The organism is Pelagibaculum spongiae (assembly GCF_003097315.1).
Taxonomy (GTDB): Bacteria; Pseudomonadota; Gammaproteobacteria; order Enterobacterales; family Pelagibaculaceae; genus Pelagibaculum; species Pelagibaculum spongiae.
In genome coordinates this window covers 346,029-403,699 of the sequence record NZ_QDDL01000004.1, presented here as the reverse complement: position 1 = coordinate 403,699, position 57,671 = coordinate 346,029, and the positions used below count along the sequence as shown (strand labels likewise).

The 57,671-nt window shown below is 43.7% G+C and carries 50 protein-coding genes, 9 tRNA genes, 1 pseudogene and 2 riboswitches (1 of these 62 only partly in view); of the genes and pseudogenes, 35 read left to right on the top strand and 25 right to left on the bottom strand.

Annotated features, from left to right (window positions below):
- Positions 1-147 precede the first annotated feature (147 nt).
- The 12 genes from DC094_RS12325 to DC094_RS12260 all read left to right on the top strand — a co-directional run bounded on the left by DC094_RS12325 (position 148) and on the right by DC094_RS12260 (position 4,911).
- A tRNA-Gly gene (locus tag DC094_RS12325) sits at positions 148-223 on the top strand.
- A 79-nt stretch (positions 224-302) separates the two neighbouring features.
- Positions 303-376: transfer RNA gene (locus DC094_RS12320), tRNA-Cys, on the top strand.
- Positions 377-400: 24 nt separating this feature from the next.
- Positions 401-487: transfer RNA gene (locus DC094_RS12315), tRNA-Leu, on the top strand.
- Between the two features lie 93 nt (positions 488-580).
- Positions 581-654, top strand: a tRNA-Cys gene (locus tag DC094_RS12310).
- Positions 655-768: 114 nt separating this feature from the next.
- Positions 769-844 (top strand) — tRNA-Gly (locus DC094_RS12305).
- Positions 845-914: 70 nt separating this feature from the next.
- Positions 915-990: transfer RNA gene (locus DC094_RS12300), tRNA-Gly, on the top strand.
- A gap of 72 nt (positions 991-1,062) precedes the next feature.
- Positions 1,063-1,138, top strand: a tRNA-Gly gene (locus DC094_RS12295).
- Positions 1,139-1,352: 214 nt separating this feature from the next.
- Positions 1,353-1,439 (top strand) — tRNA-Leu (locus DC094_RS12290).
- 61 nt (positions 1,440-1,500) lie between these two features.
- Positions 1,501-1,576 (top strand) — tRNA-Gly (locus tag DC094_RS12285).
- 317 nt (positions 1,577-1,893) lie between these two features.
- Entirely contained in the window at positions 1,894-2,916 is a 1,023-nt protein-coding gene (locus tag DC094_RS12275; protein ID WP_133245536.1) for a transposase, read from the top strand.
- Between the two features lie 289 nt (positions 2,917-3,205).
- Positions 3,206-3,424, top strand: coding sequence for a hypothetical protein (locus tag DC094_RS12265; protein WP_116687400.1), 219 nt, complete (start codon positions 3,206-3,208; stop codon positions 3,422-3,424).
- Entirely contained in the window at positions 3,424-4,911 is a 1,488-nt protein-coding gene (locus DC094_RS12260; RefSeq protein ID WP_116687399.1) for a hypothetical protein, read from the top strand. The genes DC094_RS12265 and DC094_RS12260 overlap by 1 nt, the downstream gene beginning before the upstream one ends.
- A 35-nt stretch (positions 4,912-4,946) precedes the next feature.
- On the opposite strand, the pseudogene DC094_RS22870 reads toward DC094_RS12260, so the two are convergent.
- The 10 genes and pseudogenes from DC094_RS22870 to DC094_RS12210 all read right to left on the bottom strand — a co-directional run.
- Positions 4,947-5,096: pseudogene (locus DC094_RS22870) on the bottom strand (S26 family signal peptidase); the annotation flags it as partial.
- A gap of 209 nt (positions 5,097-5,305) precedes the next feature.
- Positions 5,306-6,322, bottom strand: a complete 1,017-nt coding sequence (gene add, locus DC094_RS12250; RefSeq protein WP_116687397.1) for an adenosine deaminase — start codon at positions 6,320-6,322, stop codon at positions 5,306-5,308.
- A 59-nt stretch (positions 6,323-6,381) separates the two neighbouring features.
- A riboswitch (purine riboswitch) is annotated at positions 6,382-6,481 on the bottom strand.
- A gap of 191 nt (positions 6,482-6,672) precedes the next feature.
- Positions 6,673-7,533: a hydroxyethylthiazole kinase gene (gene thiM, locus DC094_RS12245; protein ID WP_116687396.1), complete on the bottom strand. Its 861-nt coding sequence runs from the start codon at positions 7,531-7,533 to the stop codon at positions 6,673-6,675.
- A 12-nt stretch (positions 7,534-7,545) separates the two neighbouring features.
- Positions 7,546-8,211, bottom strand: a complete 666-nt coding sequence (gene tenA, locus DC094_RS12240; RefSeq protein WP_116687395.1) for a thiaminase II — start codon at positions 8,209-8,211, stop codon at positions 7,546-7,548.
- Between the two features lie 26 nt (positions 8,212-8,237).
- Complete coding sequence (locus tag DC094_RS12235) at positions 8,238-9,167, bottom strand: ABC transporter substrate-binding protein (protein WP_116687394.1); 930 nt, start codon at positions 9,165-9,167, stop codon at positions 8,238-8,240.
- 63 nt (positions 9,168-9,230) lie between these two features.
- Positions 9,231-9,989, bottom strand: coding sequence for an ABC transporter permease (locus DC094_RS12230; protein WP_116687393.1), 759 nt, complete (start codon positions 9,987-9,989; stop codon positions 9,231-9,233).
- Positions 9,990-10,024: 35 nt separating this feature from the next.
- Positions 10,025-10,792 (bottom strand): ATP-binding cassette domain-containing protein, encoded by a 768-nt coding sequence (locus DC094_RS12225; RefSeq protein WP_206605641.1) that lies wholly within the window; start codon positions 10,790-10,792, stop codon positions 10,025-10,027.
- A 3-nt stretch (positions 10,793-10,795) separates the two neighbouring features.
- Complete coding sequence (gene thiD / locus DC094_RS12220) at positions 10,796-11,713, bottom strand: bifunctional hydroxymethylpyrimidine kinase/phosphomethylpyrimidine kinase (RefSeq protein WP_116687392.1); 918 nt, start codon at positions 11,711-11,713, stop codon at positions 10,796-10,798.
- Positions 11,714-11,829: 116 nt separating this feature from the next.
- A riboswitch (TPP riboswitch) is annotated at positions 11,830-11,934 on the bottom strand.
- A 145-nt stretch (positions 11,935-12,079) separates the two neighbouring features.
- A complete protein-coding gene (locus tag DC094_RS12215; protein ID WP_116687391.1) occupies positions 12,080-13,351 on the bottom strand; it encodes a Y-family DNA polymerase in 1,272 nt (423 codons plus the stop codon).
- A gap of 20 nt (positions 13,352-13,371) precedes the next feature.
- Positions 13,372-13,803, bottom strand: coding sequence for a LexA family protein (locus DC094_RS12210; protein WP_116687390.1), 432 nt, complete (start codon positions 13,801-13,803; stop codon positions 13,372-13,374).
- Between the two features lie 263 nt (positions 13,804-14,066).
- Between DC094_RS12210 and DC094_RS12205 the strand changes: the two genes are divergently transcribed.
- Both DC094_RS12205 and DC094_RS12200 read left to right on the top strand, forming a co-directional pair.
- Positions 14,067-14,462: a hypothetical protein gene (locus tag DC094_RS12205; protein WP_116687389.1), complete on the top strand. Its 396-nt coding sequence runs from the start codon at positions 14,067-14,069 to the stop codon at positions 14,460-14,462.
- A gap of 641 nt (positions 14,463-15,103) precedes the next feature.
- Positions 15,104-15,532: a hypothetical protein gene (locus DC094_RS12200; protein WP_116687388.1), complete on the top strand. Its 429-nt coding sequence runs from the start codon at positions 15,104-15,106 to the stop codon at positions 15,530-15,532.
- A 113-nt stretch (positions 15,533-15,645) separates the two neighbouring features.
- Here the strand turns inward: DC094_RS12200 and DC094_RS12195 are convergent, their stop codons facing one another.
- Positions 15,646-16,743 (bottom strand): DNA-binding protein, encoded by a 1,098-nt coding sequence (locus tag DC094_RS12195; protein WP_116687387.1) that lies wholly within the window; start codon positions 16,741-16,743, stop codon positions 15,646-15,648.
- Positions 16,744-16,880: 137 nt separating this feature from the next.
- Between DC094_RS12195 and DC094_RS12190 the strand changes: the two genes are divergently transcribed.
- The gene (locus DC094_RS12190) at positions 16,881-18,293 is read left to right on the top strand and encodes a tyrosine-type recombinase/integrase (protein WP_116687386.1); all 1,413 of its coding nucleotides are present in this window, start codon (positions 16,881-16,883) and stop codon (positions 18,291-18,293) included.
- Between the two features lie 238 nt (positions 18,294-18,531).
- Positions 18,532-18,654, top strand: a complete 123-nt coding sequence (locus DC094_RS22715) for a hypothetical protein (protein WP_255420893.1) — start codon at positions 18,532-18,534, stop codon at positions 18,652-18,654.
- Positions 18,655-18,687: 33 nt separating this feature from the next.
- Here DC094_RS22715 and DC094_RS12185 read toward each other — a convergent pair whose 3' ends face one another.
- On the bottom strand, positions 18,688-19,098 hold the full coding sequence (locus tag DC094_RS12185) for a hypothetical protein (protein WP_145959853.1): 411 nt from the start codon (positions 19,096-19,098) through the stop codon (positions 18,688-18,690).
- A gap of 248 nt (positions 19,099-19,346) precedes the next feature.
- A complete protein-coding gene (locus DC094_RS12180; protein ID WP_116687384.1) occupies positions 19,347-19,775 on the bottom strand; it encodes a hypothetical protein in 429 nt (142 codons plus the stop codon).
- A 203-nt stretch (positions 19,776-19,978) separates the two neighbouring features.
- Between DC094_RS12180 and ubiT the strand changes: the two genes are divergently transcribed.
- The 8 genes from ubiT to DC094_RS12140 all read left to right on the top strand — a co-directional run bounded on the left by ubiT (position 19,979) and on the right by DC094_RS12140 (position 29,395).
- Positions 19,979-20,467: a ubiquinone anaerobic biosynthesis accessory factor UbiT gene (gene ubiT, locus DC094_RS12175; protein ID WP_116687383.1), complete on the top strand. Its 489-nt coding sequence runs from the start codon at positions 19,979-19,981 to the stop codon at positions 20,465-20,467.
- A gap of 105 nt (positions 20,468-20,572) precedes the next feature.
- On the top strand, positions 20,573-21,247 hold the full coding sequence (locus DC094_RS12170; protein WP_158527313.1) for an HAD hydrolase-like protein: 675 nt from the start codon (positions 20,573-20,575) through the stop codon (positions 21,245-21,247).
- Between the two features lie 155 nt (positions 21,248-21,402).
- Positions 21,403-23,541 (top strand): transcriptional regulator NosR, encoded by a 2,139-nt coding sequence (gene nosR, locus DC094_RS12165; RefSeq protein WP_116687381.1) that lies wholly within the window; start codon positions 21,403-21,405, stop codon positions 23,539-23,541.
- A 79-nt stretch (positions 23,542-23,620) separates the two neighbouring features.
- A complete protein-coding gene (gene nosZ, locus DC094_RS12160; RefSeq protein WP_116687380.1) occupies positions 23,621-25,501 on the top strand; it encodes a TAT-dependent nitrous-oxide reductase in 1,881 nt (626 codons plus the stop codon).
- 121 nt (positions 25,502-25,622) lie between these two features.
- On the top strand, positions 25,623-27,005 hold the full coding sequence (locus DC094_RS12155; protein WP_116687379.1) for a nitrous oxide reductase family maturation protein NosD: 1,383 nt from the start codon (positions 25,623-25,625) through the stop codon (positions 27,003-27,005).
- The gene (locus DC094_RS12150) at positions 27,002-27,898 is read left to right on the top strand and encodes an ABC transporter ATP-binding protein (protein WP_241504040.1); all 897 of its coding nucleotides are present in this window, start codon (positions 27,002-27,004) and stop codon (positions 27,896-27,898) included. Before DC094_RS12155 ends, DC094_RS12150 begins: the two co-directional genes overlap by 4 nt.
- The gene (locus DC094_RS12145) at positions 27,898-28,728 is read left to right on the top strand and encodes an ABC transporter permease subunit (protein ID WP_116687377.1); all 831 of its coding nucleotides are present in this window, start codon (positions 27,898-27,900) and stop codon (positions 28,726-28,728) included. The genes DC094_RS12150 and DC094_RS12145 overlap by 1 nt, the downstream gene beginning before the upstream one ends.
- A 46-nt stretch (positions 28,729-28,774) precedes the next feature.
- Positions 28,775-29,395, top strand: a complete 621-nt coding sequence (locus DC094_RS12140; protein ID WP_178030906.1) for a nitrous oxide reductase accessory protein NosL — start codon at positions 28,775-28,777, stop codon at positions 29,393-29,395.
- 112 nt (positions 29,396-29,507) lie between these two features.
- Here the strand turns inward: DC094_RS12140 and DC094_RS12135 are convergent, their stop codons facing one another.
- The 4 genes from DC094_RS12135 to DC094_RS12120 form a co-directional block, all read right to left on the bottom strand.
- Entirely contained in the window at positions 29,508-30,155 is a 648-nt protein-coding gene (locus DC094_RS12135) for a hypothetical protein (RefSeq protein WP_116687375.1), read from the bottom strand.
- 107 nt (positions 30,156-30,262) lie between these two features.
- Positions 30,263-31,705, bottom strand: a complete 1,443-nt coding sequence (gene tnpC, locus DC094_RS12130; RefSeq protein ID WP_116687374.1) for an IS66 family transposase — start codon at positions 31,703-31,705, stop codon at positions 30,263-30,265.
- Between the two features lie 410 nt (positions 31,706-32,115).
- Positions 32,116-34,575, bottom strand: a complete 2,460-nt coding sequence (locus DC094_RS12125) for an ExeM/NucH family extracellular endonuclease (protein WP_158527312.1) — start codon at positions 34,573-34,575, stop codon at positions 32,116-32,118.
- A gap of 246 nt (positions 34,576-34,821) precedes the next feature.
- The gene (locus DC094_RS12120; protein WP_116687372.1) at positions 34,822-37,338 is read right to left on the bottom strand and encodes an ExeM/NucH family extracellular endonuclease; all 2,517 of its coding nucleotides are present in this window, start codon (positions 37,336-37,338) and stop codon (positions 34,822-34,824) included.
- 247 nt (positions 37,339-37,585) lie between these two features.
- On the opposite strand from DC094_RS12120, the gene DC094_RS12115 reads away from it, so the two are divergent.
- The 3 genes from DC094_RS12115 to DC094_RS12105 all read left to right on the top strand — a co-directional run bounded on the left by DC094_RS12115 (position 37,586) and on the right by DC094_RS12105 (position 39,703).
- The gene (locus DC094_RS12115; protein WP_178030904.1) at positions 37,586-38,026 is read left to right on the top strand and encodes a hemerythrin domain-containing protein; all 441 of its coding nucleotides are present in this window, start codon (positions 37,586-37,588) and stop codon (positions 38,024-38,026) included.
- A gap of 136 nt (positions 38,027-38,162) precedes the next feature.
- Entirely contained in the window at positions 38,163-38,384 is a 222-nt protein-coding gene (locus DC094_RS12110; RefSeq protein WP_116687371.1) for a DUF2249 domain-containing protein, read from the top strand.
- The gene (locus DC094_RS12105; protein WP_116687370.1) at positions 38,381-39,703 is read left to right on the top strand and encodes a hypothetical protein; all 1,323 of its coding nucleotides are present in this window, start codon (positions 38,381-38,383) and stop codon (positions 39,701-39,703) included. Before DC094_RS12110 ends, DC094_RS12105 begins: the two co-directional genes overlap by 4 nt.
- A 132-nt stretch (positions 39,704-39,835) precedes the next feature.
- Here DC094_RS12105 and DC094_RS12100 read toward each other — a convergent pair whose 3' ends face one another.
- From DC094_RS12100 to DC094_RS12090, 3 genes are all read right to left on the bottom strand, one after another.
- On the bottom strand, positions 39,836-40,513 hold the full coding sequence (locus DC094_RS12100) for a Crp/Fnr family transcriptional regulator (RefSeq protein ID WP_116687369.1): 678 nt from the start codon (positions 40,511-40,513) through the stop codon (positions 39,836-39,838).
- Between the two features lie 127 nt (positions 40,514-40,640).
- Positions 40,641-41,285, bottom strand: coding sequence for a two-component system response regulator NarL (narL, locus tag DC094_RS12095; protein ID WP_116687368.1), 645 nt, complete (start codon positions 41,283-41,285; stop codon positions 40,641-40,643).
- Positions 41,278-42,930 (bottom strand): histidine kinase, encoded by a 1,653-nt coding sequence (locus DC094_RS12090; RefSeq protein ID WP_133245535.1) that lies wholly within the window; start codon positions 42,928-42,930, stop codon positions 41,278-41,280. Before DC094_RS12090 ends, narL begins: the two co-directional genes overlap by 8 nt.
- 328 nt (positions 42,931-43,258) lie before the next feature.
- Here DC094_RS12090 and napF point away from each other — a divergent pair, with 328 nt between their 5' ends.
- The 7 genes from napF to DC094_RS12055 all read left to right on the top strand — a co-directional run bounded on the left by napF (position 43,259) and on the right by DC094_RS12055 (position 49,183).
- Positions 43,259-43,720, top strand: a complete 462-nt coding sequence (gene napF, locus DC094_RS12085; RefSeq protein ID WP_206605640.1) for a ferredoxin-type protein NapF — start codon at positions 43,259-43,261, stop codon at positions 43,718-43,720.
- A complete protein-coding gene (locus tag DC094_RS12080; RefSeq protein WP_116687365.1) occupies positions 43,713-43,955 on the top strand; it encodes a chaperone NapD in 243 nt (80 codons plus the stop codon). The genes napF and DC094_RS12080 overlap by 8 nt, the downstream gene beginning before the upstream one ends.
- Before the next feature lie 62 nt (positions 43,956-44,017).
- Positions 44,018-46,516 carry a nitrate reductase catalytic subunit NapA gene (gene napA, locus DC094_RS12075; RefSeq protein WP_116687364.1) on the top strand — a complete coding sequence of 833 codons (2,499 nt, stop codon included), beginning with the start codon at positions 44,018-44,020 and terminating at the stop codon, positions 46,514-46,516.
- A 35-nt stretch (positions 46,517-46,551) separates the two neighbouring features.
- On the top strand, positions 46,552-47,301 hold the full coding sequence (gene napG / locus DC094_RS12070) for a ferredoxin-type protein NapG (protein ID WP_116687363.1): 750 nt from the start codon (positions 46,552-46,554) through the stop codon (positions 47,299-47,301).
- Positions 47,301-48,155, top strand: a complete 855-nt coding sequence (napH, locus tag DC094_RS12065; RefSeq protein WP_116687362.1) for a quinol dehydrogenase ferredoxin subunit NapH — start codon at positions 47,301-47,303, stop codon at positions 48,153-48,155. The genes napG and napH overlap by 1 nt, the downstream gene beginning before the upstream one ends.
- Positions 48,152-48,586, top strand: a complete 435-nt coding sequence (locus DC094_RS12060; protein ID WP_116687361.1) for a nitrate reductase cytochrome c-type subunit — start codon at positions 48,152-48,154, stop codon at positions 48,584-48,586. Before napH ends, DC094_RS12060 begins: the two co-directional genes overlap by 4 nt.
- 18 nt (positions 48,587-48,604) lie before the next feature.
- On the top strand, positions 48,605-49,183 hold the full coding sequence (locus DC094_RS12055) for a cytochrome c3 family protein (RefSeq protein ID WP_116687360.1): 579 nt from the start codon (positions 48,605-48,607) through the stop codon (positions 49,181-49,183).
- 283 nt (positions 49,184-49,466) lie between these two features.
- Here the strand turns inward: DC094_RS12055 and DC094_RS12050 are convergent, their stop codons facing one another.
- The 3 genes from DC094_RS12050 to DC094_RS12040 form a co-directional block, all read right to left on the bottom strand.
- Positions 49,467-50,213: a sulfite exporter TauE/SafE family protein gene (locus DC094_RS12050; RefSeq protein WP_116687359.1), complete on the bottom strand. Its 747-nt coding sequence runs from the start codon at positions 50,211-50,213 to the stop codon at positions 49,467-49,469.
- Positions 50,214-50,369: 156 nt separating this feature from the next.
- Positions 50,370-51,272, bottom strand: coding sequence for a helix-turn-helix domain-containing protein (locus DC094_RS12045; protein WP_116687358.1), 903 nt, complete (start codon positions 51,270-51,272; stop codon positions 50,370-50,372).
- 369 nt (positions 51,273-51,641) lie between these two features.
- Positions 51,642-54,074 (bottom strand): discoidin domain-containing protein, encoded by a 2,433-nt coding sequence (locus tag DC094_RS12040; protein ID WP_158527311.1) that lies wholly within the window; start codon positions 54,072-54,074, stop codon positions 51,642-51,644.
- Between the two features lie 532 nt (positions 54,075-54,606).
- Here DC094_RS12040 and exaC point away from each other — a divergent pair.
- The gene (gene exaC / locus DC094_RS12035; RefSeq protein ID WP_116687356.1) at positions 54,607-56,127 is read left to right on the top strand and encodes an acetaldehyde dehydrogenase ExaC; all 1,521 of its coding nucleotides are present in this window, start codon (positions 54,607-54,609) and stop codon (positions 56,125-56,127) included.
- 70 nt (positions 56,128-56,197) lie between these two features.
- Here the strand turns inward: exaC and DC094_RS12030 are convergent, their stop codons facing one another.
- On the bottom strand, positions 56,198-57,064 hold the full coding sequence (locus DC094_RS12030; RefSeq protein ID WP_116687355.1) for a U32 family peptidase: 867 nt from the start codon (positions 57,062-57,064) through the stop codon (positions 56,198-56,200).
- Positions 57,065-57,083: 19 nt separating this feature from the next.
- A protein-coding gene (ubiU, locus tag DC094_RS12025) for a ubiquinone anaerobic biosynthesis protein UbiU (RefSeq protein WP_116687354.1) crosses the window boundary here: on the bottom strand, positions 57,084-57,671 show its 3' portion. 405 nt of this gene lie beyond the right edge of the window; the window shows 588 of its 993 coding nt (coding positions 406-993); its start codon lies beyond the right edge, outside the window — the gene reads right to left on this strand; its stop codon occupies positions 57,084-57,086.

The window sequence follows — 57,671 nt, the reverse complement described above, 5'->3', positions numbered from 1 at the left end:
GCAGCCATGGCACGGCTGACTGGACATGACCCAACCCGATCTAATCGAGGCAACAGTCACTACGAAGTTTTAGCAAGATAAAAACCTCGATGTTCAGATAGAATTGCTTTATAAAGTATTTAATTATTTTATATTGCCGAAATGTAAGCGGGTATAGCTCAGCTGGTAGAGCGCGACCTTGCCAAGGTCGAGGTCACGAGTTCGAGCCTCGTTACCCGCTCCAAATTATTTTCTGTTGCATCTATTTGTAGTGTTTCAGAATAACTAACAGAATTAATTTTTTGTTAGTAGCAATAAAATTTGGCTCGATAGCAAAGAGGTTATGCAGTGGATTGCAAATCCATCTAGCCCGGTTCGATTCCGGGTCGAGCCTCCAAATTTTACGATGTACGATCCATCTGCCCGGATGGCGAAATTGGTAGACGCAAGGGATTTAAAATCCCTCGAAGGTAACTTCGTGCCGGTTCAAGTCCGGCTCTGGGCACCATATTAAATAAAAGAGACCTCTCTGAGGTCTTTTTTATTGAAAGAAAATTTAATTGCAATCACCAGTTGCCATTAAAAATAGATTGAAAAATCTGGCTCGATAGCAAAGAGGTTATGCAGTGGATTGCAAATCCATCTAGCCCGGTTCGATTCCGGGTCGAGCCTCCAGATTTTCGGATAATTAAGTTCTTTAATTAGGGTTTTTATTATTCGTTATGAGTTTTCAAGAGTGGCATTTTGAAGACTCGAAACAATGAAAATTGTTTCAAATCGCAAAACGAAGCGGGTATAGCTCAGCTGGTAGAGCGCGACCTTGCCAAGGTCGAGGTCACGAGTTCGAGCCTCGTTACCCGCTCCAATTTTAAGTGTCTAGGATTGGCATCCTAGAAGCTTGAAGTAACGAAAGTTGTTTCGAATCGCAAAAAGATGCGGGTATAGCTCAGCTGGTAGAGCGCGACCTTGCCAAGGTCGAGGTCACGAGTTCGAGCCTCGTTACCCGCTCCAAATTTTTAAGTGTTCAGGACTGGCATTCTGAAAGCTTGAAGTAATGAAAGTTGCTTCGAATCGCAAAAAGATGCGGGTATAGCTCAGCTGGTAGAGCGCGACCTTGCCAAGGTCGAGGTCACGAGTTCGAGCCTCGTTACCCGCTCCAAATTGAATGTTTGTAGTAATTAATCGTTACTTCAAATAGCACGATGCAATAGGGCAGTTAACCTGGTAGAGCGTAACCTTGCCAAGATCGAGGTCACACCATTTCCTGTAGATCAGGAGCCATGTTACCCGTTCCAAATTGAATGTTTGTAGTAATTAATCGTTACTTCAAATAGCACGACGTAATTTGAAATGATTTCAGAAAAAAGGCATCCGCCCGGATGGCGAAATTGGTAGACGCAAGGGATTTAAAATCCCTCGAAGGTAACTTCGTGCCGGTTCAAGTCCGGCTCTGGGCACCATTTTCAAGGTTGGCACCTTGGTCTAGAGCAGTGAAATATTGCTTTAGATAGTGAGAAGTAAGCGGGTATAGCTCAGCTGGTAGAGCGCGACCTTGCCAAGGTCGAGGTCACGAGTTCGAGCCTCGTTACCCGCTCCAAATTAAAAACCAAATCTTCGGATTTGGTTTTTTTTTACCTGCAGGAATATTCATTGCCTGATCATTGCCTATTCATTGCCTATTCATTGCCTGATCATTGCCAGCCAAAGCTTTTTCTATGACCAGTTAAAAATATTCAATTTCCTCAATTGCAAAGCGCTATTGATCATTGCCAGCCAAAGCTTTTTCTATGACCAGTTAAAAATATTCAATTTCCTCAATTGCAAAGCGCTAGCTAATATCAGTCAACCACTGAAATTAGCTGGAGTGGAATCAAATTATTAAGTGTTTGCTTAATAAATCGATCCAAATTCATTATGCCTGCACCACGTGCCATTCTGTTCGATCCAAAAGCTAATCCGTTCATCCATGCCTGTTCAAGATGCGTTAGGCGAGGGTGGTTGTGCGGTGAAGATCCGGCCATCGTTCCCGAGCTTCGACAAAACTACGATCACCGCCGCCAGTGGATTGTCGATCGGCTAGCCTTACTGGTGAAAGCCTTTGCGATAGAAGTAGCGGCCTATGCCATCATGAGTAATCACTATCATCTGGTGCTGTTTGTCGATGTTTCAAAAGCTCAAGAATGGACCGATGATCAGGTGCTGACTCAATATTGCAAAGTCTTTAAGGGCGAACGCTTGGTGCAGAATTACCTCGATTCTCGTAAAAGAAAAGCAATGACCTCTGCAGAAAAAAATATGGCAGTCAGTTTCGCTGATATTTACCGAGAACGACTAATGAGTATTAGCTGGTTTATGCGAGCAATTAACGAGCCGCTAGCCCGCAAAGCCAACGCTGAAGATAAATGCACCGGCCGATTTTGGGAAGGTCGCTTTAAAGCACAAGCCTTGCTGGATGAACAAGCGCTGCTAACCTGCATGGCTTATGTCGATCTTAATCCACTGCGAGCAGGTATCGCCACAACCCCAGAAGATTCCGATTACACTTCGCTACAAGCCAGAATCAATATTAAAGAAAAACGAAACCTGAAATCGAGCTACCCCAGATTAAAATCGTTGCTTGAACCAAAAATGACAAAAGCACAACAAGCAAAGTGCTTACCTTTTAAATATTCAGATTACCTAGAACTTGTTGATGCTAGCGCACGGATGGCCCGCCATGATAAAAAACACCGCATGTCGCAAGACTTACCGCCAATTTTTAATCGACTGAAATTGCGAGTAGATGCCACCGAATGGGCCAGCACCATGAGCGGTCGCGGGCTGTCGCTAATGAAACAGTTTACTTCAGCAATTGGTCGCTATAGCGATATATTGAAGTTTAAGCAGCGTGCCAGAGCGCAATACAAAGAACAAAAGAAAGGGTTAGGTCCCACCTAAAGCCATCCTGTTAATTTCCTAACGACCCATTGAATATATTTTGATGCGAGCGCTAGCTGGTAGGCATTACTACGCCAGCTATCCAATAATGTTTGCTGAAAAACCGTCGAATGAACACTGGTTTTGTCTATGCAGGCGCTTTGGTGGACATTATTTTGATGCATAATCTCCATAAGGCATTTTTTGGGGTGCAAAGAAAAAAGTTTGGCTGGCAGGGTTTTTTCTTGGCCAACTATTTAATGATATCGTTGCATTTTCACAGGGGAATACAGGGAAACAGTGGCACTTTTTGCCTAGTGTAAATACGACGCCAGAGAAAATCCTTAAGCATATTCAAGAACAGATGTTAGATCCCCAAAATAGTAGAAAATTATACAGATTAATGAATGGCGGGGATGAATTGACTGACCCTGACCTTTGGGAAGATCAAGTAGATGATATTATTTTTGAAATGTCAGAGAATAAATTTATCATCGTTAATGAATTAAAGTCGTTGGTGGGAAGCTGATGAAGGTATTTTTCGTAAAAAACGCAAGCTTATCAGGCATGTCTCATGACTGCGTATTTCTCTCTTTGGCAGGTGGTGGAGGGGGGATTGTAAGTGATAGAATAAAATGTTTAATTTATAACGATAGAAAATATCTCGGTAGCTTTTTATATGACGATACTGACTTCCTTTGCTGCTCTGGGAATCTTGGTGAGTACTGTGCAGAAGATGAGTGCAGTAATATAAATTATTCTTTGAAAGAGTTGCCAACAGCATTAGCTAAAGCATTCTTAAGCTGGCAGGACCGGTCTGATTTAAACGGCCTGTTTTATCGCGACTCAGGAAAGGTTTCCTATATAAGCTTTTCTGATTATTGTGTTTTTAAATCTGATGTTAAGAGTGGCTTGCATAGTACTCAAGTTCATGACTTTTATATTAAACTCGATAGAGTTAATAAGAGTTTGTCTTCGTATGGCCGTGATTTGAAGAAGCTTTGGGAACAAAGACTGGATATTAAGTACTTTTTTATTAGTGCTGAACGCTTTTTAGCTGCTTCTTTTGCTGAGAGTTCGTTTATAGCTATGCTGGGGCACCGTTCTTCACAAAAAATTTTTCATTTGAACCAACTTGGTAAACCGACTCAGTTGAATGTTTTCAGTAATTCTGAAATTGCGAGCTTCGCACTAAAAGATGGTCAGCAAAACTGGTCACATATTACCAAGTACACCATTGATGGTTGGCAGCTGCTTGAAGAGCAAGTGTTTTTAGCAACCAGCAATGGTGTTGAAGTACTGGATGCTCACTCAGGCAAGGAGTTACGCCAGATAGATTTTGGTTGGGATAACCATTACTGGCAGGCTGATGGGGCAGGTCTTTATGTATCTGAACAGTACGTTATTTATGGGCATTCCTTTCAGAAAAAATTGCTAATTCTCGATCGTTTTGATCTGTCGCTGATTCGTGATGTCGAGTTACCGGAACACTGGTTTCCGCAAGCACGTTTTAAGCCATTTTATCACCAGCACAGCAACAAGTTATATCTGAATTTAAAAACCGATCAACTGGTTGCTGAGAACCAGGTATTATTGGAAATTGACCTAGCAGATATTCATGCGCCAGTGGTATTTGAAAACGAACCTGAATTTGAGATTTGCCAAATCCCTTCATCGGAAAATTCACAATGGCATAGTATCGAAATTAATTGCAGCGACCCCGCTTACGATGATGATTTTGATACCGTATTACGTTTTGCAGACCGGCACTGCCGTGATCAGGCGTATATCCATGCAACTTGTACGCTAACCAAACATTTCAGTCGCCACAAAGACAGCGTGGATGAAAAATTCGATGGTAAAGTTTACTTTAACTACCAAGGAAAGCAAAAAGATACTGACCTGGTTCAGCAAAGATTGGTAATGATGGAAAAGCGTTTTTCCCGCTGGGTCGAAGATGAAGAAGCTTCATCAATAAATGGTTATTGCCAACTGATCACCAACTGCCAACATTAGTGAATGGCTCTTCATATTCTCAATATGACCAGTGTTCACAGCGCCTGGTTGCGGTCAGACTTTTGAAAATTAAACCAGATCTGTTTTGCCTTTCCTTTGACAAGCTGGGCATCGACCCAGCCAAAACTTCGGCTATCCAAACTGTTATTTCTATTATCGCCTAGCAGGTAAAGCTGCTGGGTTGATGCTTTTTTAGAATTATTTTCAGCAGATTGATTGTTAGCAAGCTACCTAAAAACAGCCACAAGCTTTTCGGCACTAAAATCCAGCGCTGAAAGCTGCGCAGTAACGCCCAAATAAATAACACTAACCAAAACATTGTTTATGTTAAAAAAGTCCAAAAAAGCCCCGATTTTTCGGAGCTTTTTAATTGTTCAGATTCTGAAAATACAGCTTAACAAGCAATCTGTTGTGGTTGCTCGTCAAATTTTAGCAAATGCTGCTTCACTTCTTTTGAAGTAAATGCCGATTCAACGCTATTGCGATAGATCTTGAAGTAATCTTCGCGGGATAATTCAAACTGCTGCATGACCTTGGTAACTTCTTCGGTCATGGTGGTGTTTGAAACCGTGCGGTTATCGGTATTAATTGTTACCGGCAGATGGTCGAGGTAAAAATGCTTCAGCGGATGGTTGGCCAGGTCTGTTACGGCCTTGGTTTGCATATTGCTGCTTGGGCAGGCTTCCAGACCAACATGGTTTTGTTTGACCAGCTGATAGGCCTTAGCATGACCGGTAATATGAATACCGTGGCCAACCCGTTCAGCACCCAGCAATTGAATAGCGTCGAATACGTTTTGCCCAACACCTTGCTCACCTGCATGAATCGTCACCTTGAAACCTTTTTCCAATGCGTATTGGGCATAAGGAATAAACTCATAGCAAAAACCGGCTAGCTCACTGCCAGCCAGGTCAAACGCAACAACACCTTTATTGAGGTATTGAGCGCCGGCATCGATAACTTCGTTAATCCGGTCTTTGGGCATGTGGCGCAGAAGCGATAAAATAATGCCGCCGTGAATGTCGTACTGTTGTTCAGCGCGTTTCATTCCTTTTACTACGCTGCCGATAATCTGATCCAGGTTTAGCCCTTGTTCCAGGTGGAGCAGTGGGCCAAAGCGAACTTCCAGATACTTGACGTTTTCCTGAGCGGCATCTTCAAACACTTCAAATGTAATGCGTTCTATTGCCTCTGCAGTTTGCATAACAGCAACCGGCAAAGCGAAGCGTTGTAAGTACTCATCAAGATTGGTGCAGGTTTCTGGTGCGATTAAATGAGATTTAATCTGCTGGGGATTATCAGTAGGTAGAGAAATATTTTGTTGTTGCGCCAGATCAATAATAGTTTGTGGGCGAATACTGCCATCGATGTGGCAATGGAGATCTATTTTAGGCAAGTCAAAATAATTCATGTGTCTCTACTTATGTTGTATGAAACGGCTGCGCTAATATCATGTGTCGATAGCGCGCAAGCAACGGTTACATAGTTCATAATCAAGCGTTTACGGTGCTTGGTAGAAACTCCCAAACCATATTTTTGGGATTATATGAAGCAATCTAATATAAGGCATCTAATAGTCAATACCGATCCTAACAGCCAAACAAACGACTGGCAAACTCACAAAAGTGAGGTTAATTTGGGGGGTGTAGTTTAAATATTTTTAATTCTTATTTTTCTGAATTTTTATCTTTAATTTCCGGTTTTTTATGTTTGGTGGCAGACAAGAACAGAGCTGATTTGTGCTCTGTTCTTGTTATTGATTTATAGAATGTTTTTGGCTATCAAATTTTGCTCTATTGTTTTGCTGTTTAATGAATACAGCTGATCCAGTAATTCCATTTGCAAGCTACCTGGTCCTTTGGCATTTTTTGCTGCCAATTGTCCGGCGATCCCCATTACCGCTGCTGCACAAAGTCCGGGCTGTTGGCTGGTTGCAGCGAAAGCGCCGGTTAATGCCGATAAACTACAACCTATGCCGGTGACTTTTGGCATTAATGGGTCACCATTATTTAGCTGATATTGTCGGTTGTTTTTGCCAATAACGAAATCAGTTTCACCTGAGATAACTACTTCAGCATTGAAATAGTTCGCCAATGCTTGGCCATATTGCAGGGCACTGTGGCTGGAGTCTGTGGCATCGACCCCTTTTGAAATGCCTTTTACCGAAGCTGCTGCATTCGCTGGTGTTAATTCAGCGGTATTGGCCAGTGCGATAATTTCTGAAGCATTACCTCGAATAATCAGTCGATTACCACGAGCGGCAATCGTGGCAATTTCTAGTGCTGACTGGTTACGAAAATTGCTGGCACCAACTCCGACCGGGTCGAGTACGATAGGTTTATCGGCGCTCACGGCAAATTGCGCGGCAGTCTTCATTCGATCAACCCAAGTTTCATCCAATGTACCTATGTTAATTACCAGCGAGCCACAAATACGCACCATTTCAGCTAGTTCGCAACGGCTGTGCGCCATAATCGGTGATGCGCCAATCGCTAGTAGTGCATTGGCGCTGTTATTCATCACGACATAGTTGGTTAAATTTAAAACCAAAGGCGCCTGCTGCCGCAGTTGGAGTAAATTATCGGCAATTTGTTGTGCCAGCGATTTATTGGTTGTAGTCATCATTACTCCAAATTATTGTTGGTTGAGCCCTTGCTGCCAAAATGCTATTTCCATTCGAGTTGCGGTTTTAAAGGCATCTGCCAGTTGGTTGAATCTCTGACTATCAATAGAAACTTCGCTGATTAATTGATCGAGAAAATCAGCTTGCTGCTGGGCCACCTTTTGATAATCTTCGCCAGCGTAGATATCGATCCAGCTCTGATAAGGATTATTAATGGTTTGAATTTTGGATAGATTTTGGCCGATGTGAGCATAGCCAATCGCACATGGTACGAGTGCGGCGTATAGATCTGCCAGTTCGCCTTGCATGCCTTTATCTAGTACATAGCGGGTGTAGGCTACGGTGGCGACATCTTCGTCTAGTGCTTCTAGGTCTGCTTCGTTCAAGCCCCAATCTTTACAGTAATCAATATGTAAGCTGATTTCTTCCAGCACAAGAGATGTTACACCCGGTAGGCTTTTACGCATTAAATCCAGCGTTGGCGATTTGTAAACTGCTAGCGCATAGGCACGGGCGTAATGTTTTAAAAACAGATAATCCTGCTGTAAGTAATGTTTAAAGCAAGCCATCGATAAACTGCCGTCGGCCAGTTTTTTTACAAAATCATGTTCGATATATTGTTGCCAATCTGTTTTGCAATATTCGATTAAATCCTGGTATGTCGCTTTGCGTGTCATGCTTATATTTCCTTTTACGACAATAATTACGGGATTAAATACAATAATTTAGCATTTAATGGCGCTTTAATTACGCCCTTTTTCTGCATGAAATCAGCAAAGGTTTGATAGCGCTGTGGATCAATAGCACTAGGGCGCAATGCAAAGCGCGGCAGGGTATCGATCCAAGCGCGGCGGTTCAGCTCACTATCTAAAGTATCTGGTTTATAAGCTTTAAATTCTTGCCAGGCTTGTTGCGGATGATTGACGATATATTGGCTGGCTAATTCCAGTGCCCGATTGAATTTAGCTAGCATGGCTAAGTCAGCTGTTTTGCTATTGGCGACAAATATTAGTTCATCGTATGGTGGTACGCCGTGCTCTTCGAGGAAAAACGCTTTGGCTTTAGCACCTTCTATATCAAGCTGATTTAATTCAAAATTTCGATAACCACCAAAGATAGCATCGACTTTTCCTGACATTAACGATGCCGATAACGCCCATCCCACATTAACCAGTTTTACATCATCAAAGCTAATACCTGCGGTTTCTAACATGGTACCTAGGGTGGCTTTTTCGTATCCACCCAGCGAAGTGCCGATGGTTTTTCCCTTAAGGCTAGCGAGGGAGTCTAGTCCTTTGCCTTGCAGTACCGTTAGGGTATTTAATGGCGTAGCAATTAGAGTTGCGCTACGCACTAGCGGCAAGCCTTCGGCAACATCCATGGTTAATTGAGGCTGATAAGTTACTGCAATATCGACCTTTCCTGCTGCGACCAGTTTGGGCGGCAAGCTAGGGTCTGCGGGCTCTTGAATCGTGACGTTTAAACCTTGGTCGGCAAATAAATTGCGTTGTTGCGCGATAATAATCGGGCCATGATCGGGGTTAACAAACCAGTCCAACATTAAACTGACATCTTGTTTGGCAAAGGCGCTGGTGTTTATCATTAGTAGTGCCAGCAGTAGTATTTTTTTCATTATAACTATTCCTAAGGTTTTGCTTTTTATTAAAATTGGCAGGTTAGAAAAAACAGGCGGCCATTAATTTTCTGGCTGCCAGGGAATCATTTTTTTGAGTAGATAATCGCTGAGGTAATACAAGCTAACGGCCATGCTGGCTAGCACCAGTAATGCAGCAAACAGTTCGGTTATTTGCATTCGGGCATTGGCTTGTATCATTAAATAACCGAGGCCCTCGCTGGAGCCAACCCACTCACCCACTACCGCCCCAATGGGCGCAATTACCACTGCGATACGAATGCCAGAAGCTAGAGAAGGCAAGGCTGCCGGTAGGCGAATATGTAGCAATTGTTTTAATTGACTGGCTTGCATGGTTTGGGCGAGGTCGAGAAAACCCTGGGGAGTTTGGCGCAAGCCGTCATAGCAGCAGGTAGCGATTGGGAAAAAGATGATAATTGCCGACATCACTACCTTGGAGGCAATGCCGTAGCCCAGCCACAACATTAATAAAGGTGCGATAGCAAATACCGGCACCGCTTGAGAGGCAATTAATAAAGGCAATAACCAGCGACGTAGCGAGCTAAATAAATGCAGTTGCAATGCTAATAACCCACCACTAAAAATCCCCAGCATTAAGCCTAAAATAATTTCAGTTAAGGTCACCCAACCATGGTTTAGAAATAACTGTGGTTTTTGCCAGAGCAGCTGAATTACCTTCACCGGTTGTGGCAGTAAATAACCTGGAACTTCAAAATAGATCACTGCGCCTTGCCAGAAGGCACCTAGCATCAATAGGCTGGTAAGGCCTCGTATCAACATGGAATCAAATAATTTATCCATGCCATACCTCTGATTTTTCGTGCTGATCTGTAAGGTCAGGTGTTGCCCGATTTTGCGTTAGCAAATGCAAAAGTTGTTGTTGGCTGATGGCTAACTCGGCATTTAGTGGCCTCGGGGGGGAGGGTTGTTGGAAGCGATAAAGATTCAATGTTGCCGTTTTTCATCAGCAATAATTGATCGGCTAACCGTAATGCTTCTTGTGGATCATGGGTGATTAATAAAACGGTACGGTCTTTTAATAATTCAGCGCTAATGTTTTGTAGCTGGAAGCGAGTAGGGGCATCTAGCGCAGAAAATGGTTCATCCATTAACACCACTGAAGCCGGTCGTATCAAGGTTCTTGCAAGGGCTGCTCGTTGACGCATGCCGCCAGATAGTTGTGCTGGAAATTTCTCCAAATGATCAATTAAACCGACTTGTTCTAATATTTGTTTGGCTTTTTTTAGTAACTGTTTTTTGTCAGATGATTTCCCGGATAGTTTCTGATGTAAACAGACATTGTCTAACAAGTTCAGCCAGGGCAGTAATAAATCTTGTTGGGCCATATAGCTAAGCCGGCCAGCCAAGGGTTGTTGGTCACTGGTGAGTAGCTGGCCAGAGTATTGGCAATTTTTGGGTAATAAACCGGCAATCCAACGTAATAGACTGGTTTTGCCACAGCCGCTAGCACCGAGTAAACAGCTCCATTTTGCCGCAGGAAAAGTAATATTTAGGTTTTCAAATACAGCGGGTTGCTCTGGATTGAACTTCAATCCAAGTCCTACCAGTTGCAGCCCAACGGCTGGCGTAATTTCGCTGAGCATGGCCTATAAATCCAGTTGTTTTATTGCGACTGAAGAAAGATCCAATGGAAGTTGTTTTTGGTTATGCTGCTGATAAAAATGATGAACTGGGCCATGTCCTTGGCCAATGTGTAATTGATCGGCATGAGCTAAAGCACCGGTTAGCCAGGCTTTAGCTGAGTGAACGGCTTGTTGTAGGAGTTGCCCCTGAGCGATGAATGATGCAATTGCAGCAGATAGCGAACAGCCCGTGCCATGGGTATTTTCGGTTTCAATTCTAGGGCTTGATAACTGAATGATTTTTTGATTGATAATTAACAAATCATTACTGGTGCTATCTGATTGTAGATGGCCGCCTTTTAATAGAATAGCTTGGGCGTCGAGCTGACGTAGTTGATTGATTAAGTTCAACATTTGTTGTTGGTTTTGTGGCACAGCTTGGTCGGTGAGCGCTGCGGCTTCGGGTAAATTTGGCGTAATAATACTCGCCAGAGGAACCAGTCGTTGTTTTAAGTTATGAATTGCCGATTGTTCGAGCAATAAATCGCCGCTGGTTGCGACCATTACTGGATCGAGCACTATTGGGATTGTGGGGTACTGCTCTAAAAAACTGGCAATAGTCTGAATGATTTTCGCTTCAGCCAACATGCCAATTTTTATTGCCTGAATATTTAAATCATCGAAGACCGCGGTGAGTTGTTGCTGAATGAAATCAGCAGAGATAGGAAGTATTCCCTTAACCGCTAAGGTATTTTGTGCCGTTAGTGCAGTAATTACCGAGCAGGCATAGCTGCCAGTTGCAGAGATCGCTTTGATATCAGCCTGAATACCTGCACCGCCGCCGCTATCTGAACCGGCAATTGTCAAGATGATCGGCGTTTTATGTTCGGTTTTTTTTGATTGGTCGGGTGTCGGGTGTCGCGAGGTGGTTGGCTGAATCATGGAACTTCCTTTGCTTTATTGGCTAATAAGGCAAAGGGACTGGCGAGGTATTTGAAATGGAGCGACGCTTGTAGAGGCTGGTACGCTAGACCCTGTAAGCTATTTGAGCATATTCAAATAGATCTCTGCTAGTTCCCTACGCCAGTATTAACCGGATCAGGTTCTACGGGTCTCAGCATCTTTTTGCTGATCTCAGCCTTACGGCCCCCCGACTAACTTCAGCGCTATGCTATTTCGTGGAGTCAAAAGCTGTCAATGGAAGTTTTCAACAAAGGATTGAAGGTCGTTGACCGTTATTCACCGGAGAGCAATTTCGTGAGTTTCATTTTTAGTTACGACTACTTAGATAGTTGAGTTTTTAAGTGATTAGTTGGCATTAGCTTTGGGTAGTTGTTGCCAGTTGGTTGTATAAGCTGGCGAACAGAAGTCTCGTTTCATCGCCCATTTAGGCTGCAAACTTTCTGCTGCTAATTTTAAGCTGCCGCGGCCAAAGCGCTGGTTAATTTCATCAAGGGTTTTCATCAATTGCTGGCTGTTGTGCATTCGATAGTCTGCCGAGGTTTCTAATAATTGCAGTTGGTTTTTACTTGCCGGGTCTATATCAGACAACCAGACGCTGGCTTTTTGATATTGATAGCCAGGTGCAAACAACTCATGAATTAATGCTTGTGCGTGTTCGGATAAAATCCGGCTGTCATTAATTGGTTTATTTAAACGAATAGATTTGGCTGCAGTGTAAGGTTTATCGCAGTTTTTCCCAGTAGTTAAATGCACCCCTATCTCGCCACAGCAGCTGTTTTGTTGTCGCAATTTTTCTGCAGCGCGACAGGTATATTGGGTGATCGCTTGTTGTAAATCAGCCAGCTCCGTTAATCGTTTGCAAAAAGAGCGAGAACTGATGATTTGTTTGCGTGATTCAATCTGTGGCTCCATCTCTAGACAGGCTTGCCCTTGTAATTCCCGCACTGTTTTTTCTAAAGTGACAGAGAATTTTTTCCGAATCCATAAATGATCGGCGTTCGCCAGGTCAGCAACGGATTCAAAGCCATAGCCTTGCAGTTTTTCTCGTAATCGATGACCAATCCCCCACACCTCGCCAATCGGTAATTGCGGCAGCCAAAGGTTCCTTTGATGTTGTGTAAGTAAACTGGCACAGCCACTTTGACTGTGGCGTTTGGCGATATGATTTGCCAGTTTGGCTAGCGTTTTGCTAGAACCGAAGCCAACGCCCACCGGCATTTTTAATTGCTTAATTAATTGCTGACGTATTTGTCGGCTTAATGAGTAAGGGTCGGCTGGTGGCTGGTTAAAATAAAGGAAGCTTTCATCGATGCTGTAACACTCGATGGCATCACCCCAGCTGAGTAAAATTTGCTGTACTCGTTGAGAAATATCACCGTATAAAGTGTAGTTAGATGAAAAAACAGCCACTTTTTTCTGGCGAAGGTCGTTTTTTATTTGGAAGTATGGGCTGCCCATTGAAATGGAAAGCAATTTAGCTTCTTCGCTGCGCGCAATAATGCAGCCATCATTATTGGAAAGCACCACAATTGGTTTTTTGTCTAGGTCCGGGCGAAATAATCGCTCGCAAGAAGCATAGAAATTATTGCAATCGACTAAAGCGAAGCAGTGAGTCATAAAGGTGTGTTTTGGTGAGCTTATGCGTTTGCTAGCTGGCAGCTAGGACGTAAAGAGTGAATTACTGACGTAACAACACCCCAAATTTGTTCGATCTGTTCTGGATTGCAAGGAATGGCTGGATAACTGTCACAAGTTGACCGAAGTTGCGGCTGTTTTTTGTGATAGCAAAGCTGTTTAACCAACAAACTACCATTAATTTCTGCGATTACGACATCACCTTGCTGGGCGGTGAGCGATCGGTCAACCAACAACAAGTCTTGATCAAAAATACCAACACCTTGCATCGAGTGGCCATCGGCCTGCATAAAAAAACTACTAGAAGGATGCTGAATAAGGTGTTGTGACAAATCCAGAGTGCGCTCTTGGTAGTCTGCAGCAGGGGAGGGAAAACCAGCACTGGCAAAGCCAAGTAGTGGTAATTGTAATGAGCTGGGCAGAGATTGTTGCATAGTATTGGCTCTCTTCTCGGTACTTTTGGCGTTGATTTTTATGATTGCTGGCGATGCTTTTTTGAAAAGACAATCAAACAAATTTAACTGTATGTACGAACAGTATTGCGAAGATTCATAGCCGGCGCAAGTTTTTTGAAATGATTGAAAGTGGTGGTTTAGTCACAACGTTGCGGAAAATCGGCAAGTTATCAACTATGCTGGCTGTAGCTAGTTTGAAACGTGAAATGTGAAACGAAATTGCCCGAAACAGGGAGAGGTTTATGAGCAATCCTAGTGTAAAAGTTAGCAACCAATCGTCTGGTGATATTTATTTAAATGGTGATCCTAATTGGGATGATCAAAAACTACTGGTTAATGGTCAACCAATTGTGCCTAGTGGCGAGAAGGTTAGCAAAGGTGTCGAAGTAGTTGTGAGTGTAGAGTGGGGCGGTAATCGTTCTGCTCATATGATAGGTATGATTATTTCAGATAGTTCTAATTATGACGATGGTGCTGCTTATCAAATGACTTTTGGTGAAGATCCTGAGATGGGCTATATGACGCGCACCGAAACTTATGATTGGGGTGATCCGAGTATTACATATCGTATGAAAGATCGACATCCTTGGGAAATGACTATGGAATTTAAGGACAAAGAAAAAGTAGTTGTTGAATAAGTTAACCAATGATTTCTGTAAAAACGCCAATAATTCATGTTGTTGGCGTTTTTTTTATGGTTTCTTATAGCCAAGCAATCAAGCTGTTTGGCGATGATAATTTTCTGTAACAACTTAACTATTGTCGTAGCTCTTCATTTCATTCAATGTGGTTTTGTAGAAAATAACCAATTTATTCTTAAAAATAGCCCGAACTAAAGGGGGGTGTATTGTTCGAAAAAGAGGGTTGATCCGTATCACTGTCATTCTTGGTTAGCTCTGTGATTATTTGTGGCAGAGTGAAGTTGATTAAATCAGAAGATCTATAAACGTGCTAGCTAGAGGCGCAAGGTAAAATTTAATGGCGATGGTTTTTTGTCAACCTAGTCATTTCGACTTTGATTGGCTTGAAATCTATCTAATTATAGCAATGGTTTGCTTTGCAATAGGTGGTTTGTCACTAGAACCGATGCAAGCTGGCTTGGCTTTGTGCTGGGATCTGTAGTGGCATTGCTGGCCAGTTTGTGTTTTTTGGATTGAAATAATGGCTGGGCTGATGGTGGTTTTTAGCAATTATATGCCAATAATAATCTGAAGTTTGAGCTTGACAGTTTCACTGTGAGTTTTTAGTTTTGTTAAAAACCAATTTAAGGGGACCTGACATGATCGATGGCATGGATGCGTTGCTTTACAATCAGGTAGTCGGTGTTTCAACGGCTTTGGCAATAGCAGCCGATGGCAATGATACTTACGCAACTTGGGGGCAATACCATTTGCTTGATGATATATGCCAGCAAAATCAAGGGACTGATCTTGACCACCCAATGCAGTGGGAGTTGCTGGCTGATTTCACTCCCAATGTTAAGAACGCTATCTTGCTTTATGAAAAGGCGATGGCGCTAGCCGAACAAACCCAGTTATTTGATTACTGTGCTTCCATCAAGCTGGCGTTGGCAGAATGCTACCGTGTTCAGGGTAAGTCTCAATTGGCATTTCGCCATGCACAATTTGCCGATAAGTATGCGAAAGATTTATCTGATTTAGAATTGCGTCAGCAAATTAGTCAGTTATTGCTAGAGCTGGCGGAATAGCGGTAAGACACAGTATAAACTAATGATTATAAATTAAGCCGCTGCAAACATTGTTTGCAGCGGCTTTTCTATGTGTTTTTGTGAATGATTTTCTGTTGCTTGAGCTGTAAAAATTAAGACAGTTTTTCTAATAATTTCTGCAGTTGCTGCTTTTCAGCTTTGATTTCGGCAAGTGACGGTTCGAGTATTTCCAGTCGAGCAAGTGCTGAGCTGAGCTGGTGCTGGCTGCTGACCAATTGTTGTTGGGTGTTTCGTAGCTGCTCAGTTTGCTGCTGTATTTGTTGTTGGGCCGATTGAGCTGCAGTATCAGCGGTACTTTGCTGTTGGTTTAGCTGCTGGTTGGTTTGCTGTAATTGCTGGGATAGTTGCTGTTGTTCAGCTTGTAACTGTTGCTGCTGCGATTGGTGTTGTTGATTGGCATGATCAAATTGTTGCTGTAGTTCTAATAATGATTGCTGGCTTTGGTTGATTTTCTCATGCCATTGTACGGTTCTCGATTCGAAATCTTTCTGCTGTAATTCGTTAGTTTTTTGCTGCTGTTGCAGTGATTTTTCCAGTGATTGTCGTGCTGCTTCTAATTTTTCCAGTTTTTGCTGTTGTTGTTTCTTTTCTTGTCTTGTTTGGTCTAGTTGAGTCAGCAGTCGATCTTCTTGCTGCTGGCCGCGTTGTTTTTCTTCTTCGAATGCTTTTTGAGATTGCTGCAACTGTTGTTGGTAGTCGGCTTGCTGCTGTTGGTTTTGCTGATGCAGCGTTTCTACTTGCAGCTGGGTATTTTCTAAGTGCGTTTTCAGTTGCTGATTTTGCTCAGCTGAAATTTTCAATGACTGTTCAGTGCGAAGTACTGCGTCTCTATGTTGCTGAAGTTGTTCTTCCATTTGTGAGTGCTGGGTTTGTAGTTGGCTAATCTGCTGCTGTTTTTGTAGCTGGGCTAATTCTAGCTCGGCGATTTGTTGGTTTTCTTTATCGCTTGCCATGTCGCAAGCCTTCTCCCAAAGCCGTTGCATTTCCACTGCTAGCTCTTGTGGCAGCGTCGGTGCGACCGGCCCTTGCAAACGATTACCTAAATGTTGCCAATATTCAATCAGATAGCGGCTAACGTCAGTATCTGACCCGCCAGCACTCACTCTGACCGATCTCACGGTAGGCCTTTCCCCAACTTGAAGCAGTGCATCTGCAGCATTGAAAACCTGGATTTTTCGAGTCTGGGACATGGTTGACGCCTCAAAGGAGTTATTTGAATATCTAAAGCACTATTTGCTACAAAATAATAACAAATATTACTTACACTGTATATTATTTCTGATTACAGGTATAATCGGAAATAATATAAGGAAGTGTGAGATTTCGTATGACCAAGCAGCCGCTAGAAGCAATAAGTCACTCAGAGGCCAGCCAAGCAGCGGCGTCACCAACAAGTGATTCGGATATCAGTCCGCCTTCTGCTGTGGGGGCTGCAGCGGATAAATCGCTAGGTGATGCGGCAGCTTGTTTATCTCAAGCAATTGAAAATAAGAAAGATAATTGCGTTGAAAAAGAAAGTGCTCCGGAGGATTTTGACAGGCAAACAGCACTGTCAAGACGAGATGGTTTGGCTGGTAGCGAGTTACAGCAGAATAATCGACTCGCTTCGATAGACATGCCAGCTGTGCGGCCGCGGTTAACTGACGTTGCCAATGACTGGCAGGCGTTGTCGTTATTTTTGGAACGCTTTTCTGATTCGCCATGCACCTTACGAAATTACCGCAAAGAAGCTTATCGGCTATTGCTATGGCTGGAATCTCAGGGCAAGCAATTGGTAGAAATGCGTTATGAAGATGCATTGGCCTATCGAAATTTTCTGGCTAACCCGCAACCAGCTGCAAAATGGTTGGGTTGTCGCCATCGAATGCAAAAAGCCGATGGCTCGATCAATCCGAAATGGAAACCATTTGCTACGCCTTTATCTCAAGCTAGCGTTCGAACGGCGCTGCGCGGATTAAATGCTTGGTTAGTATTCTTAGTGGATGTTGGGTATTTGCCAGGCAATCCGTTGGGGCTTTTGCCAAGAGGCCGCACCAAAGAATCAGCAATTGATCGTCAGTCTCGCCAGCATCGAGTGCTAACAGAAAGTCATTGGCAGGCAATTTACCAAGTGCTAGAACCGAAAAGTGAAGATCGGCCGAAACAACTAAAACAAAAAGCTCGTTGGCGCTGGCTTATTTCATTGTTTTATTTAACCGGACTTCGTGTCTCAGAAGTGATTGGCCATCATATGGGAGATATTCGATTATCTAAGTCGGGGTGGCAGATGCATGTTGTCGGCAAGGGAAATAAACCCGCATGGATTGCGATTAATTCCGATTTACAAAATGCATTGGTGGAGTATCGGGCATTTTTATCATCGATTAGCCCGCAGCTTCGCTTGTCGCCGATGCCTTTCGCCGGTGAAATGACGGCCTTGGCATTGTCATTAGATGGCAATAGACCATTGGATAGCGAACGAGCAGTGGCCGGGGTGATGAAAAAACTATTTCAATTGGCTGCCGACCAATTGCGCCAGCAATCATCAGACCAAGCTTGGCAGGCAGAGCAATTAGCATCGGCAAGTTGCCACTGGCTAAGGCATAGTTTTACGACTGATTTGCTGGATGCTGGTGTGCCATTGCAAGATGCTGCAGTAGCGGCCCGACACAGTGATGTGCGAACCACTATGTTGTATGACCACAGTCAGGATGAGCAGCGACACCAGCAGTTAAATCGATTAAAAATGCCGAATAAATAAGTAGATAATGATTTTCATCGGGGAGACAGTTGATTTGGTGGCGGCCAACGACTAGTTGGGTTTGGCGCTTTTGGAAATGGCAGGTTAGTGAATAGCAAAATATTTATTGTTATGTCACTAACCAGTTATTGAGTAAGGGAAAAGTTGATCTGGGCAATCTGACAAATTGCCATAAATCAATTGACTCAATAGTGATAGAAAGATAATTACCGCAGATATTTTTTGCAGGTAACTGAAGATGTTAATCGTACTAGGAATTGGTGCATTGGTTGCGCTAGGTGCAGTCGCTTATCGCAAATGGCAGAAGCTGAACCAGTTAGTTACTCAACTGACACCAGATGATGGTAGCTGGATCGGCTGATCCAGCTAGCTATTTGCTTGGCGGTTTTGTTTGCTACTCAAGCAGGCTACTGTCAAATGTGACTTCACGCATTTTGCGTGAACTTTCTACTGCAGCTTCAGTGATTTCTGTTGCCCGCTGATTGCTGCCCGCTATGATTTGCTCGGCTTGTTTTTTACTTTTAGCCAGAATCATTCTTGCTTGATCCAGTGTTTCTTTTGCCAATTTTTGGCTTTCTTTCTTGATCAAAGCAGCCTGATGTTGGGAAGTCTTTTCAATTGACACCACTCTTTTTTCAGCTTGTTTAATTAATGACTCTGCATGTTGTTTAGCGTTGTCAATTTGCTGGTATTGCAGCAAATGTGCATTACGAGATTGTGTTTCTTGCAGCTGAAGTTTGGTTTGATTCAGTTGTTGGTTGAGGTTTTGGCGGTTCTTAAATAACAAGACTGCAATGGATGTCACAGCTAAAAACAAGATCCAAGGAATAAAAGACATAAAGCGAAGAGGCAGCAAATTTATATGTGGCCCAAGATTACACTGACTGGTTTTAACGCCAATAGGAATTACGACTAAAGGAGTCAGAATAAGGCGCTTTGGTCGTATTTTAGTCGTAGGTTGTTCGTTTTGTGATCTGACGATCAAAGTTGAGCGTATTTTCAGGCAATGACTTGCCTGAAAATACGCTTCGAAAAAAACAATATGAGTTTTGTTTAAAGTTCTTCTACTATCTGCAATCGAATTTCTTTCGCTTCATTTTTAGCTTGGTCAATTATCTGGCTGGCATTGCCCCTTGCCCGAGTAAGAAGTTCATCAACACGCTGATTGGCTTTTTCCTGATGAGTTTTCGCTTCTTTTATCAGCTGCTGGCCATAGCTTTCGGCTTCAACACGAATAGTTTGCGCCCGATTTTCTGCTGCTTTATTTAATGTATTGCAACGCATTTCTGCTTGTTGAACCAACGTGCTTGCTTCTGCTTCAGCATCCTGGATTTGCGTGTACTGAGACAGTTTGTCGAGCTGGTTTGAGAGCAGGCTCAATTGCTGTTTGGCCTGATGCATCAGCTTTTGCTGCTGTTGTCGAAAATAGACGTAGTAGCCGATGGTGGTCAGCCAAGCTACTAAGAGCAAAAAGGTGATCATGGAGCGCTCCGGAAATTGTTGTTGGTCTTGAAGGTCAGCGTCAAGGTGAATCGTAGCAGGCGACGGAAATTTGACGCAAGCTGTTAAACAGAAATATTGCCTTGAGTAGATTGGATGTTGGCTTTAAAATCGCTAGTTATGCCCGTCCTACTTGAAGATACAGGGGCGTTGTCAGGAAATAATTGAATGAGTCAGGAATTACTATGTTGAAGCGTATTAGCTCAAAACTGGAGTCAATTGCCGCCAGAGCGCCTAAAGATCTGGCGCGACCATTGACCAAAACCCCTGACTGGCTGCAAAAGCCGGTAGCAGAAAAGCTACTGAATCAGATGTTATGTCAGCCGATGGCTGAAGGCGAAATGGATTTCCTAGAAGGCAAGTGGTTAGAAATTCGGGTAGAAGACCTCGATTATCGAATTTGCTTTAGCAAGGGTATTCGTGGATTGGAAGTGGACTTCGATGCTGCAGCAGATGTCAGTATTTGCGGTGCATTTAATGAATTACTGGTTTTGGCCAGTAGAACAGAAGATCCAGATACTTTGTTTTTCCAGCGTCGATTGCGGATTGAAGGAGATACCGAAATCGGCCTGAATGTAAAAAATCTTCTAGATAGTCTTGAGCTAGATGTTTTGCCAATGCCTTTCAGAAAAGGATTGGAAAAAAGCGCTCAGTTGGTTGAGCGTTTCAGCTAGATGAAAGCTAACGGATTGTTAACTGCCGCGATTGCTTAGTAATCGCGGCATTTTTTTATCTGGTAGATAAGAAATAACATTTGGAAATTAAGAGGTAGATTTGTTTTGCAAAAGTTACAGGGGATTGATCATTTATTTCTCGACTTGGATGGCACGCTAACCGATCCGGCGGAAGGCATTGTTGGCGGAATTCAGTATGCACTGAAGAAATTAGGGGGAGATGTACCTGAATTTGACGATTTATTGTGGTGCATCGGGCCATCTTTACGAATCTCTTTTGCCAAGTTGCTAAATACCGATGACTCGGTGCTAATTGAACGTGCGGTAGACCTATATCGTGAAGTGTATACCGTTACCGGATTATTTGAGAATGAACCCTACCCAGGTATTGGTGACTTTTTAGCCCATTCAAAATCAAATGGTTATACCTTAATGCTGGCAACTGCCAAGCCGGTCGACGTGGCAAAAAGAGTGCTGGAGCATTTCAAACTGGATCTTCATTTTGATCAGATTTATGGCAGCTCTAATCAAGGCAAATTTGATGATAAAGCCGAATTATTGGCATATATGCTAGATAAACATCAATTGACGGCTGACCGCTGCCTAATGATCGGAGATACCATGTATGACATGGCTGCAGGCAGTAAAAACAAAATAGCTTCAGCTGGTGTTTTATGGGGTTATGGGAGTTACGAGCAATTAGCTGACGCAGGGGCAGATATCATTTTCACAACGGTTGGTGAAATGAATCGATGTTTGAGTAGGCCTGCTGATATTTAATATCCAACCCTCGAAAAACAGTGATATGTATCAGTTGAATCCGACTGGTAAGGCCAATTAAAGATGTGTTTTCTGTTACTTGATCCTAATCAAGAGTGGTGTGCCTGCGCTGCCTCTATGCTGCGAAGATATTAAATATTTAAAGTGTATCTTTAATGGTTGCTCAGGCTGTTCAACGATTGATCCGACTGGTGGTAATAAGTTGTGCATTTTTATTTGCCGCTTCGGTCCACGCTTATGGAACAAATGAGCAGGAAACACTTGTCGGACTAAAAGCACAATTCCCTTCTGCAAAATTCCAACAGCAAACTATTCCTTTTCCACATTGGCAGTTTGAAACTGCTACAGGCGAAACTGCCTACGCATTTGAAACCATCGAAGCGGCACCCATTCCGGCTTATTCTGGCAAGCCAATTAACCATTTGGTGATAATGGATGACAAAGGCGATGTGATTTCGGTTGAAGTGCTCGAGCACCATGAACCGATTCTTCTGGTAGGTATTCCAGAAAAAAAACTAACTGCTTTTGTAAATCAATATATTGGCTTGAATATCAAGCAAAAAATACGAGTAGGTTCAGGTGAGCAAGAAGGCCAGGTGATGATTGATAGCATCACCGGTGCCACAGTTACCGTGATTGTGGTCAATCAGACCGTTTTGCGAGCAGCCAGAAAATTAGCCAAAGCGTTAAAATTACCCGGTTTTATTGAAGACACTTCTATTCGAGATCCAATCGTAAAAGCTGAACTATTTAACCAATCCGATTGGCTGACACTTACCGGTGACGGTTCAATTCGCCGCTTGCTGCTGGATTATGGGCAGGTAGATAAGGCGTTTATTGGAACGGGTGCTGAATCTGAACAACCACTCACTGAAGAAAAAAGCAAAAAAGCATTTATTGATTTGTGGTATGCGCCAATCAACCAACCAACGATTGGTCGAAATTTGTTGGGTGATGATCAATATAATTGGCTGCAGGGAGAGCTCGATCCGGGTGATCAAGCAGTTGTATTAATGGCAAATGGTAAATACAGCTTCCGCGGCAATGGTTTTGTTCGTGGTGGTATTTTTGACCGAGTGCAGTTGCTGCAAGGTGATCGGGAAATTACTTTCCGTGATAAAGATTATTTCCGGCTCAATGATGTTTTTATTGATGGTTTCCCCCGATTAAAAGAGCGGGCCATTTTTATTGCTAGAGCAATTGATAATCAGCCGAGTCTGAACCTTGCCCGGCCATGGCAGATGGAGCTATTAGTGCGCCGTCAGATCGGTGCTTTGGATAGCGAGTTCGTCAGTTTTTCTACCGATTACATGCTGCCTGATCAATATCTCGATTTCCCGCCACCGCCTGTTATTGAAGAAGAGCAACCTTTATGGGTAGAAATTTGGCAACAAAAGCAGTTTCAGTTAGCGGTACTAGGCAGTGCATTGATTCTTCTAACGATGGTTTTGTTTGCCCAAGACTGGTTAGTCAGGCGCCCTAAATTATTTTGGTATATTCGCCATGGCTACTTGCTATTTACCCTGGTATTTATCGGTTGGTATGCGCTGGGTCAGTTATCGATTGTCAATGTTTTCACCTTCCTGCATGCATTATTAAACAACTTTAGCTGGGATATTTTCCTTCTAGACCCAGTAATATTTATGCTATGGGGTTTCACTGCCGCCAGTATTGTTTTATGGGGCAGGGGTGTTTTTTGCGGTTGGTTATGTCCATTTGGTGCGCTGCAAGAACTGATCAATATGGCCGCTCGTGCATTGAAAATTAAACAATTTGAGCCGCCAGCAGCGATTCATGAAAGATTGTGGGCCGTTAAATATATTATTTTGTTGGCGCTGTTTGGATTGTCTCTGGATTCTTTAGCGACTGCAGAGCGGTTTGCTGAAGTTGAGCCGTTTAAAACCAGTATTATGCTGAAATTTTCCCGCGAATGGGGCTTTGTGCTTTATTCGGTCATATTGCTTGTTATGAGTATTTTCACTCGAAAATTATATTGTCGTTATATCTGCCCGTTAGGGGCAGCATTAACTATTCCAGGACGATTTCGAATTTTCGACTGGCTAAAACGCCGCAAAGAATGCGGTCAGCCTTGCCAGTTATGTGCCCGTGAATGTGAAATTCAAGCGATTGAAAAAGATGGCCGAATTAATCCTAATGAATGTCATCACTGCCTAGATTGTCAGGTGACTTATTTCAATGACCATCGTTGTCCGCCACTAGTACAGCAACGAAAAAAGCAACGAAAGCGTGATCAAGCAAACCAGATTCCGGTTGTTGAAACTTTTAGCCCGTAGTTAAACCTGAATAATTAAATCTATTCGGCCATGACTTTTTGGTTAAGCCGAATAACTTTTGCTAAACCGAGGAATGATAATGACCGATATAAATCCAGATGATAAAGACGTCAGTGAACATGTGCGAATTAGCCGACGGAAATTCCTTGGCTCATCAGCTATTTTAGCGGGTGCCGCAACCACCGGCGCAGCTGCTGCGTTATTAACGCCTGCTGCCCAAGCATCGACCGGTAATAGCAGTGCAACGGTAGAATTGGGTGAACTGGACGAATACTACGGTTTTTGGAGTGGTGGTCATCAAGGTGAAGTACGAATCCTTGGCATTCCTTCAATGCGCGAATTAATGCGTATTCCAGTATTTAATGTCGATAGCGCGACAGGCTGGGGTTTGACTGACGAATCAAAAGAAGTACTTGGTGAAAATGCACCATTGAATGGCGATTGTCACCATCCGCATATGTCGATGGTTGATGGCCGCTATGACGGTAAATATGTCTTCATTAACGATAAGGCCAACAACCGTGTTGCGCGTATTCGTTGCGATATTATGAAGACCGATAAAATCACTAAAATACCGCACGTTCAAGCTATTCACGGCCTTCGTGTACAAAAAGTACCTTACACTAAATACGTTTTTGCAAATGCTGAATTCCGTATTCCACATCCAAATGATGGCCGTGATATTGATTCACCAGAAAATTACCGCACCATGTTCTCGGCACTTGATGCCGAATCTATGGATGTCGCATGGCAAGTAATCGTTGATGGTAATCTGGACAACACTGACTGTGATTACACCGGTAAATATGCTTACTCAACCAGTTATAATTCAGAAGGCGGAGTAGACCTAGTTGGAACCATGCGTGATGAACGAGATCACTTGGTTGTTTTCAACATCAAGCGCATTGAAGCAGCAATTAAAGCCGGTAAATTTACAACCTTGCCAGGTTCTGATGTGCCGATCGTTGATGGTCGTAAAGGCAGCAAGCTAACCAGCTACATTCCAGTTCCGAAAAACCCGCACGGCATTAATACTGCCCCTGATGGGCGTTATGCAATTGCTAACGGAAAATTATCACCAACCGCAACTGTAATTGATTTGCATAAGCTAGATGATTTATTTGCTGGAAAAATCAAGCCTAGAGATACTGTTGCAGCAGAAGTTGAGCTGGGTCTTGGTCCACTTCACACGGCATTCGATGGTCGTGGTAATGCTTACACAACGCTATTTATCGATAGCCAGATTTGCAAATGGGATATCGAAAAAGCAATTCAGGCTTACAACGGCAAGAAAGTTAATTACATTAAGCAAAAGCTCGATGTAATGTATCAGCCTGGCCATAACCATTCGACAATGGGTGAAACACGTGATGCCGATGGCAAGTGGTTAATATCACTTTGCAAATTCTCCAAAGATCGCTTTTTAAACTGTGGTCCATTGCACCCAGAAAATGATCAATTAATTGACATTTCCGGTGATGAAATGAAGCTGGTTCATGATGGCCCAGCTTTTGCTGAACCGCATGATTGTATGATGGTTCACCGTTCAAAAGTTCATCCTCGCAAGATATACAAGCGCGATGACCCTTCCTTTGCTACAACGGTTGCCCGGGCGAAAAAAGATGGCGTTATTCTTGAGCAAGATAACAAGATAATTCGTGACGGCAAAAAAGTTCGCGTTTATATGACGTCGATTGCACCCACTTACGGAATGAATGAATTTCGAGTTAAGCAGGGAGATCAAGTGACGGTAATCGTTACCAACCTCGATCAGATTGAAGACGTCACCCACGGCTTTTGTTTGGTTGATCATGGTGTGGGTATGGAAATTAGCCCGCAACAGACCGCCTCAATTACCTTTACCGCAGACCGTGTTGGTGTTCATTGGTACTACTGTAACTGGTTCTGCCATGCGCTCCATATGGAAATGCGCGGCCGTATGTTAGTTGAAAAAGCTTAATAACTTCAGTTGATTCATTAAGCAACCAACGAAGTAGCAAATAACAAGATGCCGAGACTTTCGGCATCTTGTTATTGTCCTGCCGACCTGTTCATCACAAACAACACGGAGTATTAGAAAGTTGTTTCGATATTTGTCTCGAAGACGGTTTTATTTAATTACCGGGCTGTTGTTAGTTCCATTTTCTATCTCTGCTGAAACACTTCAAATTACGGTAGATAATTTTTCGACGCAATATCAAAAAGCCCAGGCAGGCGACCAATTAATTTTAGCGCCCGGCGTGTACCCTGCATTTTCTATCGAAAAACCTATATCTATTCTGGGTCAAGAGGGTGTGATAGTTGATGCCAAAGGGCTGGGGCATGCAGTTGAAATAAAATCAAAAAATGTCACTTTAAAGCGATTGAAGATTATCAATTGGGGTGAAGATCTCACTGAGCTCGATTCTGGTATTTTTGTGAATCGAGGCTCCGACCAAGTTGTTATTGAAGATAACCACTTGCAAGGTAATGGCTCTGGTGTCTGGGTTGATGGTGCGCTGGATATAAGGATAGAAAGCAACCGAATGATTGGTAACCCGAATGTTCGCTCATTCGACCGCGGCAATGGGATTCATTTATTTAATGTGTTTGGCGCGTTAATAAAAAATAACCATATTAGTCAAACGCGCGATGGCATTTATATCGATACCAGTAATAAGAACCGGCTGGTTGGCAATAAAATTCATGATTTACGCTACGGCGTTCATTATATGTATTCCAATTACAACGAGGTAATTGGCAATCATACATGGAATACCCGTACTGGTTACGCCTTGATGCAGTCCCATCACTTAACGGTTATCGGCAATCAATCAAAAAATGATCAAAACTACGGTATTTTAATGAATTACATCACCTATTCGGCATTAAAAGATAACCGAGTGGAAGGCGCTCAGCCCAATGCTTTACTGGCTGGCAGCCGAAAAGGTGATAGCGGCCAAGGTGGTGAAGGAAAAGCGATATTTGTATACAACTCATTGTTTAATGAAATTCAAGGTAATTATCTAGCTAATTCAGATTTAGGTATTCATTTAACTGCTGGATCAAAAAATAACAAGATTTCAAAAAATGCCTTCGTAGGTAATCGAAATCAGGTCAAATATGTTTCCAACAAGCAACAAGAGTGGTCGCAAGAAGGCGTAGGTAACTACTGGAGCGATTATTTAGGCTGGGATATGGATGGAAATCAGCGTGGCGACACTGCTTATGAGCCGAATGATCAGATAGACCGGTTGATTTGGAAATTCCCCGCTGCAAAATATCTATTTAATGCACCGGCTATTGAGTTACTGCGATGGGTGCAGCGGCAGTTTCCTGTATTCAAAGATCAAGGGGTGCAAGACAGCTATCCCTTAATGGAAGTACCGAAAAAAATTCAATTATCTCTGCAGCATTCAGAAAATCAACAATTCAATGGCCAGACTAAGGATGGAGCGCAAGCAGTGAAGGAGAAAAGACCGTGAGCATCTTATCGATGGATCAGGTAGCCAAATCATTTGGCTCGGTTAGTGCATTAAAGTCAATCTCATTGCAGCTTGAAGCCGGGCAGTTGTTAGGTTTGTTTGGTCATAATGGTGCAGGAAAAACAACCAGCATTAAATTGATTTTGGGTTTGTTAAGTCCCGATGACGGCCAAGTCCGAGTATTTGGCCAGCAACCCGATCATGGCGATTTTTTAAATCAACGAGCAAAAATTGGTTTCTTGCAAGAAAACGTTAGTTTTTATGATCAGTTAACCGGCGAAGAAGTCTTACGTTATTTTGCCAAGTTAAAAAAACGTTCTAAAAAAGAATGTATGCCTTTGCTAGAGCAATTAGGTTTAGCACATGCGGCAAAACGCCGAGTGGCTGGCTATTCAAAAGGAATGCGTCAACGGCTAGGTTTGGCTCAAGCACTATTGGGTGAACCTAAGCTACTGCTGCTAGATGAGCCAACGGTTGGGCTTGATCCACTGGCGACTAGAGAGTTTTATCAAACATTAAATCAGTTAAAGCATCAAGGCTGCAGCGTTATTTTATGTTCACATGTATTACCCGGTGTCGAGCAATATATTGATCGGGCAATAATTTTAGGGCAAGGCGAAATGCTGGCCAGTGGTGATATGAAAGAACTACGCCATCAAGCTGATTTGCCAGTTCAATTAGATGTAACCGCTAATCAGCTGCAATTATCTGATTATTTGCAGCAGCATTTATCTCACCAGTCAGGTAATCATTATCAGTTCAAAGCGCCTTTGACCGATAAATTGAAATTAAATCAGCAATTGTCTCAATTATCTTCTATAGAAGATTTTCATTGGCACTTACCGAGCCTGGAAGATTTGTACAACCACTTTTGCAACCGGAGTGCCAGCTAATGCATGCCATTATTACTGTTGCTCAAAAAGAATTACTCGATGCGGTGCGAAATCGCTGGATTATCTCAGTAGCTGTCGTGTTGGCACTACTGGCAGTGGGTATTGCCTGGTTTGGCGCTGCCGCATCTGGCCAAGTTGGTTTTGTTTCTTTATCTAGCACCTTGGCTTCGCTGTCTTCGTTAGCCGTAGTCATCATTCCATTGATTGCATTATTAATGGCTTACGATGCTTTGGTGGGAGAGGCTGAACGCGGCACCTTGCTGTTATTGCTAAGTTATCCGCTCAGTCGTTATCAATTATTGCTAGGTAAGTTGTTGGGACAGGGCAGCGCGCTATTTTTAGCCACATTTTCAGGCTTTTCTGTCGCAGCAATTATTATGGGCGTTCTGGGAGATCAAACCGATTGGCCAGCCTTAATCAAAGGTTTTTTATTATTAATTAGTTCAGCCAGTTTATTGGGTTGGATCTTTATTGCTTTTGCTTTGTTATTTAGCTCGCTAGTGGTTGAGAAATCGCGGGCTGCCGCCGCCGCACTGCTAGGTTGGCTTTTCTTTGTGATTATTTTTGACCTAGGATTGCTTGGCATTCTGGTAATGAGCCAAGGCCAGCTAGATAGTGAAGTCTTTCCATGGTTAATGTTGTTAAATCCAACTGATTTATTTCGTTTGGTTAATCTTCAATATCTTGGAGATATGAAAATGCTCGGTGGCGTTTTGGCAACTGCTTCATCAGCAAGCTTTTCCATTGTTTTTTTATTTTCCGTGATGCTGGGTTGGCTCGTGTCACTGACCGGGTTGTCGTTGTGGATTTTCGGCAGAAAGCACATTTAAACGACTTTGAAATATTTTTAAGATATTGAGGTGGTAAGAGATTAAGATGAATAAAAAACGAATTATTTCAGCGCTATTTGCAGTTGCTTTTATCCTCGGTTGCTCTGCTGAAAAAGCAGAAACACAAATAGCTAAAGCAGTAGCCATTGAATCAGCTGATGAGTGCCATTTATGTGGAATGATTATTGGCCGCTTTCCTGGTCCTAAGGGCGAAACCTATAAAGATGGCTCTAGCCAAGTAAAAAAATTCTGCTCCACTCGAGATATGCTGACTTGGGCATTAGATCCTGAAAATAAAGCCGGGTTGCGAGAAGTTTGGGTGCACGATATGGGGCAAACCAGTTGGGAAAGCCCTTCAGACGAACAATTCATCGATGGCAGAAACGCTTGGTATGTTGCAGGTACTTCCCGCATGGGCGCTATGGGGCCAGCGCTGGCAAGTTTTTCGGATAAGTCGCTAGCTGAAGTGTTTGCCAAAAATTATGGCGGAGACTTGCATCAATTCGACCAGCTAAGCTTGGAATTGCTCAGCAAAACTTCGATGCAACATATGAAGAGCGAAGCTGGCGGGCATGACATGTCAAAAATGAAGCATGACATGAAAATGTCGGCAGCAGATAGCGAAACCATAGATCATGGTGAAATGAAAATGGACGCAAAGAAATAAAACTTTGCTTTCATTGCAAGCGGGAACCAATTAAATTGGCGCCCGTTTTTTTTGAATTATTTATTCTCTAGATAAAATTATTGAATTCAGAAACCTCAAGGCAAAAATTTTTTTAATCCAAATCGTCAAGGTCGCTTAATATCTGTTGCGCTTCATGGCTTTGGTCATAGCTCCAATTGAATCCATCGAGATCTTGCGTTGAATCTATTCTGATTTCAACGCCTAACGATGTTGCTTCAGATTGCTCTAATATTGGCTGATATTTTTCTTCATATTCAGTTGCAGGAAGCACTAAACGAGTAAGAGGGTCGCATATTATAGCATTAGCCCCCCAGCTTTCAGGGTTTTGTAGGTCAGAGTATTTGTCTCGATCTAAAATGCAAAACCAATGATAAATAATACCTTTTAGCGGGTAGTGGGCAAATGATAGCTCGATAGGGAATAATCGACGTTTGGCTAAAAATTCAAAAGCATGTGAAGACAGTTCATTACTGCCTCCTATTTTGCAAGCAATAGCGAGCTTGGAAAGAAACATTTTTTCATAGCAAATTGCTGCCAATCGACTGGTGTTCGGCTTTCTTGCTATCTGACTTCTAAAATCGAATGACAAGTCGCGTATTTTTTCTAGCTTTATCTCTTGCTTAATACGATCGCTTGTATAGCTTACTTTGGTTAAGTCTGTTGTGAGTTGATTGATCGAGCTATGGGCGTTAACGCAAGCTATCTTTGCGATTGCTAAGTTCGATTTAAGAAGGGGCATTTACCGTGGCCTTTTTTCTACTTTCATCAAGTTAAGCATGGGTTGCATTAAAAGATCGTGAGCAGATAGGCAGCTTTTGTAAAAATAAAACGTAACCATTCAGCATGTCACACCAACCGATCCAATTTCTCCTGAATAAAGTCCGGCCATTTACCCGCAAATAATAACGACAAAGCCTCCCCAACACCGACCCCATGTTTTTGGCAGGTCGATATATAGCTCCGGATTCTGCAATACGCTTTCACGCCATCCCATGAGCGGAAGCAGCCTGATATCTTCTGCTGAACCTTGCTCATACGGAAGTCCCGTTCACCCTGATTATTGGTAAACGGTGCTCGGGTATTACTCATAAACCGCAGCACGTCTGCTTCAAAATCCCGCAGCCGTTCTAATAAATTTCTCGATTTACTTCGTGCTAATTTCCCTCGTTTTAATTGACCTTTTTTATCCGCTTTTTTTGGCTCAGGTGCCGGACATTCCCGATCACCTGCTTTTAATATTTTTCGATATCGCTTCACCCATTTTTGACACTGCTTTTCATCCAACTCACCCCCCGCCTCATTGACTGCTGTATTCATTTCATAAAGCAGATCTTCCATTGCCTTGGCCCACTGCTGGCCATCTTGCTCATGGGCTCGCGCCAATTCACGTACATGATGGGCGTTACACAATACATGCAAGCACAGCACAAATCGGTAGTAGCTTTTCCAGTGATCGTGTACCAATAAACCGGTAAATTTAGGCAAGATGTCGATCGCTTCCATTGCCTCGATACCTCTTGATTCATGCGCTTCAATCCACGTCCAGCGGTCATTGCTCGCGACATGTAGCCACTTTCGTTTACCATTGATATTGACGCCGGTTTCATCGGCATGAATCAAATCTCCAGCACGCAAAATAGCCGGTACTAACTGAGCAAATGGCTTCAGTCGATGAAAAGCTTCCTGATTAAAATTGGCAAGGCTACCGGTGCTGATTGGCGCATCCAATATCTCAGCGAAGTGCTTTTGAGTCCGTTCATAAGGAATCAGCTGGTAGCTCGACATATAAACCGCGTTGGCTTTAAACTCATTGCCATATTGTATTGGCCGAGTGACCCCTTGCGGAAACTCAGCAACAAACTGGTTACCCTGCTCGTCTTGTAGAATCTGCGCCCGATATTCGGTGACATATAGGGTAATACGAACATCAACTACTTGGCGGCTTTCACTGCCAACAACACGGTATTTTCCTTTCGGCAATTGGCTACGATCAATCGTAATATCCAGCACTTCATCTGGGTCTTTCACCGGTGATAAATTACTGCCTTTATGGCCAGGCTGCCCGCCTGGGTTTTTATTGCTTTTGGCGCGCGATTTCTTTTCTCGATTAGGATCTGCCGATGGCGGAATGCTGGAGTTTTTGCTGTTTAGCCCTTTGCTATCAAGCAATATCTTAACGACGAGCATCAGCATACGAACCATCGCCACCAGTTCGGGCGGTAAGCGTTTGCTTTTGGCTAACAATCGCTCGGTTTCAGCGATGGTTTTATTAATTTCGATTGAGTCCATGCGGTTATTATCGCACAGGTTTTCAGGGTGGTTTTTTTGTCTCTGAGGCTTACTGTGGCGACTTTTTAGAAGCGGAATGCTGATGCGCTATTCTGAGCAAAAAACATTGATAATCAGGTGTGTTAATAGCAGTTTAATGCGGCGTTTAAGTGGTATTCTGAAAGAGGTGCTTAAATTCGGGAAAATATCAAAAAAACCTGTCAAGCGATTTTTATATTAAATTGTGCTGAATGGTTACAATAAAACTACCTATAGAATCGAAAAAACGAATCTACGAATGTAAGTTATCAAAATTATGCAGAAAAGTAGCGTGTAACATGACTTTAGCTGGAAGTGCAGGCAATATGCCGGCACCTCCAGTGATTAAGTTGCTCTGAATGCTTTGGTTTGAGCATCAATACAAGCATTAACTATTTGCGATCAAAACGCCTTCTTACAATCAAGCCTGCCAATAAAGCAGCCCAAATCCAATGTAATGGGCCACCGCCTTTAATATCGACATAAGCCGGGTCATGATCTGAAGAACGGAAAGCATTATCGCGATACCAGTCGTTTAATTTACTTTCTGGCTTGAAGCGATAGTTGTAATCCAGCGTGGGTGCTTCATCGGCATTGATGTGCCAAATGTCTGCCGTTTTTACTCGGCCTGCCAGCGTTTCATTGACTAGCAAATGGTCGAGTTCACCGCTTTGACCATCGAAAATAAAGCTGTAATTGTCGGTCGAAAATAAACTATCAAAACCATTCTCTGCCATTTTCTGAATAGGATCTTCCATGGCGTAAGCGTTGAAGTCACCGAGTAAAATAGCCGACTTACCCGCGTACTGCTGGTTCACCCACTCAGATAAAGTTTCTGCAGCCAACGAGCGCATGCCATTACAATTACCCTGGCCGTTTGGATCGGTTACGTCATTAGATCCATCTGGCAAGGTAATGTTTTCGCAACTACTGCCTTTGGACTTGAAGTGGTTTACCGCAACCACAAAGCTATTGTCTGCTTTTTTAGCCATAGTACTGTTTAAGCCCGCAATTTTTTTCCGGAGCTGAGCGGTATTTTTGCTTTCCAGTTGTTGGAAAGTCGCAATTAATGGCTGGCGATGTTTGCTGGTAGCAGCATCAAATGGATAGCTGGTTAATAGTTGAGGAATACTTGTCAATTCAACTCGGTCGCTACGGTAAATCAGGCCAACTGCAATGGCATCAGAACCTACCTGGTCAGCATCCGGCTTAGCAAACTGCCAATTTTCCCCATCTGCTGCTGCGCTGTTTAAAGCACCAACAAGTTGTTGAATAGCAGAATCTGCGCCAAAACCATCGTTTTCAATTTCCATTAAACCAATTACATCGGCCTTCAAACCTTGAATGGCGCTGATTAACTTGGCTTGCTGGCGTTGCAGGTCTTCTGGTGTGTGTGCGCCACGAGCGGTGGGAAAGCCACCACCATTACCATCACCGTTGAAATAATTTAAAACATTCAAACTGGCAATTCGCAGATTACCTTTTTTAGGTTTGGCTGGTGCGTCTGGGCGAGCTTCGGCTGGCTGTAGCATGATAGAGCCAGTGCTTTGCAACTGATAACTACCAAAGGCATAAAAAAGAATACCCTGGAAACTGCTCAGTTGATCACCACTGCGTGGCATGTTTTCAGCAGTCAGTCCCGGTAGGAAAATATAATCTTCCGGGTTTTGTTGGGAAGATGCATCGTCGAGTAAAATTCGATTTCTGCCATTTTCCTTAGCAGCAGCTTGTGCTTTACTCGAACCGGGCAAATAACGCTGAGTCGGTTGGAATAAGCGCTGCGAAGATAAAATCATCTGGCCATAACGCCCAAAGAAATAATTACCAGTCACTGTCAGCGGCGCTGAAAAATTCAGTTGCATATTTTCCAAGGTTTCTAGATCGACGTCGTCGGCAAGTGGCATGGCTAATGTCACAGCTGTCACACTATTGCCTGAATCACATAACGCTAAATCAGAAACTGCGGTTAACTCGGTTAAATCAAAGTGCTCTTTGACATCGGCTTTAATGCGTACTTTTTGACCGACTTGTACGGCATTTTGATTATCAAAAACAAATAAGGCTTCAGAGGTGTTTAAATCTAGATCGTGGTCAGCATCTTCTTCCTGAACAAAATAACCACCCAACTGATTATCTTGATTGAAGCTGCCAGTAACGATGGCTTCAATAACAACGGTTTGTCCAGCTAGTGGGCTGGCGGAACCATTCCCTTGAACTTGACTAATAAAGGTCGCGTCATCACCACATTGGCCAAATTCAGGGCCGGTTGGCGGGGTAGAGGAATCGTCACATGCTTTTAAGCCATCGCAACCCAAACCGTCAGCAGTGTCTTTAGCAAAACTCTCAAAATAAACCGAAGGATCATATTCACCTTGAGGGTTGGTGTTTCCGGCGTTGTTTATCCGACGCAAAGTACGGTCTTTAGTTGCTACGCCGTTGCTGCTCCATGCGGAACCTGGGTCAAAACCAATCTGACCAATGCTGTCAATGACATCGCCATTGATCATTAGGGTTAATGCATCATCACCATTAAAAAGTAGATTTAATGGCAAGCTGCCTTTTGGCTTAAAAGCTTCATCTGCTTGATTGGCTGTAAGAACCAAGCTTGCGCCAGGCTCAAGTATTCCAGAAAGGTCTTGTTCATTATTCGGCGTGGCATTGCCATTGTTGTAGATTTCAATCTGGGCATTTAAAGCCTCTAAATCAACAGATTGATCAGAAATGTTAGTGATTTCCAATGCCTTGTTATTTGATGATCCTTCAACATATTCGCTGAAAATCAAAGGAGAGGCACTAGCTTGTGAGAGCGCAACCAGGCCAGTGACCAGCGTTGCAACAGCGGTTTTGTTCATGATTATCCCTGTCATTTGGTTATTTTTGTTATGGGTTCGAGCGCGCTCAGTAATCCTAGAGCTTGTTTATGAACAATTGATGGCTGAGTGGTTGTTATTTTTATGTGGAGAATTCTGTAGTGGGATTGTAAACAAGTAACTGCTTTAAATACACAGTTCAGAGAATGGGTGATGCGATTAATTATGAGCAAAAAAATGCCGGTCATAAAGGCCGGCATTTTTAACGTGTTATTTAATTTTTAAAAATTAAACAGAACGCTTTCTACGGAACATTAATAATGCGCCTAACCATAAGAAGTTAAATGCACCACCGCCGTTTTCATCTTCATCTTCGTCAACCGGATCGACTGGATCGACTGGATCGACTGGATCAACTGGATCAACTGGATCAACTGGGTCTTGAGTAGATGCTTTGATATCAAACCACGCTGGATCATGATCAGATGAACGATAAGCATCTGGGCGATACCAGTCAGCTACTTTTTCAATTGCCTTGAAGTTGTAGTTGTAATCAATTAATGAGCTTTCATCGGTGTTGATGTGCCAAATGCCTTCATCAACTACGCGAAGTTCCATCTGCTCGTTTGCTAGCAAATGATCCAACTCACCGGCTTGACCTTTAAACACATAGCTATAGCTATCAGTACCCATCAGGTTGTTAAAGCCGTTTTCAGCCAGTTTTTGAATTGGGTCTTCCATCGCATATGCGTTGAAATCGCCAAGCAAAATTACTGATTTATCAGCATGCGCCTTCATTGCTAAGCCAAGAGTTTTGGCTGCTTCAATACGCATTCCATTGCAGTTAGCCTGACCATTCGGATCTTCAACATCATTTAAACCATTAGGCAGAGTAATGCTATCGCAAGAACTTCCTTTTGATTTGAAATGGTTGATGGAAACCATAAATGATTCGTCGTCAGCACCCAAGCCCTGGAGAGAGGCAATCAGCGGCTGACGGTGCTTGCTAGTTGCTGCGTCAAATGGGTAGTCAGTCAAGATAGTCGGCGTGCCAACTAGTTTCGCCCGATCTGTATTGAAAATCAGGCCAACGGCAATAGCATCACCGCCAATTTCGCTAGCATCAGGCTTAGCGAATGCCCATAAATCGTCCTGACCTTCAGTGGTATTTAAGGCATCTACTAATGACTGGATGGCAGAATCTGCACTAAAGCCATCATTTTCAATTTCCATCAAGCCAACTACATCAGCATTAAGACCATTAATGGCTGCTACAATTTTAGCTTGTTGTCTAACGAAATCTTCATGAGTCTTCGCGCCACGGGATGTAGGGAATCCGCCGCCATTTCCATCGCCATTAAAATAGTTTAAAACGTTCAAGCTTGCGATACGCAAATTGCCATCCGCTGGAGCGGTAACTTCTGCAGTACGCTCATTCACTCGTGTTAAATCCACGGTGGATGGCTCAATCATGTAAACCGTTTCGCCCTTATCGGTGTACTCACTAATCACACCGGAAATGTTGCTTGCGCTATCGCCAACGCGAAGTGAGTTTTCAGCGGTCGGGTTCGGCAAGTAGCTAAATGACAGAGGGTTTTGACGAGAAGATGCATCATCTAAAACAATAGTGCTACGAGCATTCAGTGCTTTTAGCTCTTGTGCTTCTGCAGATGTTGGCAGGAATTTCTGTGTTGGCTGCCACTGACGCACACTAGCTAAAGTAAGCTGGCCATATCTAGCCATGTTGTACACCTCAGTTATAACCAGAGGCGCTGCAACAGAGATCTTCATGCTTTCTAAAGATTCCATATTTATAGAGTCTTCAAAAGGCAAGCTAAGCGCGATAGGTTCGATAGTCTCGCCTACACCACACTTTTCGAAAGCGGTCAGTTCTTTTATCTGGGTGAGGCCTTTATATTCAGCAACAACACCAGACAAGCGAACTTTGTCACCGACAGCTACTTTGTTTTTCGTATCATAAATAAAGATTGCATCAGAGCTTGCTGGGTAGCCAGTAGCATCTGTGCTTTCTTCTTGAACATAGAAGCCGTTCAGCTGATTCTCTTCTTGGAATGCAGCTGTCACCACACCTTCAACGATCGTTTCTTGGCCAACAATCGCTGAAGCTGTGCCAGTGCCTTGAACGGCACTGATTAGAGTTGCAGTATCACCACAGGCACCGATATCTACTGGGTCTGGAATAACAGGATCTGGAGTAACAGGATCGCCACCATCGCCACCATCGCCACATGCGACTAGGCCTGAGCAACCCAAGCCATCAGATGTGTCAATAGCAAATGCTTCCCAAGAAATGGAAGGGTTAAAAGCATCATCTGGGTTGGCGTCTGCTGTCGTATCTTTGCGGCGTAAGGTAGCATTTTGAGCAGAAATTCCACCACCAGTCCAAGCGCTTCCAGGGTCTTCACCTAGTTCGCCGAATGAATCAATAACGACATCTTTTTTCTTAAGCAGTAAAACATCGTCTCCGTTAAAGCTAGCAACACCAGAAACTGAACTTCCGGCAGGCTTGAAAGCATCTGTTGCAGCGCCATTGTGAAATACTAAGCTAGCACCTGGTTCAAGTGTACCTTCTAGTATTTGAGTGGTTTGGATTGTTGTTTTACCATTTACATATAATTCAATTATGTATTCGCCATCACCTAAATTGATCGCTGCATCGGTGGTGTTGGTAATTTCGATCGCTTTATTGTTGCTGCTACCTTCTACATATTCGGTAAACAGTACGTCTGCTTGGACTGACATGCTAGCCAATGGCAGCATTAGTGCAGTTACTAACTTCTTCATTATTTATGACCTTTTTATGAAGTGATTCTCCCCCCCGAGTGGGAGACCCATATAAATCGCCAATGAATGCTAAAGGAAATAAACTGTCTTAATTGACCGATTGGTCAGACAAGCGCATAAATGGTATTTATGAGCCGATAAGCAGATAGGTAAAATCAATTGTATTGATTACGATCAAGCTTGTTTTGCCGTTGCGGGCGGCAAAATAAGACCATAGTTTTTATCGTTAGATTTGAATGGAATAATTATGTCGATTTCTGAATTAATGAGTGCCGACCACAGACGCTGCGACCAGCTACAGGCCAGCTTTGAAGCGGCTGTAGAGAAAAATGAAATTGATAAAATAGTCACTATCTTTGATGATTTTTATGCAGCAGTTGACCGGCATTTTCGTATGGAAGAAGAAGTACTTTTCCCTGAATTTGAGTCAGTAACCGGCATGACTCGAGGGCCGACACAGGTCATGAAAATGGAACATCAGCAAATTCGCCAACAATTAGAAAGTCTTAAGCTGTCGTTGCAGCAAAACGATTATGAAAAAGCGCTGGGTGTTTCAGAAAATTTGTTGATTTTGACTCAGCAGCACAATATGAAAGAAGAGCAAATGCTTTACCCGATGACCGACCGTAGTTTACCCAATACAGCGGCGACGATTGAAAAGATGCAAGCAATACTCGTTGTACTTTAAGCTGCTTTCGCTCACCCCAATCACTTACAACCGTAAGCTCATGGTGTTTCGCTCACTTGCCGCCTACCGGCATCTCAAATTACTTTGAGTATGCGAGCTATTTAATACAAACAAAATATATCTATCGAGCGTTCAAATGAAATTGGATGTGAGTCAATTGGAGCCGCCTGAGCCAATGAAAAAAATTAGTCAGGCGCTGCTCACTTTTTCAAAGCAATTAGAGCAAGGTGAAGTGTTAGAGGTGTTGCACCGAAGAGAACCTTTGCCGTTGTATCCAAAATTAATTGAGATGGGCTTGCAATATACGGTTGAGCCGGTTTTTCCTCCAGGTTTCAAAATTAGGATTAGTAAAGCTTGAATGTTGCAGGGTTAAGTTTCGATCAAATCCCTCCTTTGAAAATTCCGTTTCGTTTTTATGCTGGCGCTGCGGCATTTGCATTTATTGCTGGTGTTCTGATGATTATTAATCAGTTAGCGCCGCAAGGGCAGGGGTTATGGTTTAGCCGCTGGCAGCCACAATTAATAGCTCTTGTTCATTTGTTTACGTTGGGCGTGATGGGCCAAGTGATGCTGGGCTCTTTGTTCCAGTTAATGCCCGTGTTGGCTGGCGCACCAATTCGTTTGGCCGAGCGATTGGCGCTGCCGATCCAACTGTTAATGGTTGTTGGTGTTAGTTTATTAAGTTGGGCGTTGTATTTTCAGAGCGCTGAATTTTATCCATACGCTGGTGGGCTGATATTTGCTGGGTTACTGCTGTTTTTAAGTTCAATGCTGCAATTTCTGCCGCAAATAAAAACACTTAGCCAATCACTGTTTGGTATTTCAATGGCGGCGATTTGTTTATTGTTGACGCTATTGTCTGGCCTGGCATTGTTAGGGGTTTTGGCTGGCTGGTGGGGGCTGGATTTAGCTCGCTGGACCAATAACCATGCAATTATTGGTTTGTTCGGCTGGGCAGGGCTGCTGGTAACCGTGGTTAGTTTCCAGGTGATACCGATGTTCCATGTCACCGCAGATTTCCCTGCAATCTGGAAGCGACTTTCGCCTTTATTAATTCTGATTTTGATTATCGCTAGCTGTTTGGTAGGCGGGTGGTTTAGGCAGTTGTTATTGTCTGGCGTACTCGGTTTATTGATTGCTCAGGCGGCATTGAGCATTCGTTTGTTATTGATCACCCGAAGGCGATTAACCGATGCAACACGCCGCTTTTGGCTGGTGAGTTGGAGTAGTCTGATTACCGGGTCGTTTGTATTGTTTGTCTCAGGATTGCAACAATATATTTCACTGCCGTTAACGCTCGATAGTATTCAATTTTCATTATTGGCGGGTTGGTTGCTTTTGATTGGTTTTTTCTATTCGGCCATTTTGGGCATGCTGTTAAAAATTGGCCCTTTCTTGGTGTTTTTGCGTTTACAGCGCAGGTGCATGGAAGATCCGCTGATGATGCCAAGAATTATGGAATTACCGGGCTTTAACGAAGTGCTGCCAAAAAGAAATGGCCGTTGGCTGTTGTTGTCACAAATTGCGTTATTGCTAACTGGTGTTGTTGGAATGTTTTGGCCGCCACTGATGTTGCTGGTTGGTATTATTATGGCGACGCAAGCCGTTTGGTTGTTGCTGGCAATTGTGTTGCCTTGTTGGCGTTTTCATCAAGATTGGTTGACTGGGAAGGTTTAAAGCATTGCTTTTACGTCGGTTAGAAAAGCATCAGCGCCTTCTGACGGACAACTCAGAATGTCAGATGGCGTTGCACTTATCTAACCTACAAATATCGTCAGTGGCGGTAAATATTTACCGCCAATTAATTTGCTAATCGAAATTTAATAACGCCGTCCGGTCAAGAATATTTAGCTCACGCCCATTCACTTCCATAATGCCCGCTTGCTCCATTTTCCGAATCACTCGAGAGAAGGTTTCAGGTTGAATTGATAATCGGGATGCCACCATTTTCTTTGGCATACCTAAATCGACTCGCATGCTATCTAACTCTTCCATCTGACCGATTAAAAAACGAACCACTCGATGGGTTGCGTTATTTAATGACAAGGTTTCGATTTCTTGAATCCGTTTGCGTAACCGGATACTGATTTGCCCTAATAATGCTAAAGACAATCGACTGTTTTCTTCGATTAATTCGATATAGCGCTGGCTATCAAATACAAATAATTGTGCAGGTTCGATTGCTTGTGCGGTGACTGGAAAGTTCGGCTGCTTGAGGAACATTACTGCTTCAGCAAAGCTTTGCCCTGAGCGGACTAACTCTAGAACCTTTTCGCTGCCATCGGGTGTCAGTCGGAAAAGTTTGATCGCACCATCAATCAAAAAGAAGAATTTATCGGCGGGTTGAGATTGGCTAAACAGTGTTTCGCCTTTTTCAATCGAGATAATTTCTGACTTATCGAGTAGTCGGCTGAAATCTTGTTCTGAAAATTCTTTAAATAAATGATGTTGCCGAAGTAGGGCAATATGGACCGGCATTGGACGCATCTGGCCGTCACTCCTGAAATAAATATTAAAATATGCAATTAACTTGCAGTGATATGGATATTAAAAAGGCGGGTTATCGCTAGATAACTCGCCTTTAATCATAACGTGTGTGCAGGCGGATTAAGGGTTAGCTGAAATTACTCTCAACACACCATACCGCAGCTTCTACGCGAGATCGTACTTGCAGCTTTTTCAAAATACTCTTTACGTGTACTTTTACTGTGCCTTCGGTAATGTCCAGCTTTAAAGCGATTCGCTTATTACTTAAGCCTTTGGCAATTAAACGTAAAATGTCACGTTCACGCTGGGTGAGTTGATGAATCGATGGCATTTTATGGCCGGACTGACGATCACGTAATGCTTGAGCCAGGATTTGACCTAACTCATCGCTGATCACCATTTTTCCAGATGCGGCTTCGACCAAATTAGCCAGCAGTTCTTCTGGTTCCATATCTTTCAATAGATAACCATCAGCACCGGCTTTTAAGCAAGAAACCACGTCAGCCTGGTTGTCAGAAACAGTTAGAATGACAATTCGAGAGGCGATGCCTCGGCGACGCATTTCTTTTAGCGTATCTAAGCCGGTCATGCCCTTCATGTTCAGGTCTAGTAAAACTAGATCTGGCTCATGTTGCAGCGCCAGCTCAATGGCTTCTTCGCCTTTGCCTGATTGGCCAATGACTTCAAGGCCGGGTTCCATCTGAATTAACTGATTTACGCCTTGCCGTAACAGCGGATGGTCATCAACCAGTAATATGGTGCACTTATCCATTATCTTCTCTGATGTACTCGGGCACAAAGGCCACTGAAACTCTAGTTCCCCCATTGGGCTGGGAACCGATTTTGAAGCTGGCTTTCAGGCTATCGGAGCGTTCTCGCATTATGGTCATGCCATAGTGGTTTTCTTTTTGGCAATTTTCTGGAATGCCAATGCCGTCGTCCAGGATTTCAATTTTTACTTTTTCTTGCTGTCGAGTGCAGTCCACTCGAATAATTTTCGCTCGGGAATGCTTAACTGCATTAGATACTGCTTCTCTGACGATCTGTAGCACATGAATGGTTTCATTGGCGCTCAGTGGGCAGAATCTCAATGTGTAGTCTATCTCGATTGCAATATCTGTCTGCTTGCGCAGGTCATAGACAGAGCCTTCCAGCGCTTTTTCCAAACTGGTTTCTTCCACCGTTAATCTGAAGGTGGTGAGCAGTTCGCGCAACTGACGATAAGCACTATTTAACCCTTGCTGTAATTCACCGGTAATCGCTTCACAAATTTCCGGATCATCTTTTTGTCGCTTTAGGCGCGTTACTTGGATTTTCAGATATGATAGAGATTGTGCCAATGAATCATGCAATTCTCTTGCAATCACAGCGCGCTCTTCCATCACACCAAGTTGACGCTTTTGAATCGACTGTTCATTCAGTTTTAACGTTGCGGCCAGCATATCAGCAAAGCTCTTTAATAACTGGAGTTGCCACTGACTTAATTCATCATCTGTTAATGCGCGAACATAACCATATTTACGGCCTTTCTCACATATTGGGATTTCAACACCGCCGGCGTTACAGCTATTGCAGCGCTGATTGCATTTTAGATCGGTAGAAATGACATCGTAATTGTGGGGTTCTTTCTCGGTGCTCAGGCATAAGCGAAGGTGCGGCATTTTTCCGATATCACGCAGTTCTTCAATTAATCCTTCGAGAACCTTTTTGCCCGGCCCTTGCTCATTTAACCAACGTGAAGCAGAAAATAAAAAATTCAATGCTCGATTGGCAGTGCGTAGGCTGTCGGTCTGTTCTTCTACTTTGCGCTCTAGTTCGTTTTGCGAGCGCGTGACGCGATCCGCCATTCGATTAAATGCTTTAGCTAAACCGCCCAGCTCATTATCACCGAAATCATCGAGCTGTTTGATTTTGCCTTGGCTAAGCGAGCGCGCCGCAGCCATAAACTGCGAAATAGGGCTAAGCAGGTTGCGCTTGACCAAGAAGGTAATTGATATAAGTACCAAAAAGGTTAGCGCGAGACAGATGGCTTGTGCTAATTCCAGCAAGTCGAGTTTTTGTTCGTTTCGTTGTTGGAGCTGAAAAACAAACTGATCTATTTTTTGTACAAAGTCATCGGCTTGCGACAGGTACTTGTCGTAAGTTCCAGCAACCAATGCTGGCTTCATTTCCACATTCCAGCGTCGACTGATCTCCTGAAAAGCGATGCCTTCTGGTGAATCGTTTAAATGTTGGTCCAAGGCGGGGTCTGCCAAGGTTTCATCGTAGCGACTAATATATTGCTTGTTTAGTATTATTTGAGGAGCTGAACGCACTTCACTAGCAATATTCCATGCTTGCATACGCAGTCGACCAGACTGGTTGATTGCCTGGGCATCATGCTCACTAAGCTTGGCCATAGTTAATGAAATTAACATGCTACTGAGCGCTAAAAGGCTCAATGCGCTAATGGCCCAAAATGTTTGACCCAAAAGGGAAAAGCCTGAAAGAAAGCTTCTACTGCGGTGTACCACCAATTACCTCCCGGCGGGTGTGCTTCACTCTGTGTGGATACTCATTCTATGGTATTTCATAAAAAAACAAAGGGTTACTAAAGAACCAACTACTACCTCTTATGAGAGGTGCGTATGCCGATTAATTGGACAGGGTGATCGAAATCAATTCTAACTGATTGTCGATGCAACTAATATCGAGAGCACCAAAAGCAACATGTCAAAGAGAATGAGCTTGAACCGGCGCGGTTTTATGACCGGACGCTTCAGAGAGGCGACGATCCGTCCTCCCTGGGCCACCGACAAATTTACAGATCAGTGCACTCGCTGCGGAGACTGCCTTAAAGCGTGTCCGGAGAAGATTTTAATTCCCGGCTCTGGCGGCTTTCCCGAAGTGAACTTTAGTTCTGGTGAATGCACTTTTTGTGAGGCTTGTGTTGACGTATGTCAGGAAGCGGCGTTAGTTAAGCAGCCAGAGCAAAAACCGTGGCTACACTATGCAAAGATCGGAGAAGATTGTTTGCCCCGTCGAGGTGTAATTTGCCGCAGTTGTTCCGAATGCTGTGAATCAGCTGCTATTCAATTTAGCTGGGCCGAATCGGGCGTGGCGCTTCCACAATTAGATCCTTCACTTTGCAATGGTTGTGGCGCATGCGTATCTGCCTGCCCAGTCAATGTAATTACAATAAGTTCCCAGGGAGTTGAGCATGAGTGAGCCAGAATACCGGGTTGCCGGGCTGGTAGTTCGCTGCAAACCCGAAAATTCAGAATCTGTTCGCCAACAATTAGAAGCAATGCCGGGTATCGAAGTTCATGGCGTTAATATTGACGGCGGCATGGCAGTTACTGCAGAAGAGCAACCGGGCGAACACCTGGTCGATGCCGTGGAACGAGTAAACCTTGTTCCCGGAGTGGTAGATATGTCACTGACATATAGCCATACAGAATGAAATGATATTTGCATCGTAGATTTTTAATCCAAGAAAAACTTTTAGGTCGAGGAGAAACTGTCATGAAAATCACACGTCGTGATTTCATAAAGTCTCAAGCGATTGCTGCAACAGCAGTAGCGGCAGGTGTAGCAGTACCTGCCAGTGCTGCAAATCTGATCGCAGGTCAGAGCAGTGATATTCATTGGGATAAGGCGCCCTGCCGTTTCTGCGGTACCGGCTGTTCGGTATTAGTAGGTACAAAAGAAGGTCGTGTCGTAGCAACTCAGGGTGATCCTGAAGCGCCGGTTAACAAAGGCTTGAACTGTATCAAGGGCTATTTCCTGTCCAAGATTATGTACGGTAAAGACCGCCTAACCAAACCATTACTTCGTATGACTAATGGTAAATACGATAAAAATGGTGAGTTCACCGAAATTGAGTGGGATACCGCTTTTGATGTAATGGCTGATAAATGGAAAGCCGCTTTACGTCAAGGTCTGGAAAAGGGTGAAATGCCTCCAGTCGGTATGTTCGGTTCTGGCCAATGGACAGTATGGGAAGGCTATGCAGCTTCCAAACTGATGAAAGCCGGTTTCCGTTCTAACCACATTGATCCAAACGCACGTCACTGTATGGCTTCGGCTGTTGGTGGCTTTATGCGTACCTTTGGTATTGATGAGCCAATGGGCTGTTATGACGATCTGGAAAAAGCCGATGCATTCGTGCTTTGGGGATCGAACATGGCAGAAATGCACCCAATCCTCTGGTCTCGCCTGACTGATCGTCGTTTGAGTTCACCGCATGTTCGAGTTCACGTGCTGTCAACTTATGAGCACCGTAGCTTTGAATTAGCCGACAACGGAATGATCTTCAACCCTCAGTCGGATCTGGCAATTGGTAACTTCATTAGTAACTACATCATTCAGAACAATGGTGTGAACGAGAAGTTTATCGGTAAGCATGTTCATTTCCGTAAGGGTGTTACCGACATCGGTTATGGTCTACGTCCAGAGCATGCGTTGCAAAAAGCAGCTAAAAATCCAAATTCAGGTGGTTCTAAGGAAATTTCTTTTAAGGAATTTGCTGATTTTGTCGCCGAATATACAGTTGAAAAAGCCAGCGAAATTTCAGGTGTGCCAGAGCACAAGCTGATCGAGCTCGCCAAGGTATATACCGATCCAAAAACCAAGGTAATGTCTACTTGGACGATGGGTGCTAACCAGCACACTCGTGGTGTTTGGATGAACAATATTCTTTATAACATTCACTTGTTGGTCGGTAAGATTTCTGAACCAGGTAGCGGTCCTTTCTCGCTGACGGGTCAGCCTTCAGCGTGTGGTACTGCACGTGAAGTTGGTACTTTCTCTCACAGACTGCCAGCTGATTTGGTTGTCAAGAAGAAAGCTCACCGCGATTTCGCAGAAAAAATCTGGAACCTGCCTGAAGGTACAATTCCGGCTAAAGTGGGCTACCACGCGGTATTGCAAAGCCGTATGTTGAAAGATGGCAAATTGAATGCTTATTGGGTTCAGTGCAACAACAATATGCAAGCCATGCCAAACATTAACGAAGAAGGTTACCCGGGTTATCGCAACCCTAAGAACTTTATCGTCGTATCTGACCCCTATCCAACGGTTACTGCATTAGCTGCTGATTTGATCCTGCCAACTGCAATGTGGGTTGAGAAAGAGGGTGCTTATGGTAACGCAGAACGTCGTACCCAGCTTTGGTATCAGCAAGTGCCTGCGCCAGGTGAAGCTAAATCTGACTTCTGGCAGGTCGTTGAATTCTCCAAGCGCTTCAAGACTGAAGAAGTTTGGCCAAAAGATTTGTTAGATGCGAACCCTGAATACAAAGGTAAAACTTTGTACGAAGTGCTTTATGCCAACGGTAAGGTCGACAAATTCCCACTGAGTGATTTCAAAGGTCGCATTAATGATGATGCAGACCATTTTGGATTCTACATCCAAAAAGGCTTATTCGAAGAATATGCTGAATTTGGTCGGGGCCATGGTCACGATTTGGCACCATTTGACATGTACCACAAAGCACGCGGTTTACGTTGGCCGGTAGTGGATGGCAAAGAAACCTTATGGCGCTTCCGTGAAGGTTATGACCCATATGTAAAAGCGGGTGAGGACTACAACTTCTACGGCAAGAAAGATGGTAAAGCATGGTTGTTTGCACTGCCTTATGAGCCAGCCGCTGAAGCACCAGATAAAGAATACGATCTGTGGTTCTGTACCGGTCGCGTTTTGGAGCATTGGCATACAGGTTCCATGACCAACCGGGTACCTGAGCTGCACCGTGCATTCCCTGATGCAGTTATTTATATGCACCCAGAAGATGCCAAAGCACGTGGCGTACGTCGCGGGCAGAAAGTAACGGTGTCTACTCGCCGTGGCGAAGTAGAAACTCGGGTGGAAACGCGTGGTCGTAACAAGGTGCCAAGAGGACTGGTATTTATGCCGTTCTTTGATGCCAAGCAGTTAGTTAATAAGCTAACTCTGGATGCGACTGATCCGCTGTCCAAGCAAACGGATTACAAGAAGTGTGCCTGTAAGGTAGTGAAGGCTTGATCTTAAAAGATCATTAAAGCCTTCGGAGCGCTGAAATGGATAACAAGTCACCTAAATCATCTACCCGACGTCAGTTCTTGGAACAGTCGGCTCGAACTGCAACAGGCGTAAGCTTGTTGGGATTCGGTCTGGCAATGCACGCTAAAAGTGGCGTTGCAGATCCATTGGCACTGCGACCACCGGGCGCATTGCCTGAAGAAGATTTTCTTTCAGCTTGCGTTCGCTGCGGCATGTGCGTTCGAGATTGTCCTTACGACATCTTGAAGCTGGGGCGAGTATTTGATCCGGTGACCACGGGAACACCGTATTTCACAGCTCGTAAAGCGAGCTGTGAAATGTGTGAAGACATTCCTTGTGTTCGAAACTGCCCAACCAATGCGTTGGACCGGCAGATGGAGGACATTGTGGATGCTCGAATAGGGTTGGCGGTTTTGATCGATCATGAAACTTGCCTTAACTACCGAGGTCTTCGTTGTGATGTGTGTTACCGGGTTTGTCCATTGATTGATGAGGCCATCACGCTTGATATGCAGCGAAATACAAGAACTGGCTTTCACGCTAAGTTCATACCGATCGTGCATTCCGAATATTGCACCGGTTGTGGCAAATGCGAAGAGGCCTGTGTACTAGATCAAGCTGCAATCAAAGTGATGCCAATTACGCTAGCAAAAGGCCAACTGGGTAAACACTATCGTTTGGGTTGGGAGGAGAAGGAAAAGGCAGGACATAGCCTGGTTCCTGAAATGCTAGACCTTCCAGACCGGATGCCAGGGAGTGCTCAGTAATGGCTAATTTAATACCAGGAAAAGAAAGACTCGAGCAAGACGGTTGGTGGGCTGCCCATCAATGGCTGGTGCTAAGAAGAGTGAGTCAGATTGCAGTATTAACACTGTTTCTGATTGGCCCTTTGGTAGGTGTCTGGTTGATTGAAGGCAATATGTCTTCCAGTTTATTGCTTGATACGATTCCATTAACTGACCCTATGGTACTGGGACAGTCGCTTACTGCAGGTCATTGGCCTGATGTAACGGCTTTGATTGGTGCCGGACTGGTGATGGCTTTCTACTTGTTAGTAGGTGGCCGAGTTTATTGCAGCTGGGTCTGCCCGATCAATATGATCACAGATTTAGCCAGTTGGCTCAGACGTAAACTAAACATTCGCACTTCAATGCGAATTGATAGCAATTTGCGTTATTGGTTACTGGGGCTAGCGTTAGCGCTGCCTCTGGCAACGGGCTCTCTAGTCTGGGAATTAGTTAATCCAGTGACGTTGTTTAGTCGCGGTTTGCTATTTGGACTGGGTTGGGGCTGGGGATTGATCGGTCTTATTTTTCTGTTTGATTTGCTGGTGAGCAAAAATGGCTGGTGCGGGCATTTGTGTCCAGTCGGCGCTTTTTACGGACTTCTTGGAAAATTCAGTTTTTTACGCATCAGTGCAGTCAAGCGCGAAGCGTGTGATGACTGCATGGATTGTTACAAAATTTGCCCTGAACCGCGGATTTTAAAACCGGTACTTAAAGGCATCAATAATCATGGACCTGTGATTGATACAGGTAGTTGTACCAATTGTGGTCGCTGCTTGGATGTGTGTGCCAAAGGGGTTTTCAAATACGCCATTCGATTGGAGAAAAGGTCATGAAATTTAAATCTTTCACCGCAGCTTTGGCGGTGGTGCTTATGCTGATCGGCGTAAGTGCGACAGCTGAAGTGACTTCGTTACGCGGTGATACAGCAACTGATGAAAATAACATTGCTGAGCACCCACGCAAGAACGTTGAAATCGACGGTGGTTTTGGTCTGAACTTTACCCACCAGCCGCCACTAATTCCTCACAGAATTCGTGGCTACAAAATCGATTTGAAAAGCAATAAGTGCTTGCAGTGTCATAGCTGGAAAACTTATCGCAAATACGGCGCAACCAAAATTAGTATCACTCACTTTGAAAATCGTGATGATCAAGTTTTGGCCGATGTTTCACCGCGTCGTTATTTCTGCTTGCAGTGTCACGTGCCGCAATCTGATGCAGCACCGATCATTGAAAATACTTTCAAATCGGCTGACAAGCAATAAGCTCCAGAGGACTGTGTAATGAGCATTAAAGGCATAATCTCTAAGCTCGCCAGTCCATCCCGGATCGCATTAGGCACACTGTTAATTGGTGGCTTTGTTGCAGGAATCATCTTTTGGGGTGGTTTCAATACCGGAATGGAAGCAACTAACCAGGAGCAATTCTGCGTTGGCTGTCACGAGATGAGAGAAAACGTATTCGAGGAATACAAAACAACGATTCACTATTCGAATCGTTCGGGTGTTCGGGCGACTTGTCCAGATTGTCACGTACCAAAAAATTGGACTGATAAGATCATCCGGAAAATCCAGGCTTCGAAGGAAGTGTGGGGTAAGTTGACCGGCAAGATCGATACTCGTGAAAAGTTCAACGAACACCGTTTAAGCATGGCGCAAAACGAATGGTCTCGGATGGAAGCCAATGATTCTCAAGAGTGTCGTAACTGTCACAACTTTGAATTCATGGACTTCACCATGCAAGAATCCCGTTCAGGCAAGGTCCACCAAAAAGCAATTGATGACGGAAATACCTGCATCGATTGTCACAAGGGTATTGCCCACCAATTACCAGACATGTCTGGTGTAGAAGGCTGGAAGTAAACTTTACTATCGGCTGGAATAAAACGGGCGGCAATCTTCGGGTGCCGCCCGTTTTATTTACAAGGACGTAATGTATATCGCAAGGAGGCAGGATGCCGATGCGTGTATTTACAAGGACGTAATGTATATCGCAAGGAGGCAGGATGCCGGTGCGTGTATTTACAAGGACGTAATGTATATCGCAAGGAGGCAGGATGCCGGTGCGTGTATTTACAAGGAAATAGTTGATGAATTGTAAGTTGTATCAATGCTACGACGAGCCACAACAGTTTTCGGAAAAGCTTTACCAAAAATGACTAATTAGCATTTCCAGCGCTAGCAATGTCAGCATCCAGCGAAAGATCTGCTTGAACCGTTGCTCAGGCAATCGGTTTTGTAATTTCAGGCCAAGTTGAGTGCCAATAAAACCGCTACTAATCATCAGCAGGCATAAGCCAATCCATTGTTGAAAAGCAAAGCCTACTAGCCCAAATAAAATCAGTTTCAAACCATGTTGAACACTCATTGCGCCGGCAAATAGTGCGCTGGTTTGTGCTTTTTTTAGCGACATACGGCTAATAAATGCGCCAACCAAAGGCCCGGTTGCACCGACAAACACTGAAAGAAAGCTGGTGCTGCTACCAACCATTGAGAATGGAATTTTTAGTGGAAAGCGATATTTACTCGGCAGCCACAGCAACCACAATACAAAAAAGCTGATCAACCAGCTTTGATCTTCCAATGCAAAGGCAATTAATAATAATCCGCCGAGTGCAGTACCAATTAAAGCACCTGAAGAAAATCGACCAATCAATTGAATATCAAGATGTTTTCTTTGTAAATATAAGCGGCCGCTATTCGAACCTAGCTGAACAATCGCATGTACCGGAATAACTACTTCAGCAGGTAAAAACCAGATCAGTACCACCAACATTAATAAGCCGCCACCGGCACCGACTGCTGCGGTCATGGTAGAGGTCATTGCAGCAATCAGTACTAGCAAGACAATCACCCAACCAGTGAGTGGTGTGGGAAAAAGTAGGTCGGGCAACGAGATCTCCAGGAAATTCAAATGCTGAGGAATGCACTTGTTAGCTTGCTTATCTTGAAATTATGCTTTTTACCAAACGAGATAAAGACGGCTTTAGTTGTAGACGCGTTGAGATATAACCTAACAGCCAAGTTGTGTGGGATGATAATTAAAGCGCTAGCTATGCAGTGTGTTTTGCTGAAAAGCCTTTGGTGATAAACCAAAAAAACCTTTGAACAGTCGACTGAAATGGCTGGGGTTGTTAAAGCCCAATCGAAAGCAAACATCGGTTACTCGGGTGCCTTTGTTTAGCAGTTGCTTGGCTTTATTGAGTCGGATTAATCGCTGAAATTCACAAGGGGTCATCTGCAGTTTTTCACGGAAGACCTTAAACAAGTTGCTGCGACTCATGCAGCTAATCTTTCCTAATTGATCGATATCTATCGGTTTTTCGATATGATTTTCAATGTAATCAATCGCGGCATTTAACCCGTTGTGATCCGGCTGTTGCTGGCTATGGCTGAGTAAAAAATCGGCATGCTGGTGTCGAAGTAGCCGCATGACTAATTCTGAAACGCCCAAATCGATTAAAAAACTTCGATCCTGATGATTCTCACTGAACACTTTTGCTAAGCGTTCTAATAGTTTTTGAGTCGCGGTTGTATGGTGGAGGTGCAAAGTTTTTTGCTGCTGCCAGTTGTAGCAGTTATCAGATGATAGCTGGTGGTGGTTAAGCTGCTCGGCAATACGGTTTACTTTTTCTCGACTAATTTCAATCGTCAGGCAGGAGGTGGGCGACTGTAAGTCGGCATCAGGAAAATCAATTTCAATGTTTTGTTGCGGTGCAATAATAAAACTTTCGTGGGGAATAAATACTTGCGGAACAGAATTTAACTTCAATTGATTATGGTGAATCAGCTTTTTTCCACTAATCATGCCGCAAAACAGCAGCTCGTCCGCTTTAAAAGGGACTTTTTCAATCTGCTGATAAGTATCGTAAATACTGAGCTCTGACTCAGGCCCAATAAAAGCTGTCTGATTTTCTATCAATTTTTTTAAACCAGTATTTTTTCTCAGCATATTTTATTCTGCCAGTTAAACGTTTTGTTTTTAAAGTAAGCCTTGTTGGCGGCCACTTCATTGGTATGCTTGATAACCATAAATAGATGTTTATCTGAACAGATCTAACCCGGCCTTTTTACTTGAATTAATCGGCGTAACGACAGAAGGTTTTCTCTAGTGTGGAGAAATGTCACTTTTGCTTCAAAGATGTAGATAATTAGCGACTTTAGAGCATTAAGAAATATCAGGTCGTGCTTGGTTTGCGGCGTTTGCGGGCAAATTGTAAAAGGGTGGCCTGCTATCAACAGGTCACCCTTTGTTTAGATGTAAATAGTTAGATAGTGGATTGTTTAATTTAGATATTAAGCCATCAGCAGTGCGCGCCAACTACTCTTGCCAAAAGAATAGCTCTCCGTCGCCACCGCCAATCGACAGGTTTAGCTCATACCCGCCATCAATGGCGATTAAGGGAACCGTTTCGGATGCGCCAGTATTTTTGTTGACCTTCTTTAGCGTTCCGCTTTGTGAAAACACTAGTCTGATATTTTGCTTTGTCTCTTTAGAACTACCGAATTGCGCTTTGAAAGTTCGTCCATTGCCTGAAGTTTGTCCATTAACCACCATAAAATATTTAGGTGCTTGACTGGAAAAAAATGACAGTTGCTGTTCGGATAGATTGGGAAGCAGGTCGAAATAGCCGATAAATACATCTTGTGCTAATCCATTATTTACTGTTTCCGGGTTTACTACTGTCACGCTTTCTATGTGATATGACGGATTGCGATCGCGACTCCAATCACCAAACTGAAAATAACCATTATTAAATCGCCCGGGTAGATCGTTATCTACTATATTTTTCACGCCATCTGTCAGCTCAAGTGTTTGGCCTGATACTACGGCTAAGTCGATGTTCTGAAGCCGAACCAGATGAGGTCCTAAATTTCGCATCTGTTTAAAGATGTTTGCATACTCAAAAAAATGATGGGTAGGCCAGCCATCTTCGCCGAATAGGAAGCTTCCATACTTGTCATATTCCACTCTAAACAGACTGAACCATTTGGCTCCAGCGGCCATGGCAATAAATGGAATGAATTTTTTCTGGGACTCAGTAAATTCGTACCATCCCTCTGCGTATGAATTGCCGCCGGTTTTGTAGGCGCCGAGATACAAACCAAATGGGATAGGTTTGTTGCCAGTAAGATCCACGCCTAATGATGCATATTTGCGTGGGCCATTCATATTTTTTAAAGCGAGGTAGGGGACATCTTCGTCACGCCCTGAAGATGAGTAGACGTAATAGTCATAAGTCAGCATGTCTGGCTCAGCATTAGTCATGTAATGCTCCCAGTCCGCTATTGATCGAAACTGACCTTCAACCTGATTGGTATGGATAATCTGATCTGGAAAATGCGATCGGGCATATTCAAACCAAGCTAGAGTATTTCTACGCTGAATTAAATCACCGTACTCTTGCTCATCTCCTAGGCAAATGCTGACGCCTTTGCTGAGGTTGTCAATTAGAGCCTGTGGAATAAGAGGGCTGTCGCCTGTTGTTGGAGGTAGTGCAGTCAGTTTGCTGTTTCCAAAGGGGAATTTTGCAGCTGACCAAAGTAGGTCAGGATTTCTTGATAGAAAATTTTCTGGGTAAAGAGAGCGCTGACTATAATTTGCAACGCCAGTAATATTTAGTCGGTCAAAATCCTCGCGTGACAGTTCCCGCCTACCTGATCCTTCAATAGGTATCCAAGCTTGGACCTGTAGCCCCTTTTCAATTAATACTTTTTGCCCATGGGAAATATCTCCGTAAACATTTTGCTGAAATATCGGCAGCTTGAAGGTTTTAGGAGAGTAGGGCTTAGCCGGTTCGATATATCGATACAGTTTGAAATCAGCGACGCGAGCCACGCCATTCCAGGTTGAATGTATGGCCAATCGTAGATACCTAGCACGCCTCGGTTCAGGTAGGTGCAGATAATAAAATATTTGGTCTGTGGATGGCGCAAAGCCAGCGTTTATAGCTGCTTGGCGTCCAGTCCATTCATTACTTCCGAAGGCGACATCATCTAGAGATCTCACATAATTCACACCGTCATCGCTGGTATAGAGCGAAATCTTACGCAGTCGCCCTTGGGTTAACTGATTGATGTCGGGGATCATGCCGATTTTTCCGACTAGGTATTGGTGTCCTAAATCTATATCAATAGTTTGATTTTCTGTTGAATTAGCGACCCAGTGCGTAGCGCTGTCACCATCGAATGCATTGGCAATGCCGCTATCATTGGCGCTGGAAGTTGCCTGAATGCTCAACTCACTATTTGGGATTTGTGTCATCTTAAACGCATCAACAACCAGAGTGTCATCTTTGGTGTAGGCCACATTTCGAATGGTGATTTTTGTTCCCGTTCCTTCTGGCGCTTTTTTTCCAGTCACAACAAGTTTTAATATATGCTCGCCGCCACTGATTTTGGGCTCAGAAAAAATGAATGCGTTGCGATCTCTTGGAGCGTTATTGTCTTCACTACGCAGAAAAACCCCATCCAAATAAACGTCCATAATGCCTTGATCTGGGCCTTTGATTCCGTTTACCACAATGCTTGTTCCGTTAAACCGAATGTTAACGTAAGCCCCCGTGGTGTCGGACCAAGTATTCTCGTCTCGATGCCAGCTGCCTGAGTAGTCAATATGTCCATTGGCAGTAGATTCATCATCTTGTTCGATAATCACCTGCTCTAGGGCAAAGGATGATGGCGAAGTAAGACCGATGCAGAAAAAAAGTAGTGCGGAGCAGATAGTTTGAGCGGTGAGTTTTAAATTTTTCATTTTAGATGCCTTTAGAATAAAACCCATCGCCTGAACTAAAAGGAGGTACTGCACTGTGGCATCCGAAAGAGATAACTATCTTGACAGAGCGAGAAATTGAGTCTGCAGTGAGGGAAGCGAGGTGAATGGGTCGATACTTTCTGTATTCATACACGAACAATATTAATTAAAAAATATAGCATAATATCAATAGATTACTGTCAATACCACATCGCGATGATCTTCTTGAGTCATCCGTTAGTCTTGTTGTTTCCAAAATGCACGGCTGAGCATAAAGCAAACACTCACAGTCAAATTTATTAGATTGATGGGCAAGTATGTCTAGTGGTGGCGTGGATACAATTCGATAAAGATCAAAAAGATGTTTTCAAAGCAGCTTCTATTTAACTCATTGAGTTTTTTATATTGCTGGTTTGTTTCGAATGAATTTTTTAGTACAGCTTTTAAATAACTGAAACCTAAGTGATAGGTTTTATGTCGCGCTGCAGCAAAAGGTTGTGCTTTTATAAAATAATAATTGAGGAGCAGAACATTGATTTATGAAAATCCGAATACCTCAGGTTCAGTAGTCAGCCTTAAACCTCGTTATGAAAATTATATTGGTGGCGAGTGGGTTGCGCCTGTTAGTGGGCAATATTTCGATAATGTTACGCCGGTTAACGGCAGTGTTATTTGTCAGATTCCTCGCTCAAATGCCGATGATATCAATCTTGCATTAGATGCCGCGCATAAAGTCAAAGACAGTTGGGGCAAGACCTCTGTTACTGAACGCTCCAACCTACTATTAAAAATTGCCGATCGAATCGAACAGAACCTCGAATTACTGGCCGTGACTGAAACATGGGATAACGGCAAGGCGGTTCGTGAAACCCTAGCGGCAGATATTCCACTGGCGGCTGACCACTTTAGATACTTTGCCGGTTGCTTGCGTGCCCAAGAAGGTAGCTTGGGTGAAATTGATGAGCACACGGTTTCTTATCATTTCCATGAGCCATTAGGTGTGGTCGGCCAAATTATTCCATGGAATTTCCCAATCCTAATGGCGGCTTGGAAGCTAGGCCCGGCATTAGCGGCCGGTAATTGTGTGGTGTTAAAGCCAGCAGAACAAACTCCAATGTCGATTCTGGTGCTGATGGAAATTATCGGCGATCTGTTGCCTGCCGGTGTACTCAATATTGTTAATGGATTTGGTAAGGAAGCCGGTCAAGCGTTGGCCAGTAGCAAGCGGATTGCCAAAATTGCTTTCACAGGTTCTACGCCGGTCGGTTCACAAATCCTCAGTTGTGCCGCTAAAAACATTATTCCATCCACGGTAGAACTAGGTGGCAAGTCCCCGAATATTTACTTTAAAGATGTGATGGATTTTGAAGATGAGTATGTCAGCAAATGCGTAGAAGGTTTGGTGCTAGCATTTTTTAATCAGGGAGAAGTGTGTACTTGCCCATCGCGGGCATTAGTTCATGAAGATATTTATGATGAATTCATGGCGATGGTGGTCAAACGCGCAGCTGAGATCAAGCGTGGTAACCCACTAGATACCGAAGTGATGGTCGGCGCTCAGGCTTCCATGGAACAGCATCAGAAAATATTGCGTTATCTGGAGCTAGGTAAAAAAGAAGGCGCAGAAGTTTTAATCGGTGGTGGTGAAGCAAAGGTAGGTGAAGGGTTTGAAAAAGGTTTTTACATCGAACCGACCTTGCTAAAAGGCACCAATGAAATGCGGGTGTTTCAGGAAGAAATCTTTGGCCCAGTGGTGGGTGTCACTACATTCAAAACTGAAGCGGAAGCGCTCGCCGTGGCTAACGATACTGAATTTGGTTTGGGTGCCGGTGTCTGGAGTCGAGATACCAACCTAGCTTATCGAATGGGGCGGGGCATTCAGGCTGGGCGTATCTGGATGAATTGTTATCACGCTTATCCGGCACATGCGGCATTTGGCGGTTATAAAAAATCTGGCGTTGGCCGCGAAACCCACAAAATGGCACTGGAGCATTATCAGCAAACCAAGAACATGCTGGTGAGTTACGATATTAATCCGCTGGGATTTTTCTAATATCGGAATGTTTTTAGATATAAAAAACCTACCTGCATTTTGTAGGTAGGTTTTTTTAACAACGCACTAATTAAACCGCAGGCTCCATGCCCGGTTTATTAAACCAGTAGCCGCTGCAATGATCGTTTTCAGCCGTCGGCACTTCGCCATTAGCAAAAGCACTTACCGCATTGATAAAGTTTTCTGGATGCGGGCTGAATCGGAAGATATCGACACCGGCATCGATGGCTTGTTGCTTTAAATAACGTAAGTCTTGGCGGGCACCTGACATAGTTTGAATGCCATTAATCACGAATACTTTTTGATCTTCGCGGGAATTAACCGCTAATCCTTCTGGCCATTGGCCACAAATGAATTGGCAATCATCCTTGGGTAAATTTTTAGCGCGGGCCGAAAAGCAACGGGCTGAGTAGGCCAGTGGTAAATGGCCGTAACCAAATAACTCCACTTCAAACTGATCACGAAAACCTTGGGCTTTTGCGCTGTCTAAAACTGCTTTTAATTGATCGCCGCTCATTTCCACTGGTGGCGCCCAGCGCGTCATACCTAGGTCAACCAGGAACTTAAGGGTGGCGGTGTTGTAAATGTTGAGCGCTGCACCGCCAACAAAGGCGATTTTTTGCTCAGCCAATAAATGGATTGCGCCCATGTCATTGGCTTCGACCATAAATTGACCGTTGTTGCAGAGGGTTTTCAGTGTTTTAAGTTCTGATTCTGCTTCTAACAAAACCATTGAAGATAAAACCACTTGCTTGCCAGTTTCGGCAATTTTGGCGGCTAACTCGATCCACTCGCTGGTTTTTAAACTGCGCCTTTTGCTGCAAACCGTTTCGCCTAAATAAATAATATCGGCATCGCTTTGCATTGCTTGCTGGTAAAAAGATTCCAGCTGTTCTTTATTCCAGAACCACAACACGGGTCCAATACTGGTTTTCATATTGCTATCCAACCTAATGTTATTGCCAGCTGCGGTGGTAAGGGCCAATAGTGGTTTGGCTGCCTTCAGAAACCTTGTCTAATACTTCGGTCCACTGCGGTTCGATCTGAAGCGTGCTGTGATTGCCTAGGCGATCTAATGCATGACGCCATACACCCGTTACTTGCTTGGCATAAGCCGGGCTGCGCTGGCGACCTTCCAGTTTAATGGCGCACACACCGGCATCGCGTAATTCAGGTAATAAATCCATGGTGTTGAGGCTGGTTGGTTCTTCCAAGGCATGGAAAATATTACCGTCAACTTCAAAGCGCCCTTTACATAAAGTCGGGTAACCTGCATTTTCGCCATCTTTATAACGATCAATTAATACATCGTTTAAGCGGCATTCCAAACCTTGTTCCGTTTCTTGCCAGCGGACATGGCTAGCAGGAGAGCAGCAACCATTACAGTTAGGTGATTCGCCGGTCATGTAAGAAGAAAGATGACAGCGACCTTCGGCCATAATGCACAAACTGCCAAAACCGAAAACTTCTAATTCTACTGGGCTGGCCTGGCATAAGTGCTTTACCTGGGCAATTGACAACACGCGAGGTAATATCGCGCGTTT

What these genes read in the sequence shown, in the direction of transcription:
- thiD (WP_116687392.1), bottom strand. Translation starts at nt 11,713, where the DNA reads ATGATTCAGCCAACCACCTCGCGACACCCGACACCCGACCAATCAAAA.
- tenA (WP_116687395.1), bottom strand. Translation starts at nt 8,211, where the DNA reads ATGACACGCAAAGCGACATACCAGGATTTAATCGAATATTGCAAAACA.
- DC094_RS12180 (WP_116687384.1), bottom strand. Translation starts at nt 19,775, where the DNA reads ATGATCACCTTTTTGCTCTTAGTAGCTTGGCTGACCACCATCGGCTAC.
- DC094_RS12115 (WP_178030904.1), top strand. Translation starts at nt 37,586, where the DNA reads ATGTCGATTTCTGAATTAATGAGTGCCGACCACAGACGCTGCGACCAG.
- DC094_RS12140 (WP_178030906.1), top strand. Translation starts at nt 28,775, where the DNA reads ATGAATAAAAAACGAATTATTTCAGCGCTATTTGCAGTTGCTTTTATC.
- tnpC (WP_116687374.1), bottom strand. Translation starts at nt 31,705, where the DNA reads ATGGACTCAATCGAAATTAATAAAACCATCGCTGAAACCGAGCGATTG.
- napH (WP_116687362.1), top strand. Translation starts at nt 47,301, where the DNA reads ATGGCTAATTTAATACCAGGAAAAGAAAGACTCGAGCAAGACGGTTGG.
- DC094_RS12190 (WP_116687386.1), top strand. Translation starts at nt 16,881, where the DNA reads ATGACCAAGCAGCCGCTAGAAGCAATAAGTCACTCAGAGGCCAGCCAA.
- DC094_RS12275 (WP_133245536.1), top strand. Translation starts at nt 1,894, where the DNA reads ATGCCTGCACCACGTGCCATTCTGTTCGATCCAAAAGCTAATCCGTTC.
- napF (WP_206605640.1), top strand. Translation starts at nt 43,259, where the DNA reads ATGACCGGACGCTTCAGAGAGGCGACGATCCGTCCTCCCTGGGCCACC.
- DC094_RS12205 (WP_116687389.1), top strand. Translation starts at nt 14,067, where the DNA reads ATGAGCAATCCTAGTGTAAAAGTTAGCAACCAATCGTCTGGTGATATT.
- DC094_RS22715 (WP_255420893.1), top strand. Translation starts at nt 18,532, where the DNA reads ATGTTAATCGTACTAGGAATTGGTGCATTGGTTGCGCTAGGTGCAGTC.
- DC094_RS12215 (WP_116687391.1), bottom strand. Translation starts at nt 13,351, where the DNA reads ATGACTCACTGCTTCGCTTTAGTCGATTGCAATAATTTCTATGCTTCT.
- DC094_RS12125 (WP_158527312.1), bottom strand. Translation starts at nt 34,575, where the DNA reads ATGAACAAAACCGCTGTTGCAACGCTGGTCACTGGCCTGGTTGCGCTC.
- narL (WP_116687368.1), bottom strand. Translation starts at nt 41,285, where the DNA reads ATGGATAAGTGCACCATATTACTGGTTGATGACCATCCGCTGTTACGG.
- DC094_RS12260 (WP_116687399.1), top strand. Translation starts at nt 3,424, where the DNA reads ATGAAGGTATTTTTCGTAAAAAACGCAAGCTTATCAGGCATGTCTCAT.
- DC094_RS12055 (WP_116687360.1), top strand. Translation starts at nt 48,605, where the DNA reads ATGAGCATTAAAGGCATAATCTCTAAGCTCGCCAGTCCATCCCGGATC.
- napG (WP_116687363.1), top strand. Translation starts at nt 46,552, where the DNA reads ATGGATAACAAGTCACCTAAATCATCTACCCGACGTCAGTTCTTGGAA.
- DC094_RS12195 (WP_116687387.1), bottom strand. Translation starts at nt 16,743, where the DNA reads ATGTCCCAGACTCGAAAAATCCAGGTTTTCAATGCTGCAGATGCACTG.
- DC094_RS12100 (WP_116687369.1), bottom strand. Translation starts at nt 40,513, where the DNA reads ATGCGTCCAATGCCGGTCCATATTGCCCTACTTCGGCAACATCATTTA.
- napA (WP_116687364.1), top strand. Translation starts at nt 44,018, where the DNA reads ATGAAAATCACACGTCGTGATTTCATAAAGTCTCAAGCGATTGCTGCA.
- nosZ (WP_116687380.1), top strand. Translation starts at nt 23,621, where the DNA reads ATGACCGATATAAATCCAGATGATAAAGACGTCAGTGAACATGTGCGA.
- DC094_RS12045 (WP_116687358.1), bottom strand. Translation starts at nt 51,272, where the DNA reads ATGCTGAGAAAAAATACTGGTTTAAAAAAATTGATAGAAAATCAGACA.
- DC094_RS12080 (WP_116687365.1), top strand. Translation starts at nt 43,713, where the DNA reads ATGAGTGAGCCAGAATACCGGGTTGCCGGGCTGGTAGTTCGCTGCAAA.
- DC094_RS12120 (WP_116687372.1), bottom strand. Translation starts at nt 37,338, where the DNA reads ATGAAGAAGTTAGTAACTGCACTAATGCTGCCATTGGCTAGCATGTCA.
- DC094_RS12225 (WP_206605641.1), bottom strand. Translation starts at nt 10,792, where the DNA reads ATGCTCAGCGAAATTACGCCAGCCGTTGGGCTGCAACTGGTAGGACTT.
- DC094_RS12040 (WP_158527311.1), bottom strand. Translation starts at nt 54,074, where the DNA reads ATGAAAAATTTAAAACTCACCGCTCAAACTATCTGCTCCGCACTACTT.
- nosR (WP_116687381.1), top strand. Translation starts at nt 21,403, where the DNA reads ATGGTTGCTCAGGCTGTTCAACGATTGATCCGACTGGTGGTAATAAGT.
- DC094_RS12230 (WP_116687393.1), bottom strand. Translation starts at nt 9,989, where the DNA reads ATGGATAAATTATTTGATTCCATGTTGATACGAGGCCTTACCAGCCTA.
- DC094_RS12135 (WP_116687375.1), bottom strand. Translation starts at nt 30,155, where the DNA reads ATGCCCCTTCTTAAATCGAACTTAGCAATCGCAAAGATAGCTTGCGTT.
- DC094_RS12110 (WP_116687371.1), top strand. Translation starts at nt 38,163, where the DNA reads ATGAAATTGGATGTGAGTCAATTGGAGCCGCCTGAGCCAATGAAAAAA.
- DC094_RS12145 (WP_116687377.1), top strand. Translation starts at nt 27,898, where the DNA reads ATGCATGCCATTATTACTGTTGCTCAAAAAGAATTACTCGATGCGGTG.
- DC094_RS12200 (WP_116687388.1), top strand. Translation starts at nt 15,104, where the DNA reads ATGATCGATGGCATGGATGCGTTGCTTTACAATCAGGTAGTCGGTGTT.
- DC094_RS12090 (WP_133245535.1), bottom strand. Translation starts at nt 42,930, where the DNA reads ATGTTAATTTCATTAACTATGGCCAAGCTTAGTGAGCATGATGCCCAG.
- thiM (WP_116687396.1), bottom strand. Translation starts at nt 7,533, where the DNA reads ATGACTACAACCAATAAATCGCTGGCACAACAAATTGCCGATAATTTA.
- DC094_RS12030 (WP_116687355.1), bottom strand. Translation starts at nt 57,064, where the DNA reads ATGAAAACCAGTATTGGACCCGTGTTGTGGTTCTGGAATAAAGAACAG.
- ubiT (WP_116687383.1), top strand. Translation starts at nt 19,979, where the DNA reads ATGTTGAAGCGTATTAGCTCAAAACTGGAGTCAATTGCCGCCAGAGCG.
- DC094_RS12060 (WP_116687361.1), top strand. Translation starts at nt 48,152, where the DNA reads ATGAAATTTAAATCTTTCACCGCAGCTTTGGCGGTGGTGCTTATGCTG.
- add (WP_116687397.1), bottom strand. Translation starts at nt 6,322, where the DNA reads ATGAATTATTTTGACTTGCCTAAAATAGATCTCCATTGCCACATCGAT.
- DC094_RS12210 (WP_116687390.1), bottom strand. Translation starts at nt 13,803, where the DNA reads ATGCAACAATCTCTGCCCAGCTCATTACAATTACCACTACTTGGCTTT.
- DC094_RS12235 (WP_116687394.1), bottom strand. Translation starts at nt 9,167, where the DNA reads ATGAAAAAAATACTACTGCTGGCACTACTAATGATAAACACCAGCGCC.